Raw genomic sequence first — 57671 nt, 5'->3', positions numbered from 1 at the left:
CAACCTCTATTCTTATTTTTTCTAAGCATGGATTTGTTATCATATATACAGTGCATTTACAAATCTAATATTTATACACTCTACTTCCAACACTACTAAAACGGAAAGTTTATATAAATTAAAGCAATATATATTTATATACATTTTTTAATAAGCTAAAGAACATAGCTTTATATTGTTGTCATGGATAAAAGCTCATATATCCATTACATCTAAATTGTAAAATATATAGCTTAAGAAACAAATGTAGTTATTTATTTAAAACAATATGCATTTTTTAATCTCTGCCTATATTCTTAGATGCTGCTAACAACTCAAACCTTCATTAATTTCTCTATGCATAGAATTGAAAGCCCAAATAATACTAAAGCGCAGTTACTTATATAGGATAAGCATTAATATAAACTTATTAAGGTAAATGAAACTAGCTACATAAAGATGAAAAAATGTACTTTGATTCTTTCTAAAATATAGGAGAGCATGCATCAGAAAAATGTAAATTTTCCTATGCATGCTCTCACAAAACTCTATAGACTTGTTTCTTAATTGCTGTTAAAACATTAGCTTTTCTATGCTTTCTTGAAGTTTCTTTCTTGAAGTTCTTTTAGTATAGTTGGATACTCCTTATCTAATTTATAAGGGACCAATATTAATATTTGAATAACTAGTACAGCTATAGGTATAAATATAAACAATGCCTTGATTGAAGAAATTGCTGATGCGGATTGGACTGCTGCTCCTCCCACATATCCACCTGCTGCTAAAACCCAACCTATAAGTGCGCCGCCAAGTCCTGAACCAGCTTTTCCACCATAGCTTTGTGCACTGAATACTAAACCTTCAGTCCTGTTACCAGTCTTCCACTCCCCGTACTCAACTGAGTCAGCAAGCATGGCAAATCCTACCCCAGTTCCAGGTGCTGTTCCAATACCTCTTATTACCGCCCCAACTATTACCATACCTGCATTGGTTGGGTTAAGTAAAGTTATCACATATCCTACTATCGTAATTATATTTCCAGCTATGTTCATATTTCTTTTACCAAATTTCTTTACAAAAGGTGCTAGTACAAATAGTCCGCCAATCATTGGTAATAACATAGCCATTGAAAGAGTTCCAACAAGATTTGGATTGCCTAGTATATAAGTAGCGTAGTAAACATTTACTCCCATGGAAATAGCCATATTAACGCCGTTTGCAAGACCATTGGCAGTTAGAATCACCCAATATTTATTCTTAAACAAGCCTTTTAATCCCTCTAATACTGGAACATTTTCTTTGCTTGAATGTTCAACTTCTGCAGCAGTTCCTACTCTTTCTTTTGTAAAGAAAAAAGTTATAAAGAATAATATGCAAGCTATAATACCAAAGGCTAAATATGCTAATGTCCAGCCTTTTTGTCCTCCACCTAATGCATTGACTACTGGTAAAGTGAGCATTGTAATTCCAAGACTTGAAACCAAAGAAAATATCATTCTAACAATGTTTAATACTGAACGATCATATTGGTCTTGTGTCATCAAGGAACTTAATGTTCCATAAGGCACATTTATAGATGTATATATAATATTAACAATATTGTAAGTTAAGAATATATAAATAAGCTTGCCACTCTCACCTAAATTAGGTACAGAAAATAAAAGTACTGTTGCTACTGCGAAAGGTATACTCATTCTTAAAATCCAAGGACGAGCTTTTCCATACTTTGACTTAGTTCTATCGACAACAAATCCCATTATAATATCAATTATTCCATCAAGCAAACGTGAAATAAGCATTATAGAACCAATAGCAGCTGCACCTACTTTTGCAACATCAGTATAATAAAATACTAGAAACGCTCCCATTGAAGAAAATATTATGTTATTTGCAAAATCACCACATGCATACGATATTTTTTCAAAAAATCCAATCTTACCTGTAGAGATATTTTTAGATGTATTAACGTTTGTACTCATTTTTCATCCCCCTCGGAAAAAATAGTTTTAAAATTTTTCTCTCGCTGAAATTTGTTAAATCACTTTTAGATAATCGGCTTATTTATATGCATTTTTTAACCAATAACTTAAAGAAGATTATGAAGTTTATATTACTTACCATCGATGATATCGTTTATATTGCTATTATAATGCATATACATAGCTTAACAAACTGCATAATTTACTATGATACATATGCATTTTTTAACCTGATTTATTTTTCTCTGAGGATAATATATCTTTTGTACACTGGGATATAATTTCTTGTTTACAGGAGGTTTTAAACCCGTTAATATTAGAATTATAATAAACTACATTAAATTTTGCATATAGAATATTGAGTTTTTTCACAGTTTTCTATACATTAAAGAATACTCACCAATAGTTTTTACTTTCATAAAATGCTGTACATAAGTGAAGGAACCTATACTTAAATTTGTATTCTTAGGTAATTCAGGAGCTGCTAAAGTCTCAAATAACTATTTTAGAACTAGAACCAAAATACTTTTGCTTAGATTACAATTTAAATATTATATATGTGCAATTTAATATTTTGACAAGGTGATAATATGACTATAGATGAATTAGATAAATACCTTAAAACCTATACAATAGATGAACTTTTCTATAAGGATTACTATTTAGCAAAAAAGGATCCTGCAAACCTTAAAGATTTTATTGATAATGTAGATGTAGCTCTCATTAAGGAAAAAAGTCTTATCGTCCCAGATATAGACGATGTAGATATAATGGAACCATACCTACTTATAGAGGACTATGTATTTGAGAGCAAAAAAGATTATAATATTTTGGCCTCTAAACATTTCAGATATACACCTGAATTTACTCATAAACACGCTTTCTTTGAAATGATATATGTACATTCTGGTAAATGCGAGCAAAATATTATGGGTGATAAAATTCTGCTAAACGAAGGCGACATATGCATTGTTCCGCCTGACGTGGAACATTCCATATCAGTATTCGATGATTCTGTTGTAATAAATGTAATAATAAGAAGTACAACCTTCAACGATACATTTTTAGAAGTTCTTAGTGAAGAAAACATTCTTTCTTCATTTTTCACAAAAATCTTATATACAAAGAATTATAATAACTACATTATCTTCAGAACGAATAACAGTGACTCAATCAGAAACTTTATGGGGAATATTATCATTGAAAGTATTGAAAATCAGCAGTATAGCAATAAAATATTAGATAATTTTCTTATGATCTTATTTGCTCATCTGCTAAGAGATAAAAAGCATACTGTGGAGCTACCTCAAGAACTTCAAAAAAGCAACCGACAGCTTACTTCAATACTGACTTATATTCAAGGTAACTATAAGACTGTGTCTCTCGAGGATCTATCTAAAGAATTTCACTTCACAGTTCCTTATTTAAGTAAACTTATAAAAGCTAATACAGGTCATACCTTTAAGGAGATGATCCAAACCATAAAACTTAATAAAGCCATAGAACTTTTGACCTCTTCAGATCTAAAGATTAGAGATGTAAGTGATCTTATTGGGTATGAAGACGATAATCATTTTATCAGAACATTTAAGAAAGTTTATGGGGTTTCACCTAATCAGTACCGAAAAAAAATAATGGACTAATATTTTAGCCACAGTAATGTAAGAATTCTTCGCGGATTCTCTTATCAACACTTTTGTTTTTAGGCATATTAAAAGCACTTACTAAATAAAAATAGTAAGTGCTTTTATACTTAATTAATATTAGATGTCAAAACATAACCCCGCCTACTATTGGCAACTGATTTTAGTATAACATCATGAATTTAACCTCATCCATTCATCACTACTTATTACATTACTAAACTTTAAACTTTGTGTAATTAAAGTAACTTTATGAAGCTCCTCACTGCTTACAATCCCAACTTTATTATTTACATCTATGGTTCCAGTAGCATCTGATAAGAATTCAACGTGGTATCCTTTATGGAAGGCTTCCCTTGCTGTTGTATCACAGCACATTTGAGTCATATATCCTGAAATAACCACTCCTGTTATACTTTCTTTTTTCAATATTTCTTCTAAGTTCGTTTCATGGAAACTGCTTGGTTTGATTTTTTCAATAAGATAGTCATAAGATTTCTCAGAAATCTTTGGATGTATCTGCCACTCATTTGAATTCTTAATGAAGGTATCTCCTGATATAGCTGTATGTTGAACAATTATAATAATCATATTATTTTTATGTGCATAATCCATTACCTTTACAATATTATCAAGACTATTACTAGGGTAAGTTACCTTTAGCTTACCAGTAAAATATTCATTTTGGACATCAATTACAAGTAGTGCTTTTTTCATTTTTATTCCACCTTTACATTTAATGATTTAATTATATCTGTTATACTAATGTTATCTTAAATTAAGGTTGAAATGTGAAAGGAATCCATTGGTTTTCCTTTAAAAATGAAAGGATTTTTCGCATTATGTTTGATGAAATAGATTTGAAAATTTTAGATATATTAAAGATTAACTCAAAGATATCCCTTAAAGAAATTGGCGAGCATGTACATCTAACCCCACAAGGAGTATCTAACCGAATCATACGCCTTCAAGACTTAGGTATTATAACTCAATATACTATATGCACTAACAATTCTTTACTCGGTAAAAATATCACTGCATTTATTACCATCTTTATGAAAACTACAAAACATGATAACTTGGTTAAGTTTATTAAATCAAATACAATTATAACTGAGGCTCATAGAATTAGTGGTGATGGCTGTTACTTACTTAAAGTAGTATGTTCCAATATGGATGAAATTAATTTATTACTTGATAATATTATGGAATTTGGCACCTACAGATTAAATTTATCTACCTCTACAATTACTGGATAGATATTATACTTAATATTTATTTCAAACTAAATAATTGTATATCTCTTAATACAAGTTTTTTTAGAATTTAACCTATGTGTTTTCACATTTTTTATAGCCTAGGAATATTTGTTTCACCAAAAAATCAATTTAGACTGTGAAATTAAGGCCCATTATCTTACATTAAGTCGCAGTTTTAAATTATCCAAAGAGAACAGTAAGGATATAACTGTAAAATCAAGAATAAAGGCGTCATCCGTAATAATAAGTGACTTATCAATTAATATATTTCTTTTGTAATATAAATCTATATACTGAGCTCTATGTTTAAGACTATAGTCAAATTAGTGAAATTTTTTATACTCTTACTAATACTATAGACAAAAATTATTCCATTATCTAATTTAGATTCAATCCAATTGTACCTATTAAGATAAAACTTACGAATATTATTTTAGACAAATTTATGGATTCTTTAAAAAATATGACACCAATAATAGATAATAGTACTATACCAACACCTGACCAAATAGCATATGCAGTTCCTATTTCTAACTTCTTTAGAGCCAAGGTTAACATGCTTAAACTTAGAACATAAAAAATCAACATAACTATAGCATATTTAACATTTGAAAAGCCATCTGACAGCTTCATAAAGGTGGTTCCTGAAACTTCAAATGTTATTGCTAAAATCAAAAAAATCCAACTCAATTTCAACACCTCTCCCAATTGTCTATTAATAAACCTTTTATAAATAGTAAAGGATAAATAATTAAATATAAATTAAAAATCCACCATATTGGATCAAAGTCATATCTTATTACCCAAAATGAAATAGCCTGCAAACCTGAACATATAGTTAACACAAGCGAGATCAAGCTAACTTTCCTCCATAATATGTTTTTCTTATTATGTAAATATACACCTAAAAATCCTGTTATTGAAATTGCCATATCAAGCGGAAAGAATGACCAATTCCATGCAACTAAAATAGGATCAGTGTAATCTTTAAATAATAGATTCTGTGGAATTAAATGAAAAAGAGTAATAAACCAATAAATCATAAATCCTATATCTGTAATTAAAATAAATTTTTTTAAATTTTTCATTATAACTTCCTCCAAGAAATTAACTAACTTCAATTCAGTAATATATCCTTACGGTTCTATAAGTTTATCTACTACTTTCTGTAATAGATTATCAACAATATTAATTTCTTCATCAGTTAAGAAATCACTAAAGGTATTTGATAATTTTTCATACAGCTTATTATCTCCTTCAATAATTCTAATTGCTTTATCCGTAAGATTTAAAAAATAAACCCTCTTGTCCTCTTTAGATTGAATTTTTACTATTAATTCATTCTTTTCTAATCTTTTTACTAATGCTGAAATTGCAGGCTTTGTTAAATTAAGTTTTGTCGCTAATTCTCCAAGTTTAGGTGCACCCAGTTGATAAATCGATGTAAGATAGTAATAATCGTTCATATTAAAATTACTAATTTGTGCCTCGGATAAGGTATTACTAATATTGCTAATAGACTGCTTCCAAAAATAATTTGCAATTAAGGCTATATTGTTCTCAATCATATCTATTCCCCCTTTATTTAAATGGTTAAATAAATTTAATTAAATTCTTTTAACCATTTTATCATTTATTTATTACCAAGTAAAGAAAAAATAACCAATAAATAAAATGAAACCCAGTCATTATTAAGCTCTCTGCCTTATTAATGACTGGGTCTCTACCAAAAATGTTTTCAAAACTATTTTAAATTTAATACTTATAATTATTATTTCGATTCTAATCACAATACTATCATTAATGGCTACAAATGAAATATTATGATGTAATACCCATTTCTTTATTCTTTTCTATCCTCTATAATATTTAATGACCTTATTACCTTTCTGCTAATAATTTCTTCACCATCATTTTCTTTAATATCAGTCAGCAAATCTATAATAATTTGGTCATTAAAACTTTCAAAAATTCTCACTTGTTACTGGCAAGTGTATAATAAAAAATCCTTAGCTTATTATCCTTACAGCAAGGGATAGTCTTCTATGGGCCATAGTATTATGTTACCTAAATATTTATGTTAATTAGCGTACTATGTTTGCAAAATTAATTGTATATTTTGAGTATCATATGTTATGAATCTTTATCAATTAATACACTTAATTCTTTAATGCCAATTGAGTTTTTTAACCTTCCATTAATATGACAAATAAAATTTATTACTTCTTTACTCCTTATACGGACTAAATTAATAAATTTATCTTTTTCTACTATATCTACTATTCCTATTTTGTTAAACAAATCAATTTTTCTCTCTCCTGTAACTAAGAAATTAATATTTTCAACTTCAGATTCTAGCTTAGTAATAAATATTTTATCATCCCTCATATCCAGTTCTAGCCAATATGGTGTATCAGGAATATAGCATATAGCATAACTATTACCGTTAAGTTCAATAATTGCTCTGTTCAATAATGTAAGCCAGAATATAATTAATTCGTTTCCAAATGGTATATCTTTATGAACATACCCAAACCTTATTCTTTCAAAGACAATCTCAAACTGTCCTTCGACTATCCCACACTTGTTGAAACTCATGAGTTCACAATCTCTCAATCTTTTTATTTCTTCCTCTAGAATAAGCCAATTTATTTCCATGTTAATACCCCGTTAATATCAAAAACTCTTTTAGTTTATAGCCTATCCGATCCAATACTATCTTGAATCTACAATTAAAACTATTCTACTATCTCCATAATTAATTGCTAATATAGGCATAGCATTCTTAATTATATAGTTGCTATCCAAATTCAATAACTACATTTCCATATATTTATTGAATTTTAACGAATAATATACTGTTACAATCTAAAGCTAATACTTTTTTCGATGCTTTTTAGTAAATCATATAAATAGCAACTTTCTGCTAATTTATCTTTTTAAGAAAACTATATTTCAGCACTTTAAACTATCTTCACTAACATTATTCTTCAAATCACTATGCTTTGCTTTTTATCAGAAATTAGTTATTTAGTTATTAAACTAGTGCTAGAAGATATCAAAGCTTATTTATATATACAATTGTCATTTAACTAACTTTGGATCTTTATAACACCACTCAGAATCAAACGGAAGCTTTCTCAATTTTTCCATATCATCTAAACTAAATACCCATTCATAGGAATCTACCCAAAAATAATCCTTAGGATTTAATTTTAAATATTCATATATAAAATTAAAGACTAGTTCCTCTCTATCAGAAATATTTTCAGCATATGCTATTTCATATAGTTTTCCACCTTTCTCTACCCAATCAAATTCATTATCTAAATCAAAAATTCCTTTTTTTATACCGAGAACACAAAAAATAATTTGAGGCGTTTCGTCAGTTATATTCACAGTTCTGTCAATTATATTAAATCTTGTGTTGGCAAAACTACCATCATTTAAAAAATTAGTTTGATTTTTAAAATACAGCATGAGTCCTGCCCTAAATGTAGCACTTAAGGTATCAGACATAACTTTTTCAGTTGAATAATCAAGTCTTCTTTTTAGTATTGATCCTGGTGTTGACATTTTATTTCACTACTCCTTTCACCACATATATTGAATTTATTGCAAATTCAATATCATTGCCACTTATTTGTTGTGTTAATAACAATTATACATACATAACAATAAAACAGTTAAATGAAGAAATTAAAAAAGTTCAAAGATTACCTCTTTTGTGTACTTCCTTTATGTATTACGTGTGTATTATCTATATAGTTTTAAGAGATTCCATTGGATTTTGAGTACATTTAATTATATGAAAATAATTCAATGCTTTTACTTGTATTTGTAGAATATGTGCTTAGTAAAAAATAATGAACTAGCATAATTAATTCAGCATATTTTCCACTTATGATTGCAATTGTATCACCATCAGTAATTACTTATATTTTCTAAGTTCTTGCATATAGTCTTAATTGCCAAGCTTGAATTAATAATATAATCTGTCTTTGTATTAATACTACTGTCTGCTATGGAAGTACAGAAGTACTTTTCATTACTTAATACCAACCTCTTATTTGCTCTAAGGAGCGTGGCTATTAGCCCTTTATGGTTTAGCACCAATCATTCCTTCCTTGTGCTGACTCTTAACGTACAAGGGTAATTTTTAAAAAAGAAAAGTCTTATTTTATAATTACATTAATACATTATCAATTTTACTCCAACAAATACAAGTAGTACCATTAGCATTTTCATGGATAATTTATTGACTTTGTTTGAAAACTTAAGACCTAGCCATTCCAATGGGCCTAACATTATTCCTATACCACAAATAATAAATCCTCCCCCTACTAACTGAGGAAAACTTGAATTACCAAGCATTGATATGCCAGTTATACTAATCCATATGCCCATACATAGAAACCCCATTGTTTCTCCTATTGAGTTTCCACAATATATGTGAAATGATTTAAAAATGATTTCAATTGTTTCTTTCTTTTCAGGGATAGTATTCTCATCTAAATATTCTTTTGATAGGCTATCAGCTAAAAATACCCATCGCATAAGTCCTAAGACATAAAAAATACCAGAAGCTATACCAAATACCTCCCCTATCATCAGATAAGGAGTATCATTTCTGTTGAGAATTTTATATAATATTGCTGACATTGGAATAAGCATTAATGAACTTAACGCAAAACAAGACCAGAAGATCTTCAGTTTTACTCCTCCCTCATAAAATCTCCTCAATATGATATCAGAAGATGACCTCAATATTTGAGGATAATTGAAAATCTTAGTGATGCCTATTTGACTAATAGTAAATCCTAAAGCGACTATTATAATAAAAACTCCTGAAATCCTATAAAATGTAATAATATTCATTACAAATTCCTCCTATACTTTATATTGCAATAGTGTTTAGTTGCTAAACACTATTGCAAAAAATAATCATTTTGAGTCTAAGAAATTTTCTAATACATTTAAAATATCTAAAAAAGTTTCAATGTTTTCCTCCGATAAATAATCCAAGCGTTGTGAGATCTCAGCATAAAGCTCTTTGTGGTACTCTTCATGTCCATTATATACAATAACTCCTTTTTCAGTTAGTTCTAAAGAAACTTCATTTTCAGTATCAGATACCAACTTCTTATGTACCATACCTTTTTTTATTAGTTTATCTACCATTTGAGAAACAGCACCCTTAGTTATTCCTAAATATTGAGCTAATTCAGTTACATTGATTTTGTTATTCTTTCCTATAGCCTCAATTGTATGAGCTTCGGATCTATATAATAAGTCTTTAGTACCATAATATTTGGGTTTCTTTTCTGATCTATTATATTTATACATAACTTTTTCAAATTTATGTATCATAGCTTCTGTGTTTAATTTTTCAGACATTATATCATTCCTCCATATGTTTAGCAGCTAAACACTATGATATACCAATAGTAAATTTATGTCAATATATTTATGTTTGATTAATTAGCTTTGTTTGACTCTTCTTTAAATTTTATTATGACCTTGTCATAGATTTACTCTAACATCTTAATCCTTTCCCTCCTTCTCTTAAACCAATCCATCTAACACACTCTAAACTACTTATTAACTTAGCTATTATAAATAAAATGCCCTATGTGAATGGCAAAATTAAATGGAGATATTTCGGCAAACAAAAATGGAGAAAATTCACCAGTGTAGTTCAATAATACTCCTACCTTTGATAGAATAGAATCGTTGTTCATCAGAGGAGGATACAGAATGAAGCAGGAACTTCCTAATGAAGAGAAAACATGATCTAAAAATTTAGATTATATGAAGTTTATAGAAATATTTAATACTAAAGGCCGCAGAAGCGCTAGAAATTATGTTAAAGAAAATATTCCATTTAATTATGATTATTTTATAAAACTAGTTAAGAGATATACAGGGTATCAGTATAATAAAGAATCAAAAAAGTTTGAATTGTTAAAAGCTGCTGAATCTCAATTTATGAGTATTGATGCTTTATTAAATAAACCTAAGGATATAGAATCTATCCCTAAGGCTATATACTACAAGGATCCACTCGATGAATTGAATTTAGATCTTCTTCGAGATAGCTTAATAGAGCTATCGAAATATATAAAAATTAAGTCAAGTACCAAGTCTATTGAAATAAACCTTATTCGCCTACGCAAAGGCGGGTACCACATAGAATTAATAGGCTAATGACTAAACAACTGTAAAAACATGACGAACTATACCATAACACCTTACTTTGTCTCCATAAACTTATTCACAATGGTCTTAAGCCATTTTATGTATAAGGTTATGCGGTAAACAAATCAAAGTAGATATATTACATATTTTCTATAGTTTAATATAAACACCGGAAATACTGCTGATATAGGCACTTCATTGTGGATTACAATATAATCCTAAGGGCTTAAAGAACCTATTTAGTAGAATCCATTTTTTTTTTGCAATTCTTTTACTGTTTCAGTTGAGTTTATAGCAACTAGGTACTTATGAGGAAATATTATTTTTAGTGATAGCCCGTTCTCATCTCCTTCTTTAGGTGCTTTATGGTTTACTACAGAATACGTACCATTCGAATCCTCTTTAACTATAACAACTAATGGGTTAGATCCTCCAGCACTTGTACCAGATTTGAATAATGTATACATATATACGTATTTAAGTCCAAATTTTTTATCAATTCCATAAATTTTATGAGCTTCATATTTTTCACTTGATGATACATTAGACCAATTGAAATAATTATTTTTTATATAATCTGATAACACCGCATCTAGATCTTTTTTATTCAAATTTTGTGAATATACAATATTATGCTTTGACGGTGCATAATATCGTAAAAAAGATAAGAATCCTATTGATGCTATTATAATTAGTAGAATGATAGTAATGATATTTTAAATTTTTTATTCATTATTACTTCCTAATAATTTATTTTGAAGCATAGATAATAGTGATTTTAGAAGTATATCAAAATGTGGAGTACCTAGGCCAGTAACGCAATCCTATCCATCTTTTGCATATAACTCCCCATTATCTCCTTTAATTATATCATTAAAGTTAGTATGATCTTTGTCATTTTTTGCCATGTAATATAATTTTCCATGCATATTTTTGAATCTTGTACCTGAGGCTTCATTAGCAATAGCTATGAAAGCAGCCCAACAAGGTGTACCCAAACTAGTGCCCGCTAAAGTTTGCCAACCTTTATTTTTACTTAATGAATTACTACAATAGATAAATACTCCTTTTGATATATCACCCAAAAATGAAACATCTGGTACGCATCTATTTTGTATGTTTTTATCAGTTAATTCAATTTGATAATACTGATCTTATGTCAATATCTTGGACACAAAAAGTCAAACTTTTTTATACTGCATTTCTAGCTAATTAATGATTCGCCTCTATCAAACCGGAAGTACTTTCTATACCATAACCTCTCAAATTTTATAAAATTTCAAAATTTTAAGTTTTATATATTGTTATGCTATAATTTCAACTCACTAATATAGTTTTAATTTGCCTCATCATTGCAAGCATAACACCCAAAACATGTTCGTAACATTTTATGTTTTTCACATACAGGAAATCCTTGGTTTAAAGGATCGGATTCTTCTGATGCATCTAACCACTCTTTATAGTTATTTTCATCTATATATTTAGGATTAAACTCATCTATCATATTGTAGAAAATATCAATAAAAAGAAAAACAAACTCTTCATTTGGATAATAATTTAAAGTTTCCCATCCAGTTTTTTCTTTGACCTCTCTTATTACATTAAGTAGAAATTTTCTTTCTTCCACAAAAGTGTTAATTTCCCAAGGCATATCACATATATCAAATCCGATTGTTCCACGCCCTACATATTCTTGATCTTTTTCTAATAGCCAGATTATAACTTCTTTTTCTTTCTTGCTTTTAGCAAGTCTTGATCCACTTAATCCTAGTACAGTAAAAAATACAGCGGAAGCGCCATTACTCATACCTAAAGATTTATCGCCTTCTATTTTAGTTGAATACATATTAAAATTATTTGCCACTCTTTTTCCACACCCTTAATATATAATTTTTAACTATGTAAATCTTCATAAAACCTTATTTTTTTAATTGGATCAAAGTTTATATCGTTATGTTTTTTCATATTAAATTCTACTTGTAAATAATATAACAAGTTTTCTCCATAGTATATAATATCTGTTTAATATACTAAAAATATTGGGTTATCTATTTCATTAGGTTCTGATGGAATATATCTATGTAAATATATAGGTATAAGTTTTGGAACTTTTCTCATCTCTTACTAATAAATTTATCACTTTTCATCCTGTCAACCATATAAAGTAATTATAATCAACCTATATTAAATTTAATTATTTCTCCCATACTATCTAATATAATCTCATCTCCATCAAATGCTATATTATATGGCGTCTCAGCGAATCTAGTCCATAATTTTTCTCCACTATTCCTCCAACACGCTATATCTAATTCAGCCATCATAATCACATAGTCCTTATATCTTAACCAACCTAAAAAACCTTCATAGTAATAATCCTCATCAATTTTCTTTATGTATTGCAGGTTATAAACTAAAATTGTTTGACCTGCACCAATAAATAGAGTATCTGTTTCAGGGATTAATAAAAAACCTGGATGAAAACCACCTGCATTAGGCTCATACCTTTGAGTCACTGTTAAAAATGGCCAATTATCTCCAATACTAACAGACATAAAAAATAATTCGCCATCTACATTATTCAATTCATATTCCTCATTCAATTTAGCATTTTTAATATACTCACTGTACATTTTTGGTAGTTTACATTGTTCAACATTTATTATGTATTTTCCTATATTACACTTTATCATTATAAATTTGTTCCTCACAATTTCATTTTTCAAATATAATTATATTTTTAAAACTCTAGTTGAACCATTAATTATCTAATGAATTAAACATCTTCACTCAGTATTTTGAACCCCTGATATTCTAGTAATGCCCTAAAAGCACCAGCCCCTCCATAAGGCCAAGACCACGGATTAAATTCAATTCTTCCTTTTGCACTTGATATTCGTTCACAAGATACAAAATCATATTCACCATTAGAGAATGCATCTATCATCGATTCAAAATCCCATGGATGTTGTAACTTTGGAGATGTAAATCGTTCATTTATCGAAGTTTCTTTCCATAGTTTTGCATATTCGTTAAGTTCATCAGAAGTTGGCCACCAGAATTTCATCAGAACATCTTCTTCGAAATATCCCATCCATTTTGAATCATTTGATATAATATTCTCTTTTACTTTATCTTCTTTTAGTGCATAAAAAAATTCTTGTAGATTTCTAAATCTATCATTATTATTAATCTCAAATTCAAAATAACAACTTTCCACTTTTTCCCCTCCTTAATTTTTCATATATCTATAAATTCATTAGTTCATCAAAAAATTTATAAATCCAAAAGTAGTTTTCATTATGTAAAATGTTATATTATTCTTGTAACTTGTACCAATCTTCAACCTTTTTCCATGATGCTTCTTTATCTTCTCTCTCATATGCAGCGCCAATTACACTTTTAACTATTTGTAGAAATTAAGATATCAGACAAAACTTTTTCAGTTGAATAATCAAGTCTTCTTTTTAGTATTGCCCAAGGTATTGACACTCTATTTCACTACACTTTTCATTACATCTATTGAATCTATTGGAAACTCCGTATCTTTGTACCTTATTTGTTCTTAACTATTCTGTGTTAATCATACACACATACACAACACTATAACAGTTAAAGTGAGAAATTTAAAAAATTCTATAATTCAAAGATTACTTTTTTGTGTATTATGTGTGTATTGTCTCTGTGTATTATATGTGTATTACGTGTGTATTATCTATATAGTTTTAAGAGGTTCCATGGGTTTTTGAGTATAGTTAATTATATGAAAAAAGCCTTGTATAAAGCCTGTTTAGGGCTAAATACAAGACCTGATATATTTACTAATTACTTAGTTAAAGCTTCTTCAACAGCAACTGCTACTGCAACTGTTGCTCCAACCATTGGGTTGTTACCCATTCCGATAAGACCCATCATTTCAACGTGAGCTGGAACTGATGATGATCCTGCGAATTGTGCATCTGAGTGCATTCTTCCCATAGTATCTGTCATACCGTATGAAGCTGGACCTGCTGCCATGTTGTCTGGGTGAAGAGTTCTTCCAGTACCACCGCCTGATGCAACTGAGAAGTATTTCTTTCCTAGATCAATCATTTCTTTCTTGTAAGTTCCAGCAACTGGATGTTGGAATCTTGTTGGGTTAGTTGAGTTACCAGTTATTGATACGTCAACGCCCTCTTTGTGCATTATAGCAACACCTTCTCTAACGTCATCTGCACCGTAGCATCTAACCTTAGCTCTTGGTCCCTTTGAGTAAGCAACTTCTCTAACTATTGCTAATTCTCCAGTGTAGTAGTCAAACTTAGTTTGAACATATGTGAATCCATTGATTCTTGATATTATTTGAGCTGCATCTTTTCCAAGACCGTTAAGTATAACTCTTAATGGCTCTTTTCTTACTTTGTTAGCTTTTTCAGCTATCTTTATAGCACCTTCTGCAGCAGCAAATGATTCATGTCCTGCTAAGAAAGCAAAACATTTAGTTTCTTCGCTTAAAAGCATTGATCCTAGGTTACCATGACCTAAACCAACTTTTCTGTCGTCAGCAACTGATCCAGGGATACAGAATGCTTGAAGACCTTCACCGATTGCTTTTGAAGCATCAGCAGCTTTTGTGCAGTTTGATTTTATTGCTATAGCAGCACCTAATACATATGCCCAACCAGCGTTTTCAAATGCTATTGGTTGAGTTTCTCTTACTATTGTATATGGATCGAACCCTAAATCAACACAAAGTTGTCTAGCTTCTTCTAATGATTTTATACCATACTTTTCTAATACAGGTGTTATTTGTCCTATTCTTCTTTCATAACTTTCAAATAATGCCATTTCTTTCTCCTCCTTCATCCACTTAATTATGCATGTCTTGGGTCAATTACTTTAGCAGCTTCATCGAATCTTCCGTATTGTCCTGTTGCACCTTCTAAAGCAGCTTGAGCGTCAGTTCCCTTAGCTACAGCTTCCATCATTTTTCCAAGGTTAACAAACTTGTATCCGATTATTTCTCCAGCTTCATCTAGAGCTACATTTGTAACATAACCTTCAGCCATTTCAAGGTATCTTGGACCCTTAGCTAATGTTCCGTACATAGTACCAACTTGGCTTCTAAGTCCTTTTCCTAAGTCTTCAAGACCAGCACCTATTGGAAGTCCGCCTTCTGAGAAAGCACTTTGTGATCTTCCGTAAACTATTTGAAGGAATAATTCTCTCATTGCTGTATTTATAGCATCACAAACTAAGTCTGTGTTTAATGCTTCTAATATAGTCTTTCCAGGTAATATTTCAGATGCCATAGCAGCTGAGTGAGTCATACCTGAACATCCTATTGTTTCAACTAAAGCTTCTTGGATTATACCATCCTTAACGTTTAAAGTTAATTTACAAGCTCCTTGTTGAGGTGCACACCAGCCTACTCCGTGAGTTAATGCTGATATATCTGTAACTTCTTTTGCTTGTACCCATTTTCCTTCTACAGGAATTGGAGCTGCTCCGTGGTTAGGGCCTTTTGCAACTACACACATTTCTTCAACTTCTTTTGAATACATCATTTTGTTTTCTCCTCCTTAATATTAATAAAGAATTTCAAACGCTTGTTGTAGCCTCTATCTAGATAAACATATTACATTTTATAACCTATTCTCAAATTAACTTATTTGCCTTAAGCAAATACTTAAAATGTGAACTGATCTAAAATCATAACTTGTCCACCTCAAATAAAAATAATTAATTAGCTACCTAAAATTCTAAGCCTATTATATCGGTATTTCAAAACTGGGCTGTATTGAAAATACCAAGGCATTCTTAATGCTGGGTTAAAAAAGATCCCACTGGGATATATTTCGTTCCCCACATATATTCTAGCAAAACTAACCCTTAGTAACAATATATTTCTAAAAATTTTTCCACAAATTTCGCTTATTACAGTGTTTACCCTAACTAGACTAAGTATTTACAGTTCTTAAAAAGGCTAATTTATAGTTTATAGCACCTATTATATTCCATTAAACTCATTATATAACAGACAATAATGAAATTAATAAAGTTTTAATTTATAGCTTTAGCAATTTCTATTTACTATTTTCAACTAAACCTCCTTCTTTTATATCGCTAGTTAATTTATTTTATAGAAAATTATTGTGAGTATTTTCTAAAAGGCTTTTTCCAAACTAACTTTTCTTATATTGCAAAAAGTAATGTTCATAAGATAATAGATTCTTGCTCTTTACTACACTTAATTTTAATACTGTTTTAACAGAGCCTTCTTTTTTATTCTCTTGCTTAGGCTAGTATCTAAGCCTATTGTAGTACTTATTTGCACCTTTAATGGAGAAATAAATATTCAAAAGAGCAAAAAATTGTTGCACTATGTTAATATTTATGATAATATAATCATGTTGCTTGCCGATGTGGCGGAACGGCAGACGCACTCGACTCAAAATCGAGCGGGAAACCATGTGGGTTCGAATCCCACCATCGGCACCAAAAAAGAGAAAGTGATATACTCACTTTCTCTTTTTTGTTTTATTATTTTTCTATATAATTAAAAGCTTAACCTCAATATTTAGTAAACAGGCCTTAAATTTTAGCCTCTGTTAAAGTACTGTTTTGATCTTAGCCAAATTTTAAAATAAAAGTATAGCTTATAAGCTATACTTTCACTATATTTATACCAACCTTGCTGCAGGTATCTTTTAAGTAACTAACTATACAACCTTTATAGAACTATTAATTTACATATGAACAAAAATTCTAAGGACCAGCTATTTCCGAGCACGTATAAATTAAGTTTCAATATATGAACTTTTTATCTAAAGTTCCATAACCAATGAACACATAAAAAATGCTAAGCCTCCTATCTACTCAATAAGAAACTTAACATTGTAAATTTATGAAAAGTTCTAATTATTACTGTTTAGAAAAGGTAATACATCCTCCATATAAGCTCTTAGAACTTCCCCAACACTCCAGGCTTGACTGTAGCAGCCTCTACTTGTACAAGTAAAACTACCATCAAATATTTCTGCAATTCCATTTATACAACCATCATGCATATGGTCATCAAAAAGCTTACACATTTCATTTGCTTTTTCAATAGCCTTAGGAGAATGATCATATACCTTACAATATGCTGTTATAAACCCTCCTATTGGAAAAGCCCAGCTGGTTCCCATATGATAAGCCGAATCACGGTTTATTAGCTTTCCTATATACTGCGGTTTGTACTCTTCATCGGTATAAGCTAAGGAGCGTAAGCCGTAACTTGTATAAAGATATTTATATACTGTTTCAACAATATTTTTTTCCTTTTCACGGTCTAACATTGTATAAGGCAAGGAAACTGCCCAGATTTGATTAGGTCTTATCTTTGAGTCATTTTCATCCACTACATCATAAAGGCATTTGTCTTCTTCATTCCAAAACTTTTCATTGAAAGATTTCTTTACTTTTTCTGAAAGCTCAAGATATTTTACGCTCATAGTCTCTTCCTCAAAGTGTTTTGATAACTTTTCCATAACCTTCAAAGCATTATACCATAAAGCATTTATTTCTACTGGTTTACCGTGTCTTGGTGTTACTACCCAGTCTCCTACTCTAACATCCATCCAGGTTACTTGGTCTAAATTACTTCCTGCGCAGATTAGTCCATCTACATCCATCTTAATTGAGAAATCTGTTCCATTTTTATAAGCTTCTACTATTTCCTTTAGTTTAGGATAGATTTTTTCTCTTATAAATTCATAATCCTCGTCTTTACCTGTATAGTTAAGGAACTTATCTACAGAATAAAAATACCATAAGGAAGCATCTACAGTGTTGTATCCAGGGGCATCCTTAGAATCATTAGGAAAAACGTTAGGTATCAATCCGTTCTTTACATATAAGGAAAAGGACTCTAATATTTCTTTATTATCCTCAAATCTGCCAGTACACAAAGTTAGTCCTTGAAGGGCTATCATTGTATCCCTTCCCCAGTCTGCAAACCATGGAAAGCCTGCAAGTATAGTTTTAAGACCTGTGGATTCTCTTTTTACAATAAAGTTATCTGCTGCTTGAGCTAGCCTATTTGCAAAATCATCCTTACAATTCTGCTTATCAATTAACCCATTAATTCTATTTTTATAAGCTTCTAATATAGAAAAACCATCTTTATCATCCACTTCCTCAATAGTACATTTCACAAAAAATTTCTTTATTTCTCTAGGATTTAAGGTTACAACGATATCATAAGGAGTAAAATGATTGTCTAAGCCTAAAAACCCGTTTCTGTTGTCTATAGCATAAAACTGATTTTCTTCTATAAGATAATTAGGAGTAGCCATGCTTGTTGGTATCTTACTTCTATCATAATAATTACCACAAGAAGAATAAAACTTTACATCAAGCTCAGCTTCAGAATGCTTCTTAAGAGAAAGAGTATTCTTGTCTAGCTTAACATCAAACTTTAAATCAGCTTTTTCATTGGTACTTCCAAAATCTCTACAAGCAAAGAGAGGTGTAACTTTAAACTCTATTTCATCTATTCCATTTTCAACTTCATAGCAAACTACAACTGTGTTTTTACCATATTCCATCGAAATCGTCTTCTTAATGCTTATGTCGTCCACCTGATACCTAAAGGTAGGAACTATATCTATTTCAAAACTTTCAAGATATTTATGTCCCTCTTTTTCATAACCTACATACTGTTGACAAGCTAAATCTATTTCTTTTCCATTTACTATAACTCTTTCTTGAGTTTTAGCTAATATGTTCTTTCTATCTACTGGAGGCTTTAAAGATGCTATAAGATATCCACTAAATATTCTGCTGTTATCCCCAACTATTGTCCCATTGGCAAACCCACCAATACCATTAGTAAGTATCCATTCTTTTTCTATTCCTTCACTTAATTTTCTCCAGTTGCTTTTACCAAACCTATATTTATTCATATATTTACTCCTCTCATAAATCTTTGTATAAGTTATATTTAATTTGTTTAATGAATTAGCTGGTTATAGTTTTCTTATTTTAATAGCTTTATAAATAAACCTTTTTAGAACTAATAAGCCTCCAACTTCAGCTATTAATTGATGCATACTCTATAATCCTAAGAAGTCCGGATTGTCTAACATATTTAAATTAAATTTTATATAGGATTCATAAGTCAACTATTAAGTTATACGCACCAGATAATCCCCAGGAGCAGCTATTATCAAACAAGCGTAATTTAGTCTCAATATAGGAATCCTATAACTTCATAACTAGGTTTTCAATCAACTTATATCTATAATTAACTTAAGTTTGTTAAAGTATTAGATAATAACCCCGTCTATGATAAACAAAGTGTTTTAACATCCTATTAAAGTCATTATAAAATTCATTCTACTAAATATATTTGAAAACAGTTGTATATTTTTATTTTTTTTTGTATATTTGTAATATAATTTAGTTTAATGTCCAAAGTTAAGACAGTGTATCTGCGAAGGTTTTATATTTATTAAATTTTAAACTGCTATATAAACAATAGACTTTGTTAAAACAGAGGATTGAAATTACTAGAACTTATTTGCTAAATTGAGCTTACTAATAGATATTTAAAAGAAAGGTTGGAGTATTAATGGATGAATTTTTCAAATCTGATATTTATCTCTTTATAGACGATATATTTTTCCTTATCGACTGCAAAGCTAAGCCTGAGATTTTTGATAAAATAATGGAGAAACATACTACTGAAAAAGAAATTTCTCTGTCAGTAGAAGATAAGAGAAATGATTTATTGATATGGAATGCAGTATATATAAGAGAAATAGTTAAGAGTGGTGTTTCAAAAAAATATCTTCATACGGTTTACAATAAATACTACGAGAAAATTCACACACTCTCCACTCTGCTTGAGCTACAGCAATTAGAACTTGATTTTATAGACACCTATCTAGACATTATGATAAATGATGTGGAGATAAAAGATAACTTCATAGTTAATAAAATTCTTCAATACCTTCATATCAATATTGAAAGTTATGTATCTCTTGAGACTTTATCCAAAGCCTTAGGGGTCTCTATTGGCTATGCTTCTGAAAGCTTCAATAAGTATATGGGTACATCTATTATGAAATATGCAAAGCAAATTAAGATAGATAGAGCCAAGCATCTTTTATTAAACACCGACAAAAGTATTTTAGAAATAGGCTCTTTATTAGGCTTTTATGATCAAAGCCATTTTAGTAAAACCTTTAAAACACTTGTCGGTGTATCCCCTACTGAGTTTAGGAATAAAAACTACTAATCACTATATTACTTTTTTAAAATTTTAAACTCATAAGGCTTTAATATGATTTCATCTTCTAACTCAACTGCTTTATCTAAATATAAATCATAAACTGATGTATTTCTAAGATTATTAGGAAGATGATATGCTTTAGCTTCATCTGAGTTATTAATAATCACAGTAACAGCACCTTTTCTAAAAGCTACAAATTTTGTTGAGCTACCAGCTTCTAACCAATCTATATCTATGATTTTGAAATCTGGTGTTTTTGCTCTTATTTCTATTAATTTTTTTATAAAGGCATATAATTCTCTATCTTGTTTTTCTTCTTCCCATATCATGCATCTTCTATTTAGGTCAGAATAATGACCTTTCTCACCATCTAACCCAATTTCATCACCGTAATATATACAAGGTGAACCTGGTTGAGTAAACATAAATAGGTATGCTAATTTTGCTTTAGCTTTATTTCCTTTTGCTATAGAAAGAATTCTTGAAGTATCATGGCTATCTAATAAATTGAAATTGACTTCATTTACTTGTCTTGGATAGCTTATGAGTACTTGATTTACTATATGCTTAAACTCTTCTCCATTAAAGATATCCTCACAGAAGAATCCATTTATTCCATCTGTAAGCTTATAGTTCATAATTGCATCAAACTGATCTCCCATTACCCAAGGTAGACTATCATGCCATATTTCACCTAAGATATAAACATCATCTTTGATCTTTCTAAGTTCATTTCTAAAATCTCTCCAAAAGGAATGATCTACCTCGTTGGCAACATCTAATCTCCAAGCATCAATATCAAATTCCTTAACCCAATATCTACCTACTTCAAGTAAATATTCTTTAACCTCTGGATTTTCTGTATCTAGCTTTGGCATAGCAAATACAGTACCAAAAGTTTCGTAATTCAGCTTCTTTCCATTTATATTTCCCTCGACCAGGCATTCCTTCACTGGGAACTTCTTTATATGGAACCAGTCCTTATACTCTGAATTTTCTTCGTTTTTAAGCACATCCTGCCACTGTTTTGATAAAAAACCAGCATGATTAAATACAGCATCAAGCATTATCTTTATTCCTCTTTTGTGTGCCTCTTCTACCAATTCTTTAAAGGTTTCTTTGGTTCCTAGTCTTGGATCTATTTCCATGTAATCTATTGTATCGTATCTATGATTTGCGCTTGCAGTAAATATTGGACAGAAGTAGATACCGTTTATCCCTAAGTCTTTTAGGTAATCAAGCTTATCTATTACACCTCTTAAGTCTCCACCCATAAAATTATTGGACGTAGGCTCCGCGCCCCATGGTGCTACATCTTCAGGATCTATAGAATGATCCCCATTGGCAAATCTGTCAGGAAATATCTGATACCATACTGTATCTTTAACCCATTTTGGAGTATTGGCTACATCAATACCATTTAAATAAGGAAAACAGAAAAAGTTCATTGGATTAGATAGCTCTTCTATATCTTCATCTAATTCACCCATTGGAAGATTAAATATCTTTCTCTCTGTAACTAACAATCTTTCTGATTCATTCTCTAATATAAACGCATATCTTGAACGCTTGTATGGAGGTTTATACTCAGCAAACCAGTAATCAAAATATTCTGTTTCAGCCTCTTTTATCATCTCAAAGTTTTCTGCGCTTGACCAAACAGACCCCTTTGCATTTAAATTACCACCATCAGCTCCTCCAGCTTCCCATATATAAGGATCTCCTACTCTTAAAAAGGCTTTTTTTACTTCACCTTTTTTAGTTCTAATTCTTAAATGAAGCGTTTCTCTATCATATCCATAACTAAAATTACTTTTTGGTAAATGATATATTGCCTCTTTAGTTATACTATCTTTCATACTCATAAAATCACCCCTGATTATTTTTTTCAACTTTTTCACCTTTATTCTAGCAAAATAATCAATCCATATTTGTATATTAGTAATATTTATTGTATATATTTAATGTAAGTTTTATTTGAAAAAGAAAAAAATCCCTAAGGGATTTTCTTAGAAAACTTATATATTAAGTTACTTCTTTAAGTAAATAACAACTACCAGAAACTCGCTTAACCTCTTTTTTTATAGAAGCTACATATAATCCTACCTCCTCCGGATTAGAAAAACTATTAAATATACCAAACAAGCCTGCGATTGATAACGAGGTAATAGGAAGCTTTTCAATGTTCCCACTTCTACTTACTGCTTCTATATATTTATTATTCTTATCTTTTTCATTGAAATAATTTAGAACCCCTTTGTCAAAGCTAGTTATAATTTCATCACATATTTTTTTACACTCCTCAATGGGGTTTTCTATTATACATACAAAATCATCTCCACCAATATGGCCGACAAATCCATTGTAAGGGAAAAGAGCTTTTATCTTAGAGTTTATCAACTGAGCTGCAAATTTAATAATCTTATCTCCATTCTCGAACCCATATGTATCATTGTATACTTTAAAATTATCTAAATCTAAATAAAGAATACAGTATGTACGCTCAGTCTTAATAACATTATTTATAGTATTTTCTATAACCATGTTTCCAGGTAGTTCTGTAAGAGGATTAAGCTGCCTTGCATAATTGCATTCCAGCATCATATTGTAGTTAAGCAAAGACTTTATCGAAACAATTCCGCTATACTTGCCATTATTAGTTACAATTATATAATCATATATATTCTTAGTTTTTCTAGCCATAGCTAGTCTAGACACTTCATTAACTGGGGTATAATAGTCTACTATCAGCGGCTTATCATCCATAACCAAGGATACTGGCCTCTTAGTAAATACGGCAACCCCAAATTGGGTAGCAAGAGCAGAATCCAAGGTATGCTTCATAATAAGTCCTACTGGAACTTGATCCTCCACAATGCAAGCACCGGTAATGTCATTTTCATCAAAGTACTCTTTCACCACTTTACAATGTGTGTCAGGACTAAAAGGCTTGTCGTATCTAACTATTTCCCCTATGTGATTAGAGTAATTACTGTTATGCATATTACTTTTAAGCTTATTACATCTTATAATAAGATCCCTTACAGATCTAGAAATATCTAAAAAGGTTCCAGCTGGTCTTGCTATAAAAAAGCCTTGTCCAGCATATACTCCTAAGCTTATTAGAGTCTTCAATTCCTCTTCTGTTTCTATACCTTCAGCTATGAGCTTCATATTAGTTGCATCAGAAAGCTTTACAAAACACTCTATTAGAGATTGTTTAAACGAATCGGTGTTCACATTTCTGATTAAATCCATATCGATTTTAATAAAATGGGGCTTAGTCTCGTTTAACATTTTAAGACCCGAATAGCCTGAACCAGTATCATCAACAGCAATCTTATAGCCTTGATCCACATAATTATCAAGAGCTTGCCTAAATCCTTTATAATCTTCTATACAGGTTTTTTCAGTTATTTCAAATACTATACAGTCCGGTGATACATTGTTTGCTAAAAGAAATTCCTTAGTAAAACCTTTCTTAAATTTTTCATCCTTAAAAATATGAGGATCTACATTTATAAATAGATGCCTATCTTTTTCAATATTAGAAGCACGTTCAATAGCTTTTATTCTACATAGTTGTTCTAGTTCCCAAGTTTTTTTGTAAGTTTGAGCAGCTTTAAATAGTTTATCTGGACTCTGCAACGGTGACTCCTCAGGCCCTCTACTCAAAGCCTCATAGCCTATGATAGTAGCATCTAACAGTGAAACAATAGGTTGATATACTGTGTAGATATCTTTATTATCAAGTATACTTTCCAATTCATCCACCTCACTATAATTTGAAATCTCCACTAACTCATTTATCATATAAGTAATCTCCTCATAGGTTTTCATTACGGTCTCTAATAATCAAACTATATCCACGCATATTCTGATATACTGCTCAGATATTTTAGAAACCTACTATTTTCTTAGCACTAAATTTTAATACATTTAAAATCTACCATAGCTTCATTAAGGCTTATTGTTATTTAAGTTAATTTCATGTAAAAAAAGTTAATTTAAGAGAAGCTGCTATTAGTATCTTACTTTTCTGAACGTATATGAATAAATTCTAGCATGAGACATAATTTTTATTTTTCATTATACTTTGGCTAATTTTCCCTTTATGACGAATTACTAAATAATAAATATAGGCTATGCTAATGAAGGTGTTTCTCTTCCTTCTTAGCATAGCCTCTTTCTTCGTAACTAATTATGAAATATTATATTTTTTCTTGGAGAAAATATATTTTATAAAACTCTAGACCACAAGTAATTTGATTCCTCCAAGCACTAAACCTATTAGAAAGCCACAGATTGCACCATTGATTCTTATCCATTGAAGGTCGCTTCCTACTTTATCTTCAATCAAATCGACCAAGGTTTCTGTATCTAGCTTTTCTATATTTTCTTTAACTAACAACCCTATCTTTTCATGGTTTTCATCTATATAGTTTGATATTTGGCCTCGGATATCTTTTTCTAGTTTATCTATGAGTTCCTTATCTTCTGCTATATTTATGAGTAGGTTATCTATAAAAGGTAATATATTTTCCTTCATTGATACTTCGTCATTAAAATAATACAAAATCTTATCTTCAGCATCTTTTAATATACTCAAGGAAATTTCTTTAAACCTATCACTATTGCTTAATTCCATCTTATAATTATCTATCTTTTCTACAAAACCATCATCATCAGTTAGTTGTCTTATATTATCATTAATAGATTCAATAAGCATTACCCTTGTAGGATTATTAATTTCCTCTAATTCTTTAAGTATAAGCAGTATAAATTCTTGAATGGTGCTTCCAATCTTATCTTCTCCAATAATTCCAACTACTGTATTAAGAGTAAACTGAAGCATACCTTTTTTTTGAACCTTCTTAACAGCATTGACAGATGTTGCTGCTATTTCTCTTCTTACATCTTCCCTCTTTACTGCTTCTCCAACCTTTTCTATAAGAATATCTATAAGCTTATCCTGATAGTCATGACTTAAACCTTCTTCAATTAATTCTTCAACAACATTTTTGGTATCTACCCTAGATAAATAATCACTTATATATTTATTTATATGTATTGAAATTTCTTCTATTTCAACTGAATTCTTCACTCTTTCTATTATACTGAGTAATCCTGCTCTAAATTGCTCTGTATATATGCCTTTTCTGCATATACCTAAGAACTTTTTAGAAAAATTAATTTTTTCCACTCTTTGAATTACACTAGCTTTACTTAGCAAATCATCTTTCACTATAGAAACTAAAGCCATGGTTATACGTTCTCTATTCTTCGGCAAGAGCGCAGTATGTGGAATAGGCACCCCTAGTGGGTGACGAAAAAGAGCTGTTACCGCAAACCAGTCAGCAAGTCCTCCAACTAAACCAGCTTCAAAGCCGCTTTGAAGTAAAAAGATTATTGAGTTATTATTAAAAAATATAGTTGCTATAAAGCCAATAAGCATTATAACTAATGATATTGAGGCCTTTTGGTAAGTTTTTATCTTCATATTTATACTCCTTCTTACAGGTTCCTAACTGAACTATTAATTTATACATAACCTAAAATTCTCAGAAGGCAAGATTTTAGAACAATCATAAATTAAGTTTCTATATAGGAACTCTTTAACTGTATCAGTATACAAACTTCATTTTATTATACTATATCCTATTCTATAATAAATTTCATTAAGATACATTATACTCTCATTCTTCACACTCTAAAACGAATTATTATAACAAAACGAAAAAATCACTGAAGCAAACTCCTTCAGTGATTTCATATTAATTTAGGCTATGCTCAAGAATATTGTTGACAACTTAATTTCAACATAGTATTTTTACAAAGCCATATTTTAATATTTATTAAAATATGCCTTTTGCATTCAAAAACTTACCATAACTTATATCTTCTTTAACTATATGTTCACTTATCCAATCAATTAGAAATGTTAATATGTTCATCATAGCATTCTTTTGCTTTATGTATATGTCTTGCTTTTGTAAGTCAGAAAGTTTTCCTATGAACTCCTCATGCTGCACTTTATGGTCATCAACGATATCATATCCATTTCGACGTAAAAGCTGTTCTTCATAGTCAAAGTGATATTCAGTGTAGTTCTTAAGCTCATTTAACACTTCTCTTATTTCTTCATAACGATCTTCTTCCTCTGAACTGCTCTTAATTAAGTCCATTAGTTTTTCCGCTATAGCAAATAACTGTTTATGTTGATCATCTATTACTTGTACATTTACACTATAAGAATCTTTCCATTGCAACATAATTTAATTCCTCCTGATTAATGCTAGTGAATTCATTATAACAGAATCTCTACTCATTAATCAGTGGATAGTTATTAGCTTTTTTTGAATACCTTGGAATAAAACTCTGTTGCTCTTCTTAGTACTCTTATGGCATTTAACGGATCAATACCTATCGAGGTTTCACCAGTAAGCATAAAACCACTTACACCTCCACCAATGCAATAAAAAATATCATTCATCTCATTTACTGTTGGTTTTTCTTGTTCTTTCAAAGAGTCTAGTACATGAGTTGCTATTATAACATCCTTAGAACTATTCTTCATAGCTCTTATAAAGTTATGCTGATAGAGAGCCATTTTATATATATTAGTCTCTGGAAGTAAATCTCCCCGCCCTAACACCACTCCATCCACTTTTGATGCTATTAATTTTATGTTGTTTATCGCTTTTTCTGTCTCTATCTTTGCCCACAGCCTTGGGGTATATCTTTGTTCTTTATTAAGATCCTTTACCACTCCTATAAAGTTATCAATATCCTTTTCATCATACACATAAGAATATACAATAATGTCTACTTTATTATCTACACAAAACTTTATATCCTTAAAGTCTTTCTTATTTACTTCTTTTGACTTCCTATTCAGCCCTGGCAAGTTACAGCCTTTTTCTGCCCTAATTACTCCTCCACATACAGTTCTGCATTGAAGTATGCCTCCCTGCTTACTTAATACCTCAAATTCCATGCTCCCGTCTTTCATAAATACAGTTTTTACTGAGCATTCAATTAAATCCTGTTCCTTTATATTAAGTGGAACAAGTAATTCATTTCTATGCTGCCAAAATTCTAATATATCACTATACTTATCTTCCGAACAGAAATACAATATATTATCATTAGTTACCTTTACTACCTTATCAAAGCATCTTCCTACTCTTACTTTATAACCTTGTATATCACCAATTATAGATACTCTAGGGAAGCTCCCCTTTATGTATTTAATTATCTCTACCACATTGTCATAGTCACAATGTGAAAAATTTATTCTTATACTGTTTGCCCCTTCTCCTATAATCCTTTTTATATCTTGTCTTGTCCTTACTTTAGGTCCTATTGTAGCGATTGTTAGCATATAACCCCTTCTAGATTAAATTAATTCAATTTTATAATATTAAAAAAAACACATATTTATGTCTAAAATCAGTAACAAAATATTATTGCGGAACATATTATATCTAAGAAGGTGATGCCTATGTTTAAACAAATAGTGAAATTAAAGAAGCTTTGGCTTTCTCAGTGTCTAGCAATGAGGTTTTTAACTCTGTTGGGATTCACTGCCTTTATTCACACATGCATCACTATTTTTACAAATGGTAGCTTTTCTGCATCCTCAAATGAAACCATAAGATCAGTGATGTCATCTATATTTGGATATATATTTGGTAACCAGATTATACCCAATAACAATATAAAAAATAAAAAATTTCAAGTTTTAGTAGCTGGATTTATGGCAGTATTATCTTTATCTGTCTGCATTATAGGTTATTGGACAAGCATTGATGAGACTAATTCAGCAGTAGGGGAAATCAGAAACATCTTATTTTCTACTGTAGGATTTCTAATTAGCAGAGTTAAGAGTGATAATAAGCCAGATAAAGATGATGCTAAAGAGAAAGATAATTGTGAGTGCGATAAAAAAAAATGATATTTAATGATACCCACCTAATGTTAGGTCTTAAATCTTATAACTATGTATCCTACAAAAGTGGGTATCTTTTTTAACTACATTTTATCTGTACTTATTGATCTACATTATTAGCTTATGTTAATTAAACATTCAGAAAGTGCTTTGCAAAATTCTCCTTTAGATATGTCTATTAGATTAGATTTGATATTCATAATTATAGTAGGTGCTTTAACCTTTTTACATAGATATAATGCTGATCCATCTCTTATACAAACTTCCTGGAAGCCTATTTCCTCCATTTTTCTTTTAAATATATGCAAGAATGTCAATACTTCATCCTCATTGCTTACATACACATCTATTATATCAACATCTTTTATTTCATCATTAATATTTAAGTATAAATCTACTCTGGTTTGATTGGCCAGAAGTGCCTTTTTAAATAACATCTCTCCAAACTTCATATTTTTATCAAAAGTGAAATTTACAGTTGCATGTCCATTTTTTATAAGCATCTCATTTACAAAAGAAGAAATATCTTTATTCTCTATATCTAGTCCGTACTTCACCCCGAGCTCCTCCTTATATATCTTTGGCCATCCGATTCTCCAAATATATCTTTGGAAAGTCTAGAAGGCAACATAATTTTCTAAAGAATAAAAAATTTGTGTCTCTATATATTACTCTAAAACTAATAAAATGTTCTATTAAACTAAAAGGATACATATTATTTTAAGGTAATACTATGATATTGGAGGTCTCATGAAAAAACTTCTATCACTGATTCTTGTTTTAATTATTTCGTCAACTTTTATCGGATGTTCTAATGCTCAGTACATAAATTTAAAGAAAAAACCATCTAATCATTACTATACTGAAGAAATGTACAAGCTTATTAGTACTGAAAAGTTTAGCATTTCTGCTTTTGATACTGATGTATACAAAGAGCTTCACCCTAAAGAAGAAGATGATAAGATATTACTAGACTTCGTAAAATCTCTAAAAAGTACTAACTTTATAAATAAGCCAGGCAACCTTCCTGACAAACCGAAGTTTAAAATGTTTATAAAAACCTCAAAAGATAAGTATGTTATAAATATATATGATGACAATATTATCTCAATATTTCCTTGGGATGGAGTTTTTGAAGAAGATTTTATCAATATGGACAAGGTTCCCCTTGCTTATAGATTGGATTCTTTTTGCAAATATGTTTTTAACAAATAGAGTTTTTATTAAAGGCTCCTCTGAGCCATTAGAGGAGCCTTTAATAATGAAAATTCCGTTAAGAAGTAGTAACTCTTTATTCTTTATCTATATTAATTTCTCTTACTTAAAAGTTCCTCTTTAATTTCAAAAATTCTTTTTCTCAAAACAGGATGAAATTCATAAGGAGCTATTTCAGCTAAGGGTTCTATCACAAACAATCTTTCATGCATCCTAGGATGAGGAATAACTATAGCTTCCTCAGAAGATATTATGTCATCATAAAGAAGCACATCTAGATCTATAGTTCTAGGTCCCCATTTTATTATTCTTTCTCTCTTCAATTCTTTTTCTAACTCTAGAAGGTAATTTATGAGTTCTATAGGAGAAAGTATTGTTGATATTTCAGCTACTCCATTCAAGAACTTATCCTGACTTTCATAGCCCCATGGTTCGGTAGTTATAAAGTTAGAAACCTTAATTACCTTAGTGTGCTTTGATTCTTTAAGCTTATCTATAGCTGCTGTTAGGTTAGAGTTTTTATCCCCCATATTTGATCCTAGAGCTATAAATACCTTATGCCACTGTCTATATATTTCAATAGCTGCATATTCAAGATGCTTACCTATAGGTGCCCATGGCTTCTTTATCATTACTTTTACAGCTTTTAAAATATCATACTCTTGTAATATAAACTCTGCAGTTTTCTCAGCAGCGGTTTCTATTAGATCATAACTTTCTCTCTGGAATTCTTTTTCAAGCTTATGACAAAGCTCTCCGTAATGAACAGATTTAGTTAAATCCCCTGTTATTGCGGCTTCTCTTGCATCAAAGAAAAGTTCTAATGATATTACAAATTTTTGACCTAAGGCTTTTTCTTCTCCAAAGACACCATGCTTTGCGAATATCTCTAGATTTTCAATATAAAGTTTATCCAAAATAATTCCTCCTAAAGCTAACCTCTTACAATAGCATCAGTCATAACTGCTGCTCTTTTATTTTCTTTTACATCGTGAACCCTGACAAAATCATATTTTTTCATTATTCCTATAACTGTTGTAGCCACGGTTCCTTCTACTCTTTCATTTGCAGGTAGATTTAAAGTATTTCCAATCATTGATTTTCTTGAAGTTCCTAAAAGCATAGGATAACCTAAGACATTAAGTTTTTCCAAGTTATTCATTACATATAGGTTTTGCTCATAAGTCTTTCCAAAGCCTATTCCTGGATCAAGGATTATCTTCTCCCTTTTAACCCCTGCCTTAAGAGCTATATCTATAGACTCTTTAAGCTCTTTTATCATATCCTCTATTATATTTTCATATTCAGTATTATCTCTATTATGCATAAGACAACAGGGAACCTCGTATTTTGCTGCAACCTTAGCAATATACGGATCCTTCTTAAGTCCCCAAACATCATTTATTAGGTTCGCGCCAGCTTTAATAGCTTCTTCCGCTACCTTTCCCTTATAGGTATCTATAGAGATAGGCACATCAAATCTTTCTCTTATGTCCCTAATAATAGGTATAACTCTTTTTAATTCTTCCTCTTCTCCAACAGGCTCATGATTAGGTCTCGTAGATTCTCCACCTATATCAATTATATCAGCTCCTTGCTGAAGCATTAAACTAGCATGCTCAATAGCATTTTTGCGACAATTAAACTTTCCTCCATCAGAAAAAGAATCCGGTGTCAAGTTTAATATTCCCATTATATAGGTCCTTTTCCCCAAGTCAAATTCTTTATTTCCTATGTACATACTTTACTCCTTTATGCAGAAAATATCTTAATTAAACTACAAAAAAGTAGCATAATCTATGTTTAATATATTATTTTCATATTTCTTTTTTCTTCATTCCAGTTACATAAAAGTGTTGCCTTGCAATTATAGCAATCTCTTGAAAGCTTGTCACTTCTGTAAAATATCTTATTAAACTGATTTTCATCTGAATTTCTATGTTTAATTATAGCTTCTAATATAATGTTTTGCTCTCTATAATCAAATCCAGCTTCTTTTAAAAGTTCCTCAGCTATCTTATATGAAGCTTCATGATGGGGCGTACCATCTTCGTACTGCTTAAATCTTCCTATATCATGGAGCAAAGCTGTAGCATAAACTATTTCCTTAGAAATATCTAGCTTTTCCTCTAAAACCATTATATAGGCTATCCTAGCTACATCTAAAAAATGATCTAAATCATGCTTACAAAATATTCTATCAGCTTCATAGTTTCTAACCTTAGTCAAACATTCATTATATTTCAAGCTTTTTAGTATATAATTTACTTTATCCATACTATCACCATAGTTTCTTAATAATAAACAATTCTTTAAAGCCATCTTCTTTATTGAATCTTTTTACGCATCTGCCTTTTCTAAACCTATGTGAAAAAGTTCTGGAAGACGCCATATTTTCTCTTTTTTATTCTTTCTTCCATATGTACATTTGAGCCATGCCAGCATACTTATCCACAGATTTATCTAAAATATTATTTTCTAAAGAATAGTGAAGAGATTTATTTAAAGCCTTATTAGGGTTAAAACTTCATTCTTCAATTCATTATTATTAATGAACTCTCCTCTATAAGTAGTTGTAACAGTACAACTGCCAGCTTTCTTTATTCCTCTCATACTCATGCACATGTGCTCTGCTTCTATAACCACCATAACTCCACTTGCATCTAAAAACTTCATTATAGCATCAGCTATTTCCTCTGTAAGTCTCTCTTGAAGTTGAGGCTTCTTAGCATAAACATCTACAGTTCTAGCTAACTTGGATAACCCTGTAACCTTGCCATTTGGTATATAAGCTATATGAACTCTACCATAGAACGGTAAAAAGTGATGTTCACACATAGAATAAAAATTAATATCTTTCTCTAATACTAAATCATTTCCTTCCACAGTAAATTGCTTTGAAAGATATTCTTTAGCATCCTTCCCAATACCAGAAAAAATCTCTTCATACATCCTAGCTATTCTATCAGGAGTTTCTACTAAGCCTTCTCTATTTACATCTTCACCTATTGCTTCTATTATCATTCTTGCAGCTTGCTTTATCTTTTCTTTGTCCACCATTATTTCCTCCTGCAACGTACTCAATAAAATTATTTTAACTTATTCATAAATGTATGTTAAAATCATTATATCAAAAAATACTGATATAGATGTACCACTTCATAATAAAATTTATATTATCAAATTCTCCTCTTAAGCCCCATAGGAGTTTTGATAAGGGATTTAGGATTGAAGTGTTATATCTTCAAATATATAGTTTTGAAAGGAATGATCCTCTTTTGAATATAAAAGCAGAATTTCACTGTCATACAACTTCCTCTGACGGAAAGATGTCTCCTACAGAAGTTGTACAACGTGCAAGTATAAAAGGAATACAATTCTTAGCTATCACAGATCATGACAACACTGAAGGAATTGATGAGGCTATTGAAGCCTCAAAGAATCATGGTATTACAATAATACCTGGTATAGAGCTCTCCTGCAACCACAATAAAGAAAGCGTCCATGTGTTAGGTTATTTTAGAGATGATTCTTATAAAGATGAGAGTTTACAAAAGTTTTTAAGAGACCTTAAGACTTCTAGGGTGGAAAGAGCTAAAAGCATAGTAGATAAATTAAAAACTTATTTTGATATTGAACTAGATTATGCAAGAGTTCTGGAAAAAGGTGAAGGAGTCGTTGCTCGTCCTCACATTGCACAAAGCATAATAGAGGCAGGTTATGATTACTCTTGGGAATATATATTTGATAAAATAATAGGCAATGACTGCCCTGCTTATGTTCCTAATAAAATAATAACTGTTGAAGAAGGTGTAGCTCTTCTAAAAAAATACAATGCTGTTGTAGTACTTGCTCATCCAGTACTCCTAAAGAAAAACACTCCTGAGGATTTATTAAAGTTTGGTTTTGACGGTTTAGAAGCCATATACTTTATGAATTTTAAAAAAGATGAGGCTCGCTTGACAAGTTTATGTAGAAATAAATCTCTTCTTTTCACCTGTGGTTCTGACTTCCATGGTATTACTGAAGGTGATACTAAGCATGGAGATATAGGTGATATGTCTATTGACACAGCTGACTTTAATAACTTTATGAATTTTTACAATAAAGACTACTGTATATAATAGCAAGCCATACTAACCTTCTCATATTACTAGATTTATATAACAAAAAAATTGTATGCTTTGTTTTACAACAAAAAGTTTCTATGCATTATAAGAGATTCCTATATTTAGGAATCTCTTATATTTATCTTATTATCACTATTCTACTATACTACATCTTTAATTATGGCTATATTTAATAATATTGTTGAAATTAAATGGTTATGAAGGAGATGCTATATGAGCGAGCTCATCTAAGCATCGGATGACTAACCACTTAATTTCAACACGGTGCTTTAACAGAACCTTAATTATTTTTTCTCTTCATTTTCTCTTGAGATGGTAGCCTGAGTAATTTCATCATAGGCTTCTTCTGACTTTTCAGCCTCAGCTTTCTTTTTATCATCTAAAAACCACTTTGCAACAGTTGTTGGATCATTTAAAATACCAGCCATTACAAGTATAGACAAAATTGCATTTATTATATCCTTATAATTAGAAGGAAGTATATCTAATCCAAAGCCCTGCAAAACCATAGGGATTAATGCAGCTATTGCTACCCATAAACCGTAATTTCTAAATCTTGATTTGTCCATAACTTCCCCTCCTTCATTTGTTATACTTCATTATATTCAATATGCAAATTAATGTGTATTTCATTATTATTTTATGATGGATTTTGCCATCATAGGTATTGTTGACAGTAAGAAAGACATAGACAATCTTAAAGATCATCTATGTCTATTATCTTATTATCTATATATTCAATTACTTTCTATACTTATTAGTAAATCAGTTTTAAGCTTCTAATAAGAATGCTTCATAACCTCTAACAGCTTCATAGATATCTGCTTTAGATGCAACTTCCCAAGGAGCATGCATGTTTTGAAGTGCTATACCACAGTCAATTACTTCCATATTATACTCTGCAAGTATATAGGCAATTGTACCACCGCCGCCTTGATCTACTTTTCCTAATTCAGCTGTTTGCCAAGCTACGTTATGTTTATCCATAATAGCTCTTATTTGTGCTATGAACTCTGGATTTGCATCGTTGCAACCACCTTTTCCTCTTGAACCAGTATACTTATTGAATACTACTCCTTTACCAAAGAAAGCAGAATTCTTCTTTTCCATTACTAAAGGATAGTTTGGATCAAATGCTGCACTAACATCAGAAGAAAGCATCTTTGAATTAGTTAAACATCTTCTTAGCTTAAGTTCGCTATAATCTCCTACTCTATCCATAACCTCAGCTACTATATTTTCAAAGAATTTTGAATGCATTCCAGTAGCTCCTACGCTACCTATTTCTTCTTTATCTACAAATAAAGCAACACAAGTTTTATCAACTTCTTCTAACTTAACTATTGCTTCAAATGAAGTGAAGGCACAAATTCTATCATCATGTCCATATGCCATTACCATACTTCTATCTAGACCATAATCTCTAGCCTTACCTGCTGGAACTATTTCAAGTTCTGCTGAAACAAAATCCTCTTCTGTTATATCGTACTTTTCATTAAGTATAACAAGTATATTTTCTTTTACTTTTTCCTTAGCATCCTTATCTTTTATAGGTCTGCTTCCAACTAAAAGATTAAGATCCTCTCCCTCAACAACTTTGTCCCCTTTTTTACCTAATTGATCAGCGGATAAATGTATAAGCAAATCAGATATTCCAACTACAGGATCATTGTCATCTTCACCTATAACTACATCTACAATAGTACCATCTTTCTTTACAACTACTCCATGTATAGCTAGAGGAATAGCTACCCATTGATACTTTTTAACTCCACCGTAATAATGAGTTTCTAAAAGAGCTAAATCTGTATCCTCATAAAGTGGGTTTTGCTTTACGTCAAGTCTAGGTGAATCTACATGTGCACCTAGTATTGTAAGACCTTTTTCTAAAGCCTCTTTTCCTATAACAAACATTGCTAAAGTTTTGCCCATATTGTTAGCATAAACCTTATCACCAGCTTTTAGGGTTTCACCTTTTGATATAATTTCTTTTATATCTCTATAGCCCTTTTCTTCAGCCATTCTTATAAATTCTGTAACACATTCTCTTTCAGTTTTGCACTTAGACATAAAATTCTTATATCTTTCACTAACTTCAAAAACCTTAGTAACATCTTCGTCTGAATATTTATCCCAAGCATTTGGGAACTCTCTAGTAAGTACTTTCTTAGTCATTCTAACCTCTCCTCATATATCTATAAAAATCGCTAATACGACCTTCGCTAATATTTTTTTGCAATGTTTAAATTAACCCTTGCAGTTCTATATTTTTACATTCTATTATCATAGTATATGTTTCTTTTATATTATTATAGAATATAGTTGTTTAGATATCAAAAACTTAATACACACAAAGTCTTATTCTAGATATATTCCTATATATCTTTAGTAAACTTTATCAATATACCTATAAATACCTTTTCCACTTAAATATCCCCATAAGTATTACCACAAGAAAAGCCATGGTGCCTATCAATCCTTCAAAAGCATATTTCTCATATTTAAAAGGTATATGTTCAAAACTCATTCCAAAAATTGCAGTTATAAGTTGTAAAGGTAAAAATACTGCGGTTATTATAGTAAATACCTTCATAAGATCATTAGTCCTATTGGCAATCTCTGCTTCATAGGCTTCTCTTACCATTGCTAGGTCCTGTCCTAAACTTTCCATTGATGACAGTAACTTTTCTATCTTATCGTTTAAATTCTTAAACAAGTACATTTTATCTTCTTCAATCACATTATTTTCGTTTAATAGAAGTGCATCACCTATGTAGCGAAGTGGATTCAACAGTTTTCTTAACTTATAGCTTTCTCTTCTCAAGGAAACAATTTTACTTATATGCTTCGATTTAGGAGACTTTAATATATCTAACTCTATTTTATCAGCTTCTGTTTCTAAATCTGCTATAATGTTATAATTATTTATTATAAGCCTATCAAGAATATAATACAATATTATGTAAGGTTTACAAATTTCTTTTAATATAAAACAGTTCTTATCTCTTCCTATATCCTCTAAAAGCTTAGATATAAGTTCTACTTCATTTTTATAAACAGTAATGATAAAGCTTTTACTTAAATAAATATCAATTTCCCTAGGTATTATCTTTAAACTTTCATTGTCTAGTGCGTTAAACACCATAAAGGTATAGTTTTTATAATAATCAATCCTAGGATACTGTCTAAAGTTTTGGCACTCCTCTATAGTTTCCTTAGAAAAAATAACCTCAAGTTCATGTACTTCTTTTTGGTTGCAACAAATCCAATAATAAGATCTCTCAAGTTCCCATTCCTGCACAACATCTAAATTATTACAAATATCATACACAATCATAAATATCACCTTTTTTCAATGATTTATTTATTATGTGCATGATCATGTACTTTTATGTGAATTAGTCAACACCTCTGCTCATTCTGCTCTCTATTACATCAACTGGTGTAGTATCAGACATGAGGTTATATCTATAGTTGGCTGCCGCTGCTTCGATTATAACAGCAATATTTCTACCTGGTCTTATTGGAACCCTCATCTTTCTTATAGGAACACCTAGTATATCCATAAACTCCGCATTTATTCCTAATCTATCGTAGTCTCCATCATCTCTCCAGTGCTCTAGATGAACTATTAGCTTTATTTCTTTAGAGGCTAGGACAGAACTTAATCCATAAAGTGCCGAAACATCAATAATACCCATACCTCTAACTTCTAACATACCGAAGGTTATATGAGGTGATGTTCCTATCAAGTCTTCGTCTATCTCTTTTATGTCTACAGCATCATCTGTAACAAGTCTGTGACCTCTTTTAATAAGCTCTAAAGCAGTTTCACTCTTACCTATTCCACTTTCACCTGTTATTAAAATACCTATTCCATATACATCTACAAGCACTCCATGAAGTCTAGTTTCAGGAGCCATCTTATCTGCTAAATAAATAGTGGTTTTACTCATAAACTTTGTAGTCATCATGGAAGTTCTAAGCACCCAAGTTTTATTCTTCTGTGCTGCTTTTATCAGTTCTTCGTGTGGATCTAGATTTCTAGTAATTACGAGACAACTTACATTAAAGCTAAAAAATTTATTTACTCTTTTCTTTCTTAGATCTACCCCCATATCATCTAAAAAGCTCCACTCCGCTTTTCCAATGACTTGTATCCTTTCAGGCGCAAAGTAATTATAAAATCCAGCTAGCTGAAGTCCAGGTCTATTTATATCGCTAACTGTTATAGGTATATTCTTTTCACCTTCTACTAACACTTCAAATTCGAAATCTTTCACTAATGTTTCAACGGTTACAACGCCCATAAATATCATCCTTTATTAATTTTTAATATTTTTAGGTTTACTAGGTTTGTTTGGTTTGATCGTATTTAATTGAGATTTAAAGTTACTTTTAACTCTGTCTATATAATCTCTTCTTAATTCCTCTTGTTCTTTCTTTTCTTCCTCACTTAAACCTTCTTCTTTACTTTTCTTATATAAAAAATTGATTCTTGCAATTAACTGGTCAATGTTCATTAATATTCTCCTTCTTCAGTTAAATTATCATATTTCGTAATTATGCTAAAAAATTAATTATATGTCTAAAATTTATTTTACCTTTCTCCCATACATTAATCAACAACAATTCTTTAGACTTAATTCTACATTCTCACATTATTACATTTATGTAAAATTCTACATTTGCAGTGCTATTACATATATTTCCATATGTTACTTTATGCACTTTGTAGTATTTTGTTAAGTTTTTATAGCATTAATTGTAAGAATTTGACTTACAAATCTTTTTTACAAACATACAAAATTTGTTATAATAATATTACACTTCGCATAAGTTAATAATTTAAAGAATTTGGAGGATAAATATATGTACTGCTCTAAGCTAGAAAAAAGGATCAATAGAAGAAAATTTTTGCTCAACCTATGTCTCAACTTTCTATCCCCTACTAATTTCTTTGTACTGAAATTAAGTGAAAACTTAGACAAGCTAGTTGTAAAGCAGCAAAAGAGTCTTTTAAAGAAGCACATGATAAAAAATAATTTATGGAAAAATAGACGTAATATATTTTATAGAAGCATTGCTTAATTAATGTTGGAGTCTTATATGAACACTATATTTTCAGGACATTAAAAGGCCTCTTTAGAAAAATACTAAAGAGGCCTTAGATAATAAATTATTCAATAAAATAACTATACTACTATAATCCTAACTCATCCATCACATCATCAATATCAATTTTTTTATCGCCTTCAAAGAATACTGCAACAAACTCATTATAACTGTAGTTAGCCGAATCTATATCATAAGAAATGAATTGAGCTTCAACCCCAAACTCTTCATTCAATTCGTCTACAATATCAGTTACATTGTCAATGGCTGTATCGTTTAAGTATGGCAAGAAAAATTCAGAGTACCACTCTGCGCTTTCTTCTTCGTAGTCACTTTCTTCATTTGAATATGCCTTTGCTCCATCTAATTCGACATCATCAAAATCATAGAAAAATCTTAATACAAGACCTTCTTTGTATTCGATTTCTTGAATATCTGAAAGTTCATTTTCACTTAAAAACTTAATAATTCCTGACTTATTCACATTTACACCCCCATTAATATAATAATTTTTTATATTCTTTCTTTACTGCTTCAAATTCATTATCATCTTCTACAAGATTATATTCTTCTTTTCCTTCTACTTCATCCACTCTAAAGACAAATGCATCTTCTTCATCAGCACCTTCTTCAAGAGGTGACAATATTAAATATTCCTGTTCTTCTAAAAATATTCTCGCAACTGCTTCAAAATCAACTTTATTTCCATTTTCATCTCTGAAAGACATTATTTCTTTTTCATCTAAATCACTCATAAAAAATCTCCTTATACTAATAAGTTTATATATAAATTATTATTGCTTCAACTTAAATATCTATTCTTAATAACATTACTACCTATGTATTCCCTAAATCTTAAATGTATTTTAGAACACCTGCAATTTATAAAAAGATGCTTTGAAATTAATTGTAAATTTAGGATATCTCTAATAATATTTTAGAAGTTAAGTGGTTATATAGGAAATGAAACATGCCAAAATCATATTAATTCTTTGCGCAAGCTCATCTAAACATGGGATGACTAACCACTTAATTTCAGTGAATACGTAGATATCACCTAAACTAACTGTACCACTTCAATCTGAAAATATAAATTTCATCATGAAGTGGTACATACATATAGGGTTATAACTTCAACTATTAAGTTTTCGTAATAAAACCCTATAATCCTAAACTAAGCTCATGAAGCTTTCAACAAATTGATCTGCGTTTTTAAAATCCTCTTCAGATGGTACAAAATTAACCTTAAGTCCATCAATAGTTTTTAGCTTTAGACTCTTAAGTCTTTCTGTAAGCATTGGTACACCTTCACCACTCCATCCAAAAGATCCAAAAGCAGCAGCAGGCTTTGCTCTGTTAACAATTGGATTAACTAGAGATAAAAGATCCCATGATGGCTTAACTGCATCTTGATTTATTGTTGGTGATCCTATTAGAAATGCAGAACTGTTGTCTATTAACTCTGCCGCTTTTTCTAAGGACATAGAAGTTATCTCATGAACTTCTACCTTTACTCCCTTTTCACCAATCTTTTCTGTTACATATTTAGCAATAGCTTCAGTATTTCCGTAAGCTGATATGTAGAATACTTGTACATTTTTTTCAATTGGTGCTACAGTTGACCATTCATCATAAAGTTTCAAATATTTGCTTGCATCTGAAACATGTAGTGGTCCATGACTTGGTGCTATTATATCAATCTTAAGTCCATCTATCTTAGCTAAGCCTTGCTTTACGAATTTCTTAAATGGTCCCATTATAACTTCAAAGTAATACTTCATTTCTTCAAAGTAGTCATCAGAAAAACTGTCTGTTATATTTCCTTCTGGACAATAATGGCATCCTGTAAAGTCACAAGTAAATAGAAGCGCTTTTTCTTCTACATAAGTGAATATTGTATCTGGCCAGTGTAGATTAGGAGCTGATATAAACTTTAGAGTAGTTTTTCCTAAACTTAAGTCTTCCTTAGCTTCAATAGCATCAAATGGTCTATTAACTATATTTTTAAGATAGTTAATAGCTGCTCTTGAACCAACCACCTTAGCTTCTGGATAATCTTCCATTAATCTTATCACAGATCCGCTATGATCTAATTCTGTATGTTGAACTACTATATAGTCTATAGCCTTATCGCCGATTACTGCTTTTATATTACTTTTAAACTCTTCATAAAATCCATTTTTTACGCTGTCAACTACAGCTATTTTATCATCTTCTATTAAATAGGCATTATAGGTTGTACCTTTTTTGGTTTCCATTATGATATCAAATACTCTTAATTCAGCATCTTTAACACCAACCCAATATATATTATCTCTGATCTTTTCTGCACTCATTTTACTACCTCCAAACACATAATGAAAATTTTCTAAAGAATAAAATAAAAACCACATAAATTGTACCATACACGCTTGTATTTTACAATCTTATCCATATTATCCCTTTTAAATAACCTTACTTTAAAGGTATACCACTTCGATACAAAATCTACTTTTAAAGCTATTTTTGATAAAAACTTTTAAAAATATAAATTTTATAACGAAGTGGCACATCCTTACAGGGTTCTTAACTAACTATTATTTATAAATTTTCTAAAATCTATAGAACTCTGGATTTTCAAACAAGTATTAATTCATTCATGTAAACTCTTCTATTATTCTAACAAATTGCTAACATTACCATTATAAAACACATATTGATAATGAAGTGCTCTTGTCAAAACTACATATAGCAGCTTTTTATTAAGTTCACTATCTCCATAAACTTCATCATTACAGTTAAATACTATAGAACAGTCAAACTCTAAACCTTTCGTAAGATAAGATGGGATTATTATCTTATCAAGTTTTATATTCTTGTCAGCTTCCTTGATAAGCGTCCACTGATTCTTAGAATTTTTCTTCATTATATCTCTAATCTTTTTACATTCTTCAAAGGTACGGCCTATTATAGCAACGCTGTTCTTACCATTGTCTAAAACTTTTTCTACAATAGCATCTGCTTGCTCTGCAAACTCTTTATTATCCTCATATTGTATTATCTTTGGTTCCTCTCCATGCCTTAATACTGGAGTGGCAGGCTTTAAATTATTTTTTTGCTTTTTAAGCACTTTATTTGCAAAATTTATTATTTCAATAGTGGATCTATAGCTTTGAGTTAATGGTATGTAGCTGCACTCACCATGAAATACGTCTTCGATTAATTTTTCCCATTGATCAATTCCTTTATAATAATATATACCTTGGCCTATATCTCCTACTATAGTCATAGAGTTGCCTAGTGCAAGCATTGAAGCTACACACATCTGAAGTGGAGAGTAGTCCTGAGCTTCGTCTATAACTATATGCTTATACTTTTTATCTTCTGGAACACCTTCAACCATCAACTTTAGATAAAGCATAGCTGCAATATCGTCACTATCAATTATTCCCTCTTCATCATCCTTTTGAAGCTTTGCACTAATGTAATCCCAGAGTTTTTTAGGTACAACACCATCCGTCAACTCGTCAAACAATCCCTCTTCAGTAAATAATCTTCTATATAAATCTTTTGTATCAATACCCTTCCAATTATCAAAATAAGTATCAAATTCACTTCTGCCTTCTGTTCTGATCTTATTTTTAAATTTGTCTCTTTCATCATATATTTCTATGAGCTTTTCTCTTCTTTCTTGACAATCATCCATTTGCTTTTTTATTCTAGATATTTGATACTCATACTGAAAATCTATCTTCTCAATAACCTTCATCAGCTTTTCGTTTAACTTCAATAGAAAATATCTCTTAATTTCGTCTTTTCTCCTATTGATAGGCATATGCTTCATATCTTTTACATACAACCTTTTGATTTCCTTCTCTTCAAACACAGTAAAGCCTTGAATCTTTATATCTTTAATATCTGCCGATTCTCTCTCTAATATTAAAAGGAACCTATCCAAGATTGACTTAAACACCATGGAACCTTTTACTTTACTAGAATTAGTTATATATTTAACTTCCTCGGTATCTTCACTCTCTAAGACTTGTTGGAGCTTTTTATCTTTAGAATATATCTTTCCCTTAAGCTTTAAAAAGTCTTGTGCAAAATCTTCAAAAGTTTTTTGAAGCACTTCACCTACTCCTAAGGTAGGTAAAACTTCAGATATATAATCTAAGAAAAGCTTATTAGGAGCTATAACCAATATATCCTGACCACTTAGCTTATCCTTGTATCTATAAAGCAGATATGCAAGCCTGTGAAGTGCTACAGTAGTCTTTCCTGATCCAGCTGACCCTTGAACTATTATAGGAGCGTTTTTTTCCGCTCTAATTATATCATTCTGCTCTTTTTGTATAGTAGCAACTACTTCCTTAAGCTTCCTACCAGTGCTTTGCTCTAAATTAATCTTTAAGAATTCATCTATTAAAGCATTATCTCCACTATCACCCATAGTATTCTTAAGTATAATTTCGTTAATTCCCTCATCAAAAATATCCTTTATATCGCCATCTTCAAAGAGAAATTTTCTTTTTAAAGAAAGGTTTCCTTGTATTACTCCTGCAGGTGCTCTATAATAGGCATCTCCTTGAGTTCCACTATAGTATAAATCAGCTATAGGAGCTCTCCAGTCAATAACTAATTCCTCACCCTTAGTCATATCCCCTAATCCAAACTTACCTATGTAGAATACCTCTTCCTTCTTTCTGTATTCTCTAAAATCAATTCTAGCAAAGTAAGGTTGCTCTATAGATTCTTTATACTTCTCAACATTTTTATGAACAATATTATATATCTTCTCTTCGGTCTCTAGCTCTTCATTGTATTTTCCCTTAGATGCCTTTTTTAGCTTTCCTATCTTTTCTAAAAGTTTTTGTTCTTCCTCGCCCTGTTCAGAAGCAGCATCCTCTAGCCACTGTTTAGTTTCTCTAAGATGCCCCTTCTCATAATTTAATTCCTCTTCTTTAATCATATCTTCACCACCTTTGGTCTCTAAATAAAAATTATATTAATTTTATACAATTGTTGTCAATAAACATATGGTGTTTTTCATATAATTTAATGTGAATTTATGTTTTTAGTGAAAATTAAATTTATTAAAGATGTACAACTGCAATCCTAAAACTGTTTTCATCCTCCCATATTTGAGGTGTTGAAAATATAGCTTTAATTATGAAGTGGTACATCCCTAACAAATGGAATGAGGTGAGTTTATGAAAATAATGGTTTTAGGTTCTAGCGGTAATATAGGAAACTATCTATCTAACTATTTAAAGAAACAGCACCAAGTCATAGCCCTAGATAAAGATACTTTGGATATAACTGATAAAGACTTAGTTCTGCAACAAGTACAATCGTATTCACCTGACATAGTTATACAAGCTGCTGGATTGTCAGATATAGACTTTTGTGAAACCCATGAGACTGAATCTTATACCGTAAATACTCTAGGAACACTAAACGTAGCTTATGCTTGTAATAGCCTATCAATTCCTATTGTATACATTTCTTCTGCTTATGTTTACGGAGGTGAAAAGCACTCTCCATACTTTGAAACCGATAAATGTACTCCAATAAATATATATGGTAAGTCCAAGCTAGCAGCAGAAAAGCTTATTCGTACCATATGTAGTAAATATTTTATAATAAGGACCTCTTGGTGCTTTGGAGGAAGTGATTGCTATATAAAAAAAGCTTTATCTCAATCTACTACTCCTATATTTTTAATATCCAACGCTGTTATAAATCCAACTTATATTGAAGATTTATGTAGTTCTGTTTCCCAAATTATAGCCTCTGACTTTTACGGAGTGTACAATTGTGTAAATGAAGGAGCTGTTTCAAAAGTTGATGTGATTAAGTATGTATTTGAGTATTTTAATCTTCAAAAAAATGTTTTACCTCTTGCTACTGAGGCCATAACCAATATAGCTCCAAGACCAAGCTATACTGCTATGAATACCTGTCTTTTATATAACTGCTTCAATATAAAAATGCCTTCATGGCAAGATAGTGTAAAAAACTACTTAGGCACAATAGCAATTAAATAAAGTAAAAGGCCACCTTGTCAGGTGACCTTTTACTTTATTTAAAACTATTTATCAGTAGATCCTGCTAAGACCTTTCTAAAATCTTTTCTAGTTGCCTTTGATATAGATTCAACTAAGACGTATGTTATAGTACCATCTATGAAATGGTGAATTAAAGTACCTATAAACACAGTTATTAGTATGGCTTTAAAATTAAAACCTGGGAAAGGCATAACTACTAACGCTTCTAACCCACCATGGATTGGGGAAGTAAATGCTACTGTCTTTCCATAAGAAACACCTTTTTTAATCATTAATGCTCCAGCAAGTCCAACAAAAACATGCATAAGCGCTCTTAAAACTACATATATAGGCTTTCCAGCTATAAGAAATCCCACTGCATTTCCTAAGCCAACTGCCACCGCTGCAAAAGGCGATACAAACATACTTAGGAACATTGGAACATGAGCTGCTATAGTTGCTGTAAATGGTGGTATTGTTATTGTTGCAAACCCGAAAGTAATAGGTATTAAAATGGCTAACGCCACAAGTACTGCAATATAAGTTAAATTCTTAGTTTTATTCATAGTAATTCATCTCCCTTTAGTGTATATACACCAGTATACAATAATAATAGCCATGAGTAAATAACTTATTTTACTATTAATCTTTATAAAACCAAGTGTTTTAGCACTTAAGTATAAATCTTTACTTTTTGATTAAACTATCAAATGAATATAACTTTATATATAGTATCTTCTAGTATCAATATAAATATTAGAACTGAAAGTAGAAAATTTATGGGTTGTATATAAAGATGTTCCACCTATATCTAAGAAATTATTTAAGGGAGTGATGATGTATATGTCTATTCAAGCTCCACCAAAAGAAATAGTGATAGAGTTAAATCGTGTATTAAAAGGAACTCAAATGGGACTTGAAGCCTTTGAAAACCTTCAAAAAAAAGCAAAAGATAATAGTTTAAAACAGATTTTCTTACAAGTTCAAGCTACCTATCTAATGCATAGCAATATACTAAAAGAAAGAATTGATCAACTTGGAGGCATTCCAAAAGAACAGGTAGGACTTATAGGAACATTATCTCAAATATACGAAAACATAAAAAACTTAACTGTTGATTCAGATGAAGAAGTACTTAATGAAGCCTACAAAGCTTGCAAAACCGGTTTTACTATGGGAGATAGATTTATAGAAGATAATAACAACTTAGATTCCACCAGCCGTGAAATCATTGAAAAGATAATTCAGGATAATAAAGATCTTGCTCAGATATTTTTAAACAAAATTAGTCAAAGTAGGTTTTAGACATATAAAAAATCACTAAAGCGTTCTTCTTTAGTGATTTTTTTTGCACAGCTGCATTTTCCAATGCATATGAGGAGAATCTGGCAGTCAAATAAATTTTTTGCTGTTACCATAAATAGCTGTTATAGGCTTTTAAAACTACTAGGTTTGGCCAGGAAAAACTATATACCTTTATTAAAAGCAAAAATAGGACTTGGCATTTTTCGCTAAGTCCTATTTTTAAAACTATTCTTCTTCTTCTTCAACAAGCTCATACATTTCAATAGCCTGATCAACGTACATGATTCCATCTAAATGATCTATCTCATGACAGAAGCATCTTGCCAAAAGTCCAGTTGCTTCATACTCAACAACCTTCCCTTTTTCGTTAAGAGCCTTAACTTTAACCTTTTTAGGTCTTTCTACTAGTCCTTCATAGCCAACATAGCTTAAGCATCCCTCATATCCCTCTTCTTTACCTTCTCTATAAGTTATCTCAGGATTTATTAAAACAATTGGCTCAGAGCCATCTCTTAAATCTATAAATACCACTCTTTTATTTACTGCTATCTGAGGAGCAGCAAGTCCAACTCCATCTACTGAGTATAAAGTATCCTTCAAATCCTTAACAAGAGCTAATACTTCTCCGTTTATTTCCTTAACAGGTGTTGATATTTTTTTCAAATGCTCATCACCTAATTGAACTATCTTTCTAATTGCCATAAAGGTAACTCCTTTCAAAATCTATCTAAACACATTATTACATACTGAAGCTAAATACTTCAACTAAAATTTATAGATTCCAAGAAGTCACCAATACTTATAAGGTTCTAAGCTCAACTTTTAATTTATACTTATGGAACCGTTTTTTGTTTCCATCATGAACAAGTACTTTCCGCCGTTAATTTCACCACCTAAAGTGCTATTTTTGTTTTTATTATCACCAGAAAGTCCTAGGTCATTAGTAATAGTACCATTTCTTGAAGAGCAATTAAACTTTGCTGACTGTTCCTTTACTATCTTGGTGTTTATACTTCCATAATTGCTATATACAGTTACATCTCCTTCTATAGGCTTATTGCAATCAATTTTAATTGTACCGTTGTTAGCTTCAACATTTAGCCCTTTTGTAGGATTGGTAAGATTCACATCTCCATATTTACTAGTAACCTTAGTAAACCCTCCTAGGTTCTTTCCTGTAAAAGCTCCATTTGAGCCTTTAAACTCTATATCATCAGTTATGCTCTCCACATTGGTAGCTCCATAAGAATTTGAAGCTACTATCTTTCCTTTTACATTAAATAGGTTAATATTTCCGTTATTGCAGCTTAGCTGCAAGTTTCCTTCTAAAGTGTCTACCTTAACTGATCCATACTTATTAGTTATTTCTGTATTACCCTTCACATTGGTTATATTAGTACTACCATTGGATTGACTACTCTTTCCATCACTAGATATGTTAGAGATTGAAACATCACCATATGCACTCTCAACATCATATCTTACTGACGCTGGAAGCTTTATTGTATAATCAACCTTTCTTACAGCTCCATCTTTTCCAGATTGATTGCTTGTACTTACTACTAAGTCCTCACCATCTGCAAACTCAATTGCCTGTTTCTGCAATTCACTAATAGCAGACTCATCATTATATGCTATGACTATGTTAGCCTCAACCTCTATCTTATCACTATCACTTTTATCGATTGAAACTTTTCCCTGTTTGTTCTCTATAGTTATTGACTTCTTTCCTTGAAACTCCATTTTGTTTGACACAGTCTTTTCATTACTATAAGAATTAAAGGAAAATCCATTCCAATCTAAAAACGCACCTTTATTTCTTGCAGCGAAGCTTATTCCACTACCGACAAATACGAAAATCACTATTAGCACCGCTATAAAAACACTCTTTCCATCAACAGTTACAGTTATTTTTGAATTTCCTGCTAAGAATGCACCTACTACTAATTCTATCCCCAGACATATTATTAAAACTGGCCACCATTTTTCTAACATCTCAAAATAGTAAAGACTTTGTATCCTTGCAATTATAAGCAGTACCCCTAGTAAGATAAGTCCAATACCTGCGGAAAGCCTTCCAATCTTCCATTGTTTCATAATTAATCCTCCCTGCTGATATCCTTTGGTTTTCCCATGAACAACATCTTAACACCAAAACCTATTAATACTACAGAAGATAAAATTACTTTAGTATAATCTCTTATCATGTACTCAATTCTAGTATCTACAAACTGTCCTAAGAATCTGTTACCAAGGGTAATAATACCTGCTGCTATGAATATGAATCCAAGAATCTTTACCCAGTTTTCAAACCACTTACCTGAAAAGTTTATTTCTGTAATACCGTTTGTTGCTCTTACATTCATCAAATCAAGAATGGAATAAATTATTACTGCTGGCACTCCAATTTTCAATATATCAATATTTACTAAGGATGAAAAAACATAAATCACCAAAAATACACAAAATAATTTCTGTCCTTTCTCTTTTTCTCCTAGATAAAGTTGACCTAAACCTGGAAGTACTGAAAGCATATAGGCTATAAGTTTTCTATCTGCTTCAATATTATTTTCGTCAGCTAAATTTATCATTCCTTTGTTTATCTTATCAGCATTAATCATACAATCTAGTATGTTAAATGCCCATAGTATCGGAAGTGCAGCATTAAATACTCTGCTATAATCACCTATCATGTCATAGGATCTGTCTAAGAAGCCCACTGTAAATAAATAAGATACTATACCGCCTAAAAAAATTAAACCTCTATTATTTTCTCCTAAGTATATGTGTCCAAGTCCTGGGATAAATGAAAGAAAAAATGCTTTTGTTTTACTTTTCATTTGATAATTCCTCCTATCAAAGCTTATACTCCTATAATAAATATAAAAACTTAAGATTATAGTTAATAAATTCTTAACTTTTTCTTAATCCTTATGATAACATACTATTTTTAAATTAAGCTGTCGTTGATTCAATGCTTAAATGAGCTTAAGCAAGGAATTAATTCACTATTTCTTCATGAAAACTTAATTTCAACAATATTTAGAAACAAATCTTAATTTAAAGTTTAGTGGTAATAGATATATACATAGTAAATTTTACCATAAAGTTTACTATTAAACCAATTGTTAAAACTTTATAATTTAAATTATAATAAAGAAATAATGATCCCCTGTACAGTAAAAAAGTAGCTAGACCTGCTTTTATACAAGTCTAGCTACTTATAAATTACATATGTGGATTTATTTCTTCTCTTTGAATTCTTTTTAGGTCTTTTAATCTTAGTCTAGTTTCATCCATTATCTTATCCCAGGATTCACCATCTATAATCATCTTTTTAGCAACCTCATATGCATGATCTTTCTCGCTAACTCCCATGATTGACCCTCCTTATTAATTAAACAACCTTATATCTGTATAGTAAACACTGAACTTTAACACCATTTAATTATTTAATTGATATTTAAAGTTATAGGTATTTGGGATATATTTATTTTGCTTTATATAGAGGTATCATATTCGTTGAAATTATTGCTAAGGTTGCTTGTTATATAAAAGTATAAATTAAGTTTTGTTGTAGAAACTCTTTATATAGCCTCTTTATTAATATGGTTAATTAGTGAAGAAATGCTGGTAGTTATCTTATTGGCTATATATGGATTATTCATGGTATAAAGATGAATTCCATCTACTCCACTAGAAACTAGATCAACAATTTGTTCTGTAGCGTAAGCAATTCCTGCATCTCTTAAAGCCTCTTGATTATGTTCATACTTATCCATTATTTTTATAAACTTTTCAGGCAGATATGCTCCTGAGAGAGATGCAATTCTCTCTATTTGCTTCTTATTGGTAACTGGCATTATCCCAGCTTGTATAGGCACGTTTATACCTTTTTTATAAGCTTTATCTAAAAATGTATAGTAAAGGCTATTATCAAAAAACAATTGAGATATTAAGAAATCTGCACCTGCATCAACTTTGTTTTTTAAGTATATTATATCTTTATCAATATTATCGCTTTGTATGTGCCCTTCAGGATAACAAGCTGCTCCCAAACATATATTTCCTCTTTCTTTTAAATATTCAATAAGCTGATATGCATACTTATAGCTATCTCCCATGTTTTGTTCCTCATTTATATCTCCTCTAAGCGCTAGTATATTTTTCACGTTATTTTTGTTCAAACTCTCTACAATCTTAGTTATCTTTTCTTCGTCAGAGTTTATGCATGTAAGATGAGCTAAGGCTTCTATACCATACTTATTTTTAACTAAAGAACTCAACTCACAGGTTCTATTATTGTTTACACTACCACCAGCACCGTAAGTCACACTTATGTAATCTGGATTTAAAGTTGCTAACTCTTCAATAGTCTTATAAACCGTATCAATTGGTGATGTTAGTTTTGGAGGGAATATTTCAAAAGAGTATACTAACTTTTTCTGTTTAAATAATTCTTTTATAAACATATACAATCATCCTTTTTCATATTATTTATTTAATTTCCTTTTTATTCTTTATTTAACAATAAAAAACCTAGAGAATATACCTCTAGGTTAAATCCAAAGTATATCCTATCTTCCAGTAAAAACTGCAGGATTTAGCACCTTTATATTTTTAGCTTCTATAGGCTAATAACTTATATATTCTATATATATACAATATAAAATATATAAGCTAAGTCTATCAAAACACCTGTATATAAGGTTGCCGGGTTTCATAGGGCCAGTCCCTCCACCACTCTTGATAAGAATAATTATTCAGTTTTAATTATTTTATTATATATTATTAATTAATTTATGTAAATGACTTTATTATAAGTATTATCAAAAGCCACATCTAACTATAATAAGATTTATCTATATTCATATTATTATAATATTATTTTTCAATTAATTTATACCTAATAAATTAATTAATAATTTTCTATGAAAAAGACAGACTATTTTTCATAATACTTTTACCAGCGCTTTAGATTTCATCAGTAATTCCTAAAAAATTAACTACATATAACTATAACCTTAATAACAATATTAATATAGAGATAAGACTTAGACATGTACTTATTAAACATATATATGAAACTACCTGTCTTGTATTCATTCCCTTTTTTTCAAGTCTATAATGTATCTGACTTCTATCAGCTTGATAAACTGGTTTACCTTCTATAAATCTCTTAAATATAACAAATAAATTATCAAATATAGGTACTCCTAAAGCTAAAAATGGTATAAATATAGACATAACTGTAGCTTGCTTAAATGCACCATCTAAAGCGATTATAGCTAGCGTAAATCCTATAAAGTTAGCTCCCGAATCTCCCATAAATATTCTTGCTGGGTGTCTATTGTATTTTAAAAAACCAAGTATTGAACCCACTAAAATTATAGCCATCAAAGCAGAATCTGTTTGCCCTTTTGCCAATGCCACTACAAAAAGTGTTGTAGCTGATATAGCTGATATTCCTCCAGCTACTCCATCCATACCATCAGACCAATTGATAACAGTTGTTACACCGAATATCCAAGTAATAGTAAGTAAATACCTAAGTATGGTTGGTAACTCCACATAACTCCCATTGAAAGGATTTGTGATCCCATTAAAAACTATTCCTGATTTATATACTAATGTAGCTGCTAAGACCTGTATGATTACTCTCGGAAGAATCATGAATTCTTTTCCTCTTGTTTTGTAATAATCATCTATCAAACCAATGCTTAAAATCATGATAGATGAAATAAACAAATATAAGCTTCCGATTCTATCATTTTTAACCAGTAAAAAGTATCCTATAAAAAAACCTATGAACATAGCCACTCCGCCGATTATAGGAATAGGCTTCTCATGAATTTTCCTCTTGGTAGGTTTATCAGTAAATTCTATTTTTTCAGCAATCTTCATTAAGGATGGAATTATAAGTACTACAATCAAGGAAGATACTATAATTCCTATAATATAATTAAACATTAAAATCTCTCCTTTTATCCTAAGACACAACAATATTATATAATATTCTTAAAGACATTCAAAGAAAATTTGGTTACAAAAAGAAAAAGAAAGGGTCTCATATTGAGCCCCATTTTAATCTATTCTTATCCTTGCCTTAACTCCATTTTCTGATAACCCTTCTTTTAAAGATTTAGACAACTTTACTAGGATTTGTTTTTTTACTTCTCGCTCCACTTGCTCTCTTACAAAGCTACTATTACCAAGCAAACTAGCAAAGCCACCTTTATGTCTTTCAAGTATTTCTGAATGATTAAGTATGTCTATATCTATAACAATCCTCATCACTATTACTCCTATCACATAATATCTATATATGATATGACAATATTTAATTTATGATTATTAACTTTGTGTAAATGCTTACTTTTTATCATCTTCCATTTTACATAATACTGAAAATCCGTGGCAGGATATTGTTCCTTCTCGCTTATTTTCATACTTAGCAAAAAGTTCTCTTGTTATAGTGTTAAGCTCATCAAATTCTTCCTTAGTTAAGTATAGAGTTCTTGAGGTAAGAGATATATTAAATTCATCGCTGTGCTCTCCTATTCTTGAACTCAATGAATCAATCACATCAGTTCTAGAATTTTGATAATAGTCACTTACTAAATTAAGTACTTCTGATTTATAGATTTGCTTTGCCTGTTCACCTATATTTTCTCCAACAATTTCAAATCTATCAGCAGTAAGGTAATAATATTTTGCAATTATCCCTTTAACTTCTTTTGTTCTGATTAGCTCAACAATACCTGCTTTCTCAAGCTTTTTTATGTGATAATGGACTTTAGCCGGTACTTCTCCTAGTTCATCAGCTATTTCCTTAACAGTTGCCGCATCTCCCCTATTTCTTAACAAAGTAAGTATCCTCAATCTATATGGATCTGAATACGCTTTAATCTGCTCTAAAGTGGTCAATTTAACCTTATCTTTCATTACTCTCACCTCTACTGGTTTATTGTCAATTCTCATCTTTAATTATAAGTTTGTCTGTTACATCTTCATCATGCTTACCATAAAACTTTATATCTCCTAGTACTAACGCTTTCGATTCATGAAAATATAAAATATCTATAAAATAGATTTCTTTAATATCTTTCTTATACTGCTTTTCATTTATATCTACAGTATAATACTTTGCTATATCTAAAGAATTAATTCCAAAAATTATATACTTCTGATTATTTTTTTCTTCACTAATCTTAAGTGCTCCAAATAGTGACTTACTAGATTTACCTTGCTCCATAGCCTTGGAGTGAAAAGTAGCACCAGCATCAATAAATCTATTAAAATGCCATTTTTTAAAAGCAAAGAGATTGGCATCACTAGATCCTTTTTTAGTAAACATTATATATTTGTAATTTTCTTGTTCTTTTATTGTTAATATGTTAACATCATATCCAACAGTTTTTTCGATATAACTCTCAAAATCCTTCTCATTATCTTTCAGGCTTGAAGAGTAACCAGAAACACTTGTCCACAATAATACTGCAAAAGTGATGACTATAACTGATACTATAGTGAACAACAAAATCTTTTTCATATCTATTTTCCCCATAGTACTTCTCCTAAAACCTTTTTCTGTATTATACCATATAATTTATGTATTATAAACAGATAAATATAGCATTACTCCATTTTAAACTCATATTATTTTATTGATAAATAAAATTTAATAATTATTTATTAGTCACATCTATAATTATCAAATTTTTATTGTAATCTACAATAATACTATCTTCTACAAGAATGTTAGAAATCACTCCATCGCAAGGACTTAGAATATCTAAGTTTATCTTAAGATACTCATACTCTGCAAGCTTCATTCCCTTCTTAATGCAACTCCCCACTTTCACAAATGGTTTCCCATTTTCATCATTAAGTCTTATTCTAGCTACATATTCAGATTTTATAATAATATTCTCATGTTTTAAGCTTGTCTCATCATCTATAGCAACTTCATCTTTAACTTCTTTTTTAACACGACCATTATTATAAGAGCTAAATTTCAACTTAACTCTTTCACTATTATAAAAAAATTCTGCAATACCTTCTTCTCTTGCACTTTTAACTAACTTAATAATATCATGTATATCAAATTCACTTTTTCTCATGTAAAATACTCCATTTAACTACACTCTCAATATGACGTAGCTTTAAAAAATGTACTAATGCTTTACTATCCAGAAACCAACATATATCGTTTTCTAATTCAACGCATTTAGTATATTATAAAACTCTACTTATAAAAAATATATATCTAATCTCATATACAATAAAAAGTTTTTAAAAAAGTGACCTCCACCATAGGCAGAAATCACTTTATTAAATATATATTCAAATTATTTTTTCTCAGAAATTATTTCTTTAACCTTCATCAGCCTAGTTAATGCACTTCTCTCATTTTCTTCAAGCTTCATTCTAATATACTTTATAGTTTCTTCAAGTTCTGGTATCGTCCTATACTCAAGTGCATTAACTCTTCTCCTTGTCTTTTCTATTTCGTCAGCCATAAGCTGGCAGCTTTTCTCAATCTCTGCAAGCTTCAAAAGCCTAGGCAGTACGTTATATAGCTGACCTATAGAATCGTCAAGCTCTGAAGATGTACTGGCAAAGCCGTAAGGAAATATGCTTCCTTTATCCCCTTCTAACTTTCTCTTAAAGTCCATAACTGGCACGTTGACACTCATTATGTTCTTGCTTTTTATATCAACAGTTATGTTCTCTTTAGGATAAGCAACTGCTTCTTCTAAAAACTCCGAACTCATTACTGCACTTGCCATAACAAAATCTTTTAAAGAGCCGTATAGCTCCTGCTCGACTTCTTTTCTAAGCTCATTGTTGTACTTTACTAGACTTATAAACTGCCTCATAAGCTCATCTTGTTTATCCTTCAAAAGCTTGTGTCCTCTAGTTGCTGTAGCTAATCTTTTTTTAAGCTTGGTAAGCTCCATTCTCGTAGGATTAACATTAAGTATTGCCATAAACTATTCACCCTCTCCTAAAGGTAAATATTTTTCTAAATATTCTTCTCTGATTCTTTTAAGCTCACTCTTAGGAAGTATTTTTAGCAATCCCCATCCAATATTTAAGGTTTCCTCAATGGTTCTATTTGAATAAAAGCCTTGTGCTACGTAGTTTTTTTCAAAAGCCTCAGCAAACTTAGCAAAACTTTTATCTACCTCTGATAGAGCTGATTCTCCAAGGATTGTTGCAAGTTCCTTTGCCTCCTTACCTTGAGCATAAGCTGAGAATAATTGATTTAGGGTATCTGAATGATCTTCTCTTGTCTTTCCTTTACCTATCCCTTTATCTTTTAACCTTGAAAGTGACGGTAATACATCAATTGGAGGCATAACACCTTTTTTATACAATTCCCTTGAAAGAATTATCTGTCCTTCTGTTATATAACCTGTTAGATCTGGAATAGGATGAGTCTTATCATCTTCTGGCATTGTAAGAATAGGAATCTGAGTTATAGACCCTTCCTTCCCTTTTATTCTTCCTGCTCTTTCATAAAGAGTAGACAAATCTGTATATAGATATCCAGGATAACCTCTTCTTCCTGGAACTTCTTTTCTAGCTGCAGACACTTCTCTAAGCGCTTCGCAGTAATTCGTTATATCTGTCATTATAACAAGTACATGCATCCCCTTCTCATAAGCTAAGTACTCCGCAGTAGTAAGAGCCATTCTTGGCGTTGCTATTCTCTCTATCGCTGGATCTGACGCAAGATTCATAAACAGTACAGATCTATTTATAGCACCAGTGTCAGTGAACTCTTCCACAAAGAACTCTGCTTCTTCAAAAGTAATTCCTATAGCTGCAAATACGACTGCGAACTTAGAATCAGAGTTTAGAACCTTTGCCTGTCTAGCTATTTGTGCAGCAAGTTCCGCATGTGGAAGCCCTGAGCCTGAAAACACAGGAAGCTTCTGTCCTCTAACCAATGTATTTAATCCATCAATGGCAGATATACCTGTTTGAATGAATTCAGATGGGTAGTTTCTTGCCACTGGATTGATAGCCTCTCCAGCAATATCAAGCCTTTTCTCTGCTATTATCTTCGGACCTCCATCCTTAGGTCTTCCCATACCATCAAATATTCTCCCAAGCATATCTTCAGAAACTCCGATTTCTAAAGGTCTACCTAAAAACTTTACTTTAGTTTTATTTAGATTGATCCCTGAAGATCCTTCAAAAAGCTGTACCATTGCTTTTTTTTCATGTACTTCAAGCACTTTACCTCTTCTTTTTTCTCCAGTATGCAATTCTATCTCTACAAGCTCATCATATTTGATTCCCTCAACATTATCCACGATCATCAAAGGACCTACTACTTCTGTGACTGTTCTATACTCTTTAAGCATCTAGTACACCTCCTTCTGCTATAAGATTATCTATATCTGCCTTAAGTGCTTCCGAAATGTGGTCTATTCTTGAAAGTTCATTTTCTGATATATACTTACTTCTAGAAATTCTTTCTCTTGAAGGAATGTTAAGTATTTTTTCTAGATATATACCATTGGAAAGTGCTCTTTCAGCCTCTTTCTTAAAGCTTAACACTAACTTAAGCATCTTATATTGCTTAGTTAACGTAGTAT

The 57671-nt window shown here is 30.6% G+C and carries 59 protein-coding genes, 1 tRNA gene and 1 riboswitch (1 of these 61 only partly in view); of the genes, 10 read left to right on the top strand and 50 right to left on the bottom strand.

Going from position 1 to position 57671, the window contains the following annotated elements; translation table 11 throughout:
• Nucleotides 1-569: 569 nt before the first annotated feature.
• Entirely contained in the window at nucleotides 570-1958 is a 1389-nt protein-coding gene (locus GXK57_RS06305; protein ID WP_160673151.1) for an MFS transporter, read from the bottom strand.
• Between the two features lie 590 nt (nucleotides 1959-2548).
• Between GXK57_RS06305 and GXK57_RS06300 the strand changes: the two genes are divergently transcribed.
• A complete protein-coding gene (locus GXK57_RS06300) occupies nucleotides 2549-3601 on the top strand; it encodes an AraC family transcriptional regulator (RefSeq protein ID WP_160673148.1) in 1053 nt (350 codons plus the stop codon).
• Between the two features lie 174 nt (nucleotides 3602-3775).
• Here the strand turns inward: GXK57_RS06300 and GXK57_RS06295 are convergent, their stop codons facing one another.
• Nucleotides 3776-4318, bottom strand: a complete 543-nt coding sequence (locus GXK57_RS06295; RefSeq protein ID WP_160673145.1) for a cysteine hydrolase family protein — start codon at nucleotides 4316-4318, stop codon at nucleotides 3776-3778.
• Between the two features lie 125 nt (nucleotides 4319-4443).
• Here GXK57_RS06295 and GXK57_RS06290 point away from each other — a divergent pair, with 125 nt between their 5' ends.
• Nucleotides 4444-4860: an Lrp/AsnC family transcriptional regulator gene (locus GXK57_RS06290; protein ID WP_160673142.1), complete on the top strand. Its 417-nt coding sequence runs from the start codon at nucleotides 4444-4446 to the stop codon at nucleotides 4858-4860.
• 378 nt (nucleotides 4861-5238) lie between these two features.
• Here the strand turns inward: GXK57_RS06290 and GXK57_RS06285 are convergent, their stop codons facing one another.
• From GXK57_RS06285 to GXK57_RS06255, 7 genes are all read right to left on the bottom strand, one after another.
• Nucleotides 5239-5550: a multidrug efflux SMR transporter gene (locus GXK57_RS06285; protein WP_160673139.1), complete on the bottom strand. Its 312-nt coding sequence runs from the start codon at nucleotides 5548-5550 to the stop codon at nucleotides 5239-5241.
• A 2-nt stretch (nucleotides 5551-5552) separates the two neighbouring features.
• Nucleotides 5553-5948, bottom strand: a complete 396-nt coding sequence (locus tag GXK57_RS06280; RefSeq protein WP_160673136.1) for a YvaD family protein — start codon at nucleotides 5946-5948, stop codon at nucleotides 5553-5555.
• 48 nt (nucleotides 5949-5996) lie between these two features.
• Nucleotides 5997-6428 (bottom strand): MarR family transcriptional regulator, encoded by a 432-nt coding sequence (locus GXK57_RS06275; RefSeq protein ID WP_160673133.1) that lies wholly within the window; start codon nucleotides 6426-6428, stop codon nucleotides 5997-5999.
• Between the two features lie 565 nt (nucleotides 6429-6993).
• Complete coding sequence (locus GXK57_RS06270; RefSeq protein ID WP_160673130.1) at nucleotides 6994-7518, bottom strand: hypothetical protein; 525 nt, start codon at nucleotides 7516-7518, stop codon at nucleotides 6994-6996.
• 426 nt (nucleotides 7519-7944) lie between these two features.
• Entirely contained in the window at nucleotides 7945-8436 is a 492-nt protein-coding gene (locus tag GXK57_RS06265) for a hypothetical protein (RefSeq protein WP_160673127.1), read from the bottom strand.
• 615 nt (nucleotides 8437-9051) lie between these two features.
• Nucleotides 9052-9738 (bottom strand): DUF4386 family protein, encoded by a 687-nt coding sequence (locus tag GXK57_RS06260; protein WP_160673124.1) that lies wholly within the window; start codon nucleotides 9736-9738, stop codon nucleotides 9052-9054.
• 66 nt (nucleotides 9739-9804) lie between these two features.
• On the bottom strand, nucleotides 9805-10257 hold the full coding sequence (locus tag GXK57_RS06255) for a MarR family transcriptional regulator (protein WP_160673121.1): 453 nt from the start codon (nucleotides 10255-10257) through the stop codon (nucleotides 9805-9807).
• A 414-nt stretch (nucleotides 10258-10671) separates the two neighbouring features.
• Between GXK57_RS06255 and GXK57_RS06250 the strand changes: the two genes are divergently transcribed.
• Nucleotides 10672-11067 carry a hypothetical protein gene (locus tag GXK57_RS06250; protein WP_160673118.1) on the top strand — a complete coding sequence of 132 codons (396 nt, stop codon included), beginning with the start codon at nucleotides 10672-10674 and terminating at the stop codon, nucleotides 11065-11067.
• Nucleotides 11068-11297: 230 nt separating this feature from the next.
• Here the strand turns inward: GXK57_RS06250 and GXK57_RS06245 are convergent, their stop codons facing one another.
• The 7 genes from GXK57_RS06245 to GXK57_RS06215 all read right to left on the bottom strand — a co-directional run bounded on the left by GXK57_RS06245 (nucleotide 11298) and on the right by GXK57_RS06215 (nucleotide 16604).
• Entirely contained in the window at nucleotides 11298-11669 is a 372-nt protein-coding gene (locus GXK57_RS06245) for a hypothetical protein (RefSeq protein ID WP_243156377.1), read from the bottom strand.
• Nucleotides 11670-11882: 213 nt separating this feature from the next.
• Nucleotides 11883-12143 (bottom strand): hypothetical protein, encoded by a 261-nt coding sequence (locus GXK57_RS06240; RefSeq protein WP_160673115.1) that lies wholly within the window; start codon nucleotides 12141-12143, stop codon nucleotides 11883-11885.
• Nucleotides 12144-12394: 251 nt separating this feature from the next.
• Nucleotides 12395-12922, bottom strand: coding sequence for a hypothetical protein (locus tag GXK57_RS06235; RefSeq protein ID WP_160673112.1), 528 nt, complete (start codon nucleotides 12920-12922; stop codon nucleotides 12395-12397).
• Between the two features lie 310 nt (nucleotides 12923-13232).
• On the bottom strand, nucleotides 13233-13751 hold the full coding sequence (locus GXK57_RS06230) for a hypothetical protein (RefSeq protein WP_160673109.1): 519 nt from the start codon (nucleotides 13749-13751) through the stop codon (nucleotides 13233-13235).
• A gap of 83 nt (nucleotides 13752-13834) precedes the next feature.
• On the bottom strand, nucleotides 13835-14278 hold the full coding sequence (locus tag GXK57_RS06225; protein WP_160673106.1) for a hypothetical protein: 444 nt from the start codon (nucleotides 14276-14278) through the stop codon (nucleotides 13835-13837).
• 605 nt (nucleotides 14279-14883) lie between these two features.
• Entirely contained in the window at nucleotides 14884-15885 is a 1002-nt protein-coding gene (locus tag GXK57_RS06220; RefSeq protein ID WP_160673103.1) for a GGGtGRT protein, read from the bottom strand.
• A 26-nt stretch (nucleotides 15886-15911) separates the two neighbouring features.
• Nucleotides 15912-16604, bottom strand: a complete 693-nt coding sequence (locus tag GXK57_RS06215; protein ID WP_128214741.1) for a hypothetical protein — start codon at nucleotides 16602-16604, stop codon at nucleotides 15912-15914.
• An 852-nt stretch (nucleotides 16605-17456) separates the two neighbouring features.
• Here GXK57_RS06215 and GXK57_RS06210 point away from each other — a divergent pair.
• A tRNA-Leu gene (locus tag GXK57_RS06210) sits at nucleotides 17457-17538 on the top strand.
• A 416-nt stretch (nucleotides 17539-17954) separates the two neighbouring features.
• Here GXK57_RS06210 and GXK57_RS06205 read toward each other — a convergent pair.
• Nucleotides 17955-19985 (bottom strand): amylo-alpha-1,6-glucosidase, encoded by a 2031-nt coding sequence (locus GXK57_RS06205; protein WP_160673100.1) that lies wholly within the window; start codon nucleotides 19983-19985, stop codon nucleotides 17955-17957.
• Between the two features lie 668 nt (nucleotides 19986-20653).
• On the opposite strand from GXK57_RS06205, the gene GXK57_RS06200 reads away from it, so the two are divergent.
• Nucleotides 20654-21322 carry an AraC family transcriptional regulator gene (locus GXK57_RS06200; protein WP_160673097.1) on the top strand — a complete coding sequence of 223 codons (669 nt, stop codon included), beginning with the start codon at nucleotides 20654-20656 and terminating at the stop codon, nucleotides 21320-21322.
• Nucleotides 21323-21330: 8 nt separating this feature from the next.
• Here the strand turns inward: GXK57_RS06200 and GXK57_RS06195 are convergent, their stop codons facing one another.
• The 5 genes from GXK57_RS06195 to GXK57_RS06175 all read right to left on the bottom strand — a co-directional run bounded on the left by GXK57_RS06195 (nucleotide 21331) and on the right by GXK57_RS06175 (nucleotide 28700).
• Nucleotides 21331-23181 (bottom strand): glycoside hydrolase family 13 protein, encoded by a 1851-nt coding sequence (locus GXK57_RS06195; protein ID WP_160673094.1) that lies wholly within the window; start codon nucleotides 23179-23181, stop codon nucleotides 21331-21333.
• Nucleotides 23182-23341: 160 nt separating this feature from the next.
• Nucleotides 23342-25129: a GGDEF domain-containing protein gene (locus GXK57_RS06190; RefSeq protein ID WP_160673091.1), complete on the bottom strand. Its 1788-nt coding sequence runs from the start codon at nucleotides 25127-25129 to the stop codon at nucleotides 23342-23344.
• Between the two features lie 436 nt (nucleotides 25130-25565).
• A complete protein-coding gene (locus tag GXK57_RS06185) occupies nucleotides 25566-26816 on the bottom strand; it encodes a DUF445 domain-containing protein (protein WP_160673088.1) in 1251 nt (416 codons plus the stop codon).
• Between the two features lie 355 nt (nucleotides 26817-27171).
• Nucleotides 27172-27588: a bacteriohemerythrin gene (locus tag GXK57_RS06180; protein WP_160673085.1), complete on the bottom strand. Its 417-nt coding sequence runs from the start codon at nucleotides 27586-27588 to the stop codon at nucleotides 27172-27174.
• A 74-nt stretch (nucleotides 27589-27662) separates the two neighbouring features.
• A complete protein-coding gene (locus tag GXK57_RS06175) occupies nucleotides 27663-28700 on the bottom strand; it encodes a pyruvate kinase (RefSeq protein WP_160673082.1) in 1038 nt (345 codons plus the stop codon).
• Between the two features lie 120 nt (nucleotides 28701-28820).
• On the opposite strand from GXK57_RS06175, the gene GXK57_RS06170 reads away from it, so the two are divergent.
• The gene (locus tag GXK57_RS06170; protein WP_160673079.1) at nucleotides 28821-29273 is read left to right on the top strand and encodes a hypothetical protein; all 453 of its coding nucleotides are present in this window, start codon (nucleotides 28821-28823) and stop codon (nucleotides 29271-29273) included.
• Between the two features lie 110 nt (nucleotides 29274-29383).
• Here the strand turns inward: GXK57_RS06170 and GXK57_RS06165 are convergent, their stop codons facing one another.
• Complete coding sequence (locus tag GXK57_RS06165) at nucleotides 29384-29824, bottom strand: hypothetical protein (protein ID WP_160673076.1); 441 nt, start codon at nucleotides 29822-29824, stop codon at nucleotides 29384-29386.
• Between the two features lie 193 nt (nucleotides 29825-30017).
• Between GXK57_RS06165 and GXK57_RS06160 the strand changes: the two genes are divergently transcribed.
• The gene (locus GXK57_RS06160; RefSeq protein ID WP_160673073.1) at nucleotides 30018-30482 is read left to right on the top strand and encodes a DUF4883 family protein; all 465 of its coding nucleotides are present in this window, start codon (nucleotides 30018-30020) and stop codon (nucleotides 30480-30482) included.
• Nucleotides 30483-30574: 92 nt separating this feature from the next.
• Here GXK57_RS06160 and folK read toward each other — a convergent pair whose 3' ends face one another.
• The 4 genes from folK to folE all read right to left on the bottom strand — a co-directional run bounded on the left by folK (nucleotide 30575) and on the right by folE (nucleotide 33539).
• Nucleotides 30575-31399, bottom strand: coding sequence for a 2-amino-4-hydroxy-6-hydroxymethyldihydropteridine diphosphokinase (folK, locus tag GXK57_RS06155; RefSeq protein WP_160673070.1), 825 nt, complete (start codon nucleotides 31397-31399; stop codon nucleotides 30575-30577).
• Nucleotides 31400-31416: 17 nt separating this feature from the next.
• A complete protein-coding gene (gene folP / locus GXK57_RS06150) occupies nucleotides 31417-32223 on the bottom strand; it encodes a dihydropteroate synthase (RefSeq protein WP_160673058.1) in 807 nt (268 codons plus the stop codon).
• Nucleotides 32224-32285: 62 nt separating this feature from the next.
• Nucleotides 32286-32759, bottom strand: coding sequence for an HD domain-containing protein (locus tag GXK57_RS06145; protein ID WP_160673055.1), 474 nt, complete (start codon nucleotides 32757-32759; stop codon nucleotides 32286-32288).
• 225 nt (nucleotides 32760-32984) lie between these two features.
• Entirely contained in the window at nucleotides 32985-33539 is a 555-nt protein-coding gene (folE, locus tag GXK57_RS06140; protein WP_347709083.1) for a GTP cyclohydrolase I FolE, read from the bottom strand.
• A 221-nt stretch (nucleotides 33540-33760) separates the two neighbouring features.
• Here folE and GXK57_RS06135 point away from each other — a divergent pair, with 221 nt between their 5' ends.
• On the top strand, nucleotides 33761-34606 hold the full coding sequence (locus GXK57_RS06135; protein WP_160673049.1) for a PHP domain-containing protein: 846 nt from the start codon (nucleotides 33761-33763) through the stop codon (nucleotides 34604-34606).
• Nucleotides 34607-34896: 290 nt separating this feature from the next.
• On the opposite strand, the gene GXK57_RS06130 is transcribed toward GXK57_RS06135, so the two are convergent.
• From GXK57_RS06130 to helD, 9 genes are all read right to left on the bottom strand, one after another.
• Nucleotides 34897-35181 (bottom strand): phage holin, encoded by a 285-nt coding sequence (locus tag GXK57_RS06130; RefSeq protein ID WP_160673046.1) that lies wholly within the window; start codon nucleotides 35179-35181, stop codon nucleotides 34897-34899.
• Between the two features lie 202 nt (nucleotides 35182-35383).
• Nucleotides 35384-36787: an aminopeptidase gene (locus tag GXK57_RS06125; protein ID WP_160673043.1), complete on the bottom strand. Its 1404-nt coding sequence runs from the start codon at nucleotides 36785-36787 to the stop codon at nucleotides 35384-35386.
• 232 nt (nucleotides 36788-37019) lie between these two features.
• Nucleotides 37020-37949 carry a magnesium transporter CorA family protein gene (locus GXK57_RS06120; protein ID WP_160673040.1) on the bottom strand — a complete coding sequence of 310 codons (930 nt, stop codon included), beginning with the start codon at nucleotides 37947-37949 and terminating at the stop codon, nucleotides 37020-37022.
• A 61-nt stretch (nucleotides 37950-38010) separates the two neighbouring features.
• Nucleotides 38011-38922: an HPr(Ser) kinase/phosphatase gene (gene hprK, locus GXK57_RS06115; RefSeq protein ID WP_160673037.1), complete on the bottom strand. Its 912-nt coding sequence runs from the start codon at nucleotides 38920-38922 to the stop codon at nucleotides 38011-38013.
• Between the two features lie 15 nt (nucleotides 38923-38937).
• On the bottom strand, nucleotides 38938-39135 hold the full coding sequence (locus tag GXK57_RS06110; protein ID WP_128214762.1) for a DUF896 domain-containing protein: 198 nt from the start codon (nucleotides 39133-39135) through the stop codon (nucleotides 38938-38940).
• A gap of 680 nt (nucleotides 39136-39815) precedes the next feature.
• A complete protein-coding gene (locus tag GXK57_RS06105; protein ID WP_160673034.1) occupies nucleotides 39816-40211 on the bottom strand; it encodes a hypothetical protein in 396 nt (131 codons plus the stop codon).
• A 13-nt stretch (nucleotides 40212-40224) separates the two neighbouring features.
• Nucleotides 40225-40482, bottom strand: coding sequence for a DUF1292 domain-containing protein (locus tag GXK57_RS06100; protein WP_128214765.1), 258 nt, complete (start codon nucleotides 40480-40482; stop codon nucleotides 40225-40227).
• Between the two features lie 414 nt (nucleotides 40483-40896).
• Nucleotides 40897-42063: an FprA family A-type flavoprotein gene (locus tag GXK57_RS06095; RefSeq protein WP_160673032.1), complete on the bottom strand. Its 1167-nt coding sequence runs from the start codon at nucleotides 42061-42063 to the stop codon at nucleotides 40897-40899.
• A gap of 317 nt (nucleotides 42064-42380) precedes the next feature.
• Nucleotides 42381-44675: an RNA polymerase recycling motor HelD gene (gene helD, locus GXK57_RS06090; protein WP_160673029.1), complete on the bottom strand. Its 2295-nt coding sequence runs from the start codon at nucleotides 44673-44675 to the stop codon at nucleotides 42381-42383.
• A 241-nt stretch (nucleotides 44676-44916) separates the two neighbouring features.
• On the opposite strand from helD, the gene GXK57_RS06085 reads away from it, so the two are divergent.
• On the top strand, nucleotides 44917-45753 hold the full coding sequence (locus GXK57_RS06085) for an NAD(P)-dependent oxidoreductase (RefSeq protein ID WP_160673026.1): 837 nt from the start codon (nucleotides 44917-44919) through the stop codon (nucleotides 45751-45753).
• Nucleotides 45754-45797: 44 nt separating this feature from the next.
• Here GXK57_RS06085 and GXK57_RS06080 read toward each other — a convergent pair whose 3' ends face one another.
• Nucleotides 45798-46319 carry an ECF transporter S component gene (locus GXK57_RS06080; RefSeq protein WP_160673023.1) on the bottom strand — a complete coding sequence of 174 codons (522 nt, stop codon included), beginning with the start codon at nucleotides 46317-46319 and terminating at the stop codon, nucleotides 45798-45800.
• A 277-nt stretch (nucleotides 46320-46596) separates the two neighbouring features.
• On the opposite strand from GXK57_RS06080, the gene GXK57_RS06075 reads away from it, so the two are divergent.
• On the top strand, nucleotides 46597-47058 hold the full coding sequence (locus GXK57_RS06075; protein WP_160673020.1) for a DUF2383 domain-containing protein: 462 nt from the start codon (nucleotides 46597-46599) through the stop codon (nucleotides 47056-47058).
• Between the two features lie 225 nt (nucleotides 47059-47283).
• Here GXK57_RS06075 and def read toward each other — a convergent pair whose 3' ends face one another.
• The 13 genes from def to GXK57_RS06015 all read right to left on the bottom strand — a co-directional run.
• Nucleotides 47284-47760 (bottom strand): peptide deformylase, encoded by a 477-nt coding sequence (gene def, locus GXK57_RS06070; RefSeq protein WP_160673017.1) that lies wholly within the window; start codon nucleotides 47758-47760, stop codon nucleotides 47284-47286.
• Between the two features lie 120 nt (nucleotides 47761-47880).
• Complete coding sequence (locus GXK57_RS06065) at nucleotides 47881-49155, bottom strand: DUF4097 family beta strand repeat-containing protein (RefSeq protein ID WP_160673014.1); 1275 nt, start codon at nucleotides 49153-49155, stop codon at nucleotides 47881-47883.
• A 2-nt stretch (nucleotides 49156-49157) separates the two neighbouring features.
• Entirely contained in the window at nucleotides 49158-49898 is a 741-nt protein-coding gene (locus GXK57_RS06060) for a hypothetical protein (RefSeq protein WP_160673011.1), read from the bottom strand.
• Between the two features lie 388 nt (nucleotides 49899-50286).
• Nucleotides 50287-50436 carry a hypothetical protein gene (locus GXK57_RS26330; RefSeq protein WP_202127683.1) on the bottom strand — a complete coding sequence of 50 codons (150 nt, stop codon included), beginning with the start codon at nucleotides 50434-50436 and terminating at the stop codon, nucleotides 50287-50289.
• A 209-nt stretch (nucleotides 50437-50645) separates the two neighbouring features.
• A complete protein-coding gene (gene metF / locus GXK57_RS06055; RefSeq protein ID WP_160673008.1) occupies nucleotides 50646-51530 on the bottom strand; it encodes a methylenetetrahydrofolate reductase [NAD(P)H] in 885 nt (294 codons plus the stop codon).
• Between the two features lie 102 nt (nucleotides 51531-51632).
• Nucleotides 51633-51814: riboswitch (SAM riboswitch) on the bottom strand.
• Between the two features lie 260 nt (nucleotides 51815-52074).
• The gene (locus GXK57_RS06050; protein ID WP_160673005.1) at nucleotides 52075-53028 is read right to left on the bottom strand and encodes an MraY family glycosyltransferase; all 954 of its coding nucleotides are present in this window, start codon (nucleotides 53026-53028) and stop codon (nucleotides 52075-52077) included.
• Nucleotides 53029-53142: 114 nt separating this feature from the next.
• Nucleotides 53143-53352: a hypothetical protein gene (locus GXK57_RS06045; RefSeq protein WP_160673002.1), complete on the bottom strand. Its 210-nt coding sequence runs from the start codon at nucleotides 53350-53352 to the stop codon at nucleotides 53143-53145.
• A 78-nt stretch (nucleotides 53353-53430) separates the two neighbouring features.
• A complete protein-coding gene (locus tag GXK57_RS06040) occupies nucleotides 53431-54003 on the bottom strand; it encodes a helix-turn-helix domain-containing protein (RefSeq protein WP_160672999.1) in 573 nt (190 codons plus the stop codon).
• Nucleotides 54004-54028: 25 nt separating this feature from the next.
• Complete coding sequence (locus GXK57_RS06035; protein WP_160672996.1) at nucleotides 54029-54625, bottom strand: hypothetical protein; 597 nt, start codon at nucleotides 54623-54625, stop codon at nucleotides 54029-54031.
• A gap of 121 nt (nucleotides 54626-54746) precedes the next feature.
• Nucleotides 54747-55181, bottom strand: a complete 435-nt coding sequence (locus tag GXK57_RS06030; protein WP_160672993.1) for a biotin/lipoyl-containing protein — start codon at nucleotides 55179-55181, stop codon at nucleotides 54747-54749.
• 228 nt (nucleotides 55182-55409) lie between these two features.
• On the bottom strand, nucleotides 55410-56051 hold the full coding sequence (locus tag GXK57_RS06025; RefSeq protein ID WP_160672990.1) for a V-type ATP synthase subunit D: 642 nt from the start codon (nucleotides 56049-56051) through the stop codon (nucleotides 55410-55412).
• 3 nt (nucleotides 56052-56054) lie between these two features.
• Complete coding sequence (locus GXK57_RS06020) at nucleotides 56055-57437, bottom strand: V-type ATP synthase subunit B (protein WP_160672987.1); 1383 nt, start codon at nucleotides 57435-57437, stop codon at nucleotides 56055-56057.
• On the bottom strand, nucleotides 57430-57671 hold the final stretch of the coding sequence (locus GXK57_RS06015) for a V-type ATP synthase subunit A (protein ID WP_160672984.1). It continues 1534 nt past the right edge of the window; only the last 242 of its 1776 coding nucleotides appear in the window; its start codon lies beyond the right edge, outside the window; it ends in the stop codon at nucleotides 57430-57432. Before GXK57_RS06015 ends, GXK57_RS06020 begins: the two co-directional genes overlap by 8 nt.

The organism is Clostridium sp. C8-1-8 (assembly GCF_009928445.1).
Lineage (GTDB): Bacteria > Bacillota > Clostridia > Clostridiales > Clostridiaceae > Clostridium_AR.
The sequence above is the reverse complement of the archived record's forward strand: the minus strand, read 5'-3'. Positions and strand labels throughout refer to the sequence as shown.

Excerpts from the sequence above, each read along its gene's own strand:
- GXK57_RS06305 (WP_160673151.1), bottom strand. The coding sequence starts at position 1,958 with ATGAGTACAAACGTTAATACATCTAAAAATATCTCTACAGGTAAGATT.
- GXK57_RS06300 (WP_160673148.1), top strand. The coding sequence starts at position 2,549 with ATGACTATAGATGAATTAGATAAATACCTTAAAACCTATACAATAGAT.
- GXK57_RS06295 (WP_160673145.1), bottom strand. The coding sequence starts at position 4,318 with ATGAAAAAAGCACTACTTGTAATTGATGTCCAAAATGAATATTTTACT.
- GXK57_RS06290 (WP_160673142.1), top strand. The coding sequence starts at position 4,444 with ATGTTTGATGAAATAGATTTGAAAATTTTAGATATATTAAAGATTAAC.
- GXK57_RS06280 (WP_160673136.1), bottom strand. The coding sequence starts at position 5,948 with ATGAAAAATTTAAAAAAATTTATTTTAATTACAGATATAGGATTTATG.
- GXK57_RS06275 (WP_160673133.1), bottom strand. The coding sequence starts at position 6,428 with ATGATTGAGAACAATATAGCCTTAATTGCAAATTATTTTTGGAAGCAG.
- GXK57_RS06270 (WP_160673130.1), bottom strand. The coding sequence starts at position 7,518 with ATGGAAATAAATTGGCTTATTCTAGAGGAAGAAATAAAAAGATTGAGA.
- GXK57_RS06265 (WP_160673127.1), bottom strand. The coding sequence starts at position 8,436 with ATGTCAACACCAGGATCAATACTAAAAAGAAGACTTGATTATTCAACT.
- GXK57_RS06260 (WP_160673124.1), bottom strand. The coding sequence starts at position 9,738 with ATGAATATTATTACATTTTATAGGATTTCAGGAGTTTTTATTATAATA.
- GXK57_RS06255 (WP_160673121.1), bottom strand. The coding sequence starts at position 10,257 with ATGTCTGAAAAATTAAACACAGAAGCTATGATACATAAATTTGAAAAA.
- GXK57_RS06250 (WP_160673118.1), top strand. The coding sequence starts at position 10,672 with ATGAAGTTTATAGAAATATTTAATACTAAAGGCCGCAGAAGCGCTAGA.
- GXK57_RS06230 (WP_160673109.1), bottom strand. The coding sequence starts at position 13,751 with ATGATAAAGTGTAATATAGGAAAATACATAATAAATGTTGAACAATGT.
- GXK57_RS06220 (WP_160673103.1), bottom strand. The coding sequence starts at position 15,885 with ATGGCATTATTTGAAAGTTATGAAAGAAGAATAGGACAAATAACACCT.
- GXK57_RS06215 (WP_128214741.1), bottom strand. The coding sequence starts at position 16,604 with ATGATGTATTCAAAAGAAGTTGAAGAAATGTGTGTAGTTGCAAAAGGC.
- GXK57_RS06205 (WP_160673100.1), bottom strand. The coding sequence starts at position 19,985 with ATGAATAAATATAGGTTTGGTAAAAGCAACTGGAGAAAATTAAGTGAA.
- GXK57_RS06200 (WP_160673097.1), top strand. The coding sequence starts at position 20,654 with ATGGATGAATTTTTCAAATCTGATATTTATCTCTTTATAGACGATATA.
- GXK57_RS06195 (WP_160673094.1), bottom strand. The coding sequence starts at position 23,181 with ATGAGTATGAAAGATAGTATAACTAAAGAGGCAATATATCATTTACCA.
- GXK57_RS06190 (WP_160673091.1), bottom strand. The coding sequence starts at position 25,129 with ATGATAAATGAGTTAGTGGAGATTTCAAATTATAGTGAGGTGGATGAA.
- GXK57_RS06185 (WP_160673088.1), bottom strand. The coding sequence starts at position 26,816 with ATGAAGATAAAAACTTACCAAAAGGCCTCAATATCATTAGTTATAATG.
- GXK57_RS06180 (WP_160673085.1), bottom strand. The coding sequence starts at position 27,588 with ATGTTGCAATGGAAAGATTCTTATAGTGTAAATGTACAAGTAATAGAT.
- GXK57_RS06175 (WP_160673082.1), bottom strand. The coding sequence starts at position 28,700 with ATGCTAACAATCGCTACAATAGGACCTAAAGTAAGGACAAGACAAGAT.
- GXK57_RS06170 (WP_160673079.1), top strand. The coding sequence starts at position 28,821 with ATGTTTAAACAAATAGTGAAATTAAAGAAGCTTTGGCTTTCTCAGTGT.
- GXK57_RS06160 (WP_160673073.1), top strand. The coding sequence starts at position 30,018 with ATGAAAAAACTTCTATCACTGATTCTTGTTTTAATTATTTCGTCAACT.
- folP (WP_160673058.1), bottom strand. The coding sequence starts at position 32,223 with ATGTACATAGGAAATAAAGAATTTGACTTGGGGAAAAGGACCTATATA.
- GXK57_RS06145 (WP_160673055.1), bottom strand. The coding sequence starts at position 32,759 with ATGGATAAAGTAAATTATATACTAAAAAGCTTGAAATATAATGAATGT.
- GXK57_RS06130 (WP_160673046.1), bottom strand. The coding sequence starts at position 35,181 with ATGGACAAATCAAGATTTAGAAATTACGGTTTATGGGTAGCAATAGCT.
- GXK57_RS06125 (WP_160673043.1), bottom strand. The coding sequence starts at position 36,787 with ATGACTAAGAAAGTACTTACTAGAGAGTTCCCAAATGCTTGGGATAAA.
- GXK57_RS06120 (WP_160673040.1), bottom strand. The coding sequence starts at position 37,949 with ATGATTGTGTATGATATTTGTAATAATTTAGATGTTGTGCAGGAATGG.
- hprK (WP_160673037.1), bottom strand. The coding sequence starts at position 38,922 with ATGGGCGTTGTAACCGTTGAAACATTAGTGAAAGATTTCGAATTTGAA.
- GXK57_RS06110 (WP_128214762.1), bottom strand. The coding sequence starts at position 39,135 with ATGAACATTGACCAGTTAATTGCAAGAATCAATTTTTTATATAAGAAA.
- GXK57_RS06100 (WP_128214765.1), bottom strand. The coding sequence starts at position 40,482 with ATGAGTGATTTAGATGAAAAAGAAATAATGTCTTTCAGAGATGAAAAT.
- GXK57_RS06095 (WP_160673032.1), bottom strand. The coding sequence starts at position 42,063 with ATGAGTGCAGAAAAGATCAGAGATAATATATATTGGGTTGGTGTTAAA.
- helD (WP_160673029.1), bottom strand. The coding sequence starts at position 44,675 with ATGATTAAAGAAGAGGAATTAAATTATGAGAAGGGGCATCTTAGAGAA.
- GXK57_RS06085 (WP_160673026.1), top strand. The coding sequence starts at position 44,917 with ATGAAAATAATGGTTTTAGGTTCTAGCGGTAATATAGGAAACTATCTA.
- GXK57_RS06080 (WP_160673023.1), bottom strand. The coding sequence starts at position 46,319 with ATGAATAAAACTAAGAATTTAACTTATATTGCAGTACTTGTGGCGTTA.
- GXK57_RS06075 (WP_160673020.1), top strand. The coding sequence starts at position 46,597 with ATGTCTATTCAAGCTCCACCAAAAGAAATAGTGATAGAGTTAAATCGT.
- def (WP_160673017.1), bottom strand. The coding sequence starts at position 47,760 with ATGGCAATTAGAAAGATAGTTCAATTAGGTGATGAGCATTTGAAAAAA.
- GXK57_RS06065 (WP_160673014.1), bottom strand. The coding sequence starts at position 49,155 with ATGAAACAATGGAAGATTGGAAGGCTTTCCGCAGGTATTGGACTTATC.
- GXK57_RS06060 (WP_160673011.1), bottom strand. The coding sequence starts at position 49,898 with ATGAAAAGTAAAACAAAAGCATTTTTTCTTTCATTTATCCCAGGACTT.
- GXK57_RS26330 (WP_202127683.1), bottom strand. The coding sequence starts at position 50,436 with ATGGGAGTTAGCGAGAAAGATCATGCATATGAGGTTGCTAAAAAGATG.
- metF (WP_160673008.1), bottom strand. The coding sequence starts at position 51,530 with ATGTTTATAAAAGAATTATTTAAACAGAAAAAGTTAGTATACTCTTTT.
- GXK57_RS06050 (WP_160673005.1), bottom strand. The coding sequence starts at position 53,028 with ATGTTTAATTATATTATAGGAATTATAGTATCTTCCTTGATTGTAGTA.
- GXK57_RS06045 (WP_160673002.1), bottom strand. The coding sequence starts at position 53,352 with ATGAGGATTGTTATAGATATAGACATACTTAATCATTCAGAAATACTT.
- GXK57_RS06040 (WP_160672999.1), bottom strand. The coding sequence starts at position 54,003 with ATGAAAGATAAGGTTAAATTGACCACTTTAGAGCAGATTAAAGCGTAT.
- GXK57_RS06035 (WP_160672996.1), bottom strand. The coding sequence starts at position 54,625 with ATGGGGAAAATAGATATGAAAAAGATTTTGTTGTTCACTATAGTATCA.
- GXK57_RS06030 (WP_160672993.1), bottom strand. The coding sequence starts at position 55,181 with ATGAGAAAAAGTGAATTTGATATACATGATATTATTAAGTTAGTTAAA.
- GXK57_RS06025 (WP_160672990.1), bottom strand. The coding sequence starts at position 56,051 with ATGGCAATACTTAATGTTAATCCTACGAGAATGGAGCTTACCAAGCTT.
- GXK57_RS06020 (WP_160672987.1), bottom strand. The coding sequence starts at position 57,437 with ATGCTTAAAGAGTATAGAACAGTCACAGAAGTAGTAGGTCCTTTGATG.